This window comes from Sphingomonas lutea (assembly GCF_014396785.1).
GTDB lineage: Bacteria > Pseudomonadota > Alphaproteobacteria > Sphingomonadales > Sphingomonadaceae > Sphingomicrobium > Sphingomicrobium luteum.
Map to the genome: position 1 here is coordinate 2228497 of NZ_CP060718.1, position 55530 is coordinate 2284026.

Here is a 55530-nt window from a genome sequence, read left to right on the forward strand (position 1 = left end):
CGCTCATCCCTTTGGGGCTGAACTTGAGGATGTTGAGCGCCTGTTCGACCTTCTTGCCGCGGATGAGACCGGCGACGAGGTTGAGCTTGCGCGCCGACCCGCGGATCGTGTTGCCGACCGCGAGCGCTTCCTTGTCGCCGACACGGCGGGGTGCGACTGGCTTGGACATTAGCGCTTGCCCTTCTTGTCGGAGGCGTGGCCGTGGAACGTCCGCGTCGGCGCAAATTCACCGAGCTTCATTCCGACCATGTCTTCGTTGACCGACACCGGCACGAACTTGCGGCCGTTGTAGACGTTGAAGGTCAGGCCGACGAACTGCGGCAGGATGGTCGAACGGCGCGACCAGGTCTTGATCGGCGCGCGCTTCGAATTGTCCTGCGCAGCTTCCGCCTTCTTCAGCAACGAAAGCTCGACGAACGGACCTTTCCAGATGGAACGGGCCATGGCTTAACCCTTCTTCTTCGCGTGACGGCTGCGGATGATGAACTTGTCCGTTGCCTTGTTGTGACGGGTGCGGGCACCCTTGGTCGGCTTGCCCCACGGGGTGACCGGGTGACGGCCGCCCGAGGTCCGGCCTTCACCACCGCCGTGCGGGTGGTCGACCGGGTTCTTGGCGACGCCGCGGGTCAGCGGGCGCTTGCCCAGCCACCGCGTGCGGCCCGCCTTGGCCAGCGTCTGATTGGCGTTGTCGGGGTTCGAAACTGCACCAACGGTCGCCATGCAATCCGAGCGCACGTAGCGCTGCTCGCCTGAATTCAGCCTGACGATGACCATTCCGCGGTCACGGCCGACAACCTGCACATACGTGCCGGCGGCGCGGGCGATCTGGCCACCCTTGCCGGGCTTCATCTCGACATTGTGGACGATCGTGCCGACCGGCATCTGGCCGATTTCCATGGCATTGCCCGGCTTCACGTCGACCTTCTTGCCGGCGATGACCTTGTCGCCCGGGGCAAGACGCTGCGGCGCGATGATATAGGCCTGCTCACCGCCTTCGTAGGTGACGAGCGCAATGAACGCCGACCGGTTGGGGTCGTACTCGAGCCGCTCAACCGTCGCAGCGACGTCCCACGTGCGGCGCTTGAAGTCGATGATGCGATACTTCTGCTTGTGACCGCCGGCGATTCCGCGCGACGTCACATGGCCCTTGTTGTTGCGGCCGCCGGTCTTGCGCTTGCCTTCGGTCAGCGCCTTGACGGGCTTGCCCTTCCACAGCGCCGACTTGTCGACCAGGATCAGGCCGCGACGGGCCGGAGAGGTCGGCTTATATTGCTTGAGAGCCATTACGCCTTAGCCCCTTCGGTGATGTCGATCGACTGACCAGCGGCCAGCGTGACGATCGCCTTCTTTTCATCCGAACGCTGATAGGGACGCCCCTTCCAGCGCTTCGATTTGCCCTTGGTCACGAGCGTGTTCACACCAGTGACCGTCACGCCGAACAGCGCCTCGACCGCGGCCTTGATCTCCGGCTTGGTGGCCTTCGACGCGACTTTGAACACGACCGCATTATGCTCCGACAGCATCGTGGATTTCTCGGTGATGTGCGGGCTCAGCACGACGTCGAAATGACGCGCGTCCGGCGCCTGCTGCTGCTTCTTAGCCATTGAACCGGGCCTCCAGCTTTTCGACCGCGGCGCGGGTCAGGACCAGCGTCTCGTGGCGCATGATGTCGTACACATTGGCGCCCGCCGCCGGCATCAGGTTGATGCTCGACAGGTTCGACGACGCGCGGGCGAAGCCGACGTTCAGGGCTTCACCGTCGATGACCAGAGCAGTCTGACCGAAACCCAGCTTGCCGAGGCGGCTCTGCAGTTCCTTGGTCTTGCCTTCCGGAAGATCGAGGTTGTCGATCACGACCAGATTGCCGTCCTTGGCCTTGGCCGACAGCGCCATCTTGAGGCCGAGCGCACGGACCTTCTTGTTCAGGCTCGACGCGAAGATACGGGCACGCGGACCGTGCGCCTTGCCGCCACCGATGAAGATCGGGGCGCGGCGATCACCGTGGCGAGCCGTACCGCCGCCCTTCTGGCGACCAAACTTCTTGCCGGTGCGATTGACCTCGCTGCGCTCCCGCGCTGCACGTGCGGGGGCACGGCGGTTGACCAGCTGCCACGTGACGACGCGGTGCAGGATGTCGGCGCGCGGCTCGACGGCGAAAATCTCGTCGTTGAGCTCGATGTCGCCGCCACTCTTGGCGTCGAGGGTTTGGACCTTGACCTTCATGGCTTAGCCTTCCTTGCCTTCGTCGGCGTCGGAGGCGGGCTTGGCAGCCTCCTCGACCGAAGCGGCTTTCTCATTGTCCTCGGCCTGGGCCGCGTCGGCGGCGTCAGCCTCGGCCGCCTCGGCGGCTTCCGCAGCAGCGGCCGCGCCGGCTTCCTGCTCAGCAGCGATCGCCGCGACTTCCTCGTCGCTCGGGAGCGCCGGAATTTCGTGCACGGCGGCGTCATCGACCAGGCCCGCTTCGGGGATGTCGGCTTCGCTCAGCTTCTTCTTGTCGAGGATGCCGGCGGGATAGGGCACGTCGTCGTGGCGCGGCAGCTTGATCGCGTCGGTGACCGTCAGCCACGAACCCTTGTGACCGGGAACCGAGCCTTTGATGAACAGCAGGCCGCGGATCGGGTCCGTACGGACGACCTCGAGGTTCTGCTGGGTGCGATTGCGGGCGCCCATATGGCCCGCCATCTTTTTGTTCTTGAACACGCGGCCCGGATCCTGGCGGTTGCCGGTCGAACCGTGCGAGCGGTGCGAGACCGAGACGCCGTGAGTGGCGCGCAGACCGCCGAAGTTCCAGCGCTTCATGGCGCCGGCGAAGCCCTTGCCCTGCGTCACGCCGGCGACGTCGACGAACTGGCCGGCGACGAAATGCTCGGCACTGATTTCCGCCCCGACATCAAGCAGCGCATCGTCGGCGACGCGGAATTCGGCGACTCGCGCCTTGGGCTCGACCTCGGCCTTGCCGAACGCGGCGCGCTGCGGCTTGGCGACATTCTTCGCCTTGGCCTTGCCAGCGCCGAGCTGAACGGCGGTGTACCCATCACGATCGGCCTCGCGGCGGCCGACGACTTGCAGCTCGTCGAGCTGAAGCACGGTGACGGGCACGTGCCGGCCGTCCGCCTGGAACAGGCGGGTCATGCCGACCTTCTTCGCGATCACGCCGGTGCGCATGATCATACTCCTCCACAGAGGCACACGAGGCCAATCCCCGCGTGCGTGCAGCCCAAAAATTCTTGCGTGCCCCGCCTGGGCCAATGCCTCGCAAATGCGAGACGGCGGGGACGCAGCCCGGAGAGAACCTCCGGCGGTATCCTCGTTTTTCGTCGCCGGAACGACGCGCCAGCGCCTACGCCAGCTTGATCTCCACATCGACGCCGGCGGCGAGGTCGAGCTTCATCAAAGCATCGACCGTCTGCGGCGTGGGCTGCACGATATCGAGCAGCCGCTTGTACGTCCGGACCTCAAACTGCTCGCGCGACTTTTTGTCGACGTGGGGCGAGCGGTTGACGGTGAACTTCTCGATGCGCGTCGGCATGGGAATGGGTCCGCGAATAAGAGCACCCGTGCGGCGCGCCGTATCGGCGATGTCGCCCGTCGCCTGGTCGAGCACTCGATGATCGAAAGCCTTCAGGCGAATCCGGATGTTCTGCGTTTCCATGTCCCTACCGATGCGAAAGAGCCGACGAGCTGTTTCCAGCCCGAAAACAAGAGGCCATACCCGTTTGACCCCGGCGAACCGGAACGGACGACCCCATCTCTGATTTAATGCGACGCGAACGAATCCCCGTCTGTGGAGGCGCCTCTACAGAGGAGCGGGGATGAGGTCAACCGCTGTGCGTGTGGGAAAACAGACATTAGCCGCAGCCATTGCATGGAACGAAACCGCCAAAAGAAAAGGCCCGGTGCTTCGGGTGAAGCACCGGGCCCATTTCCTCGGTCTAACGCTCGAGAGCGCGAGGCTTACTTCGAGATCGTGCCGACGACGCCGGCGCCGACGGTGCGGCCGCCTTCGCGGATGGCGAAGCGGAGGCCCTGGTCCATCGCGATCGGGGCGATGAGCTTCACGCCCAGCGACACATTGTCGCCCGGCATGACCATCTCGGTGCCTTCCGGCAGAACCACTTCGCCCGTCACGTCGGTCGTGCGGAAGTAGAATTGCGGACGATAGTTGGCGAAGAACGGCGTGTGACGGCCGCCCTCGTCCTTCGACAGGACGTAGACTTCGGCCGAGAAGTCGGTGTGCGGGGTGATCGAGCCCGGCTTGCAGAGAACCTGCCCGCGCTCGACGTCCTCACGGCCGACACCGCGGAGAAGCGCGCCGATGTTGTCGCCGGCCTGGCCCTGGTCGAGCAGCTTGCGGAACATTTCGACGCCGGTGACGACGGTCTTCTGAGTGTCGCGGATGCCGACGATTTCGACTTCCTCGCCGACCTTGACGATGCCCTGTTCAACACGGCCGGTGACGACGGTGCCGCGGCCCGAGATCGAGAACACGTCTTCGATCGGCATCAGGAACGGCTTGTCGAGCGGACGCTCCGGAGTCGGGATCCAGTCATCGACCGCCTTCATCAGCTCGAGGATCTTCTCGTCGCCGATATTGGCGTCGCGGTCTTCGAGGACCGCGAGGGCCGAACCGGCCACGATCGGAATGTTGTCGCCGTCGAAGCCGCGCTTGGAAAGCTCCTCGCGGATTTCGAGCTCGACGAGCTCGAGCAGCTCGGGATCGTCGACCTGGTCGACCTTGTTGAGGAAGACGACCATCGTCGGGACGCCGACCTGCGCCGCGAGCAGGATGTGCTCCTTGGTCTGCGGCATCGGGCCGTCGGCGGCCGAAACGACGAGAATCGCGCCGTCCATCTGCGCGGCACCGGTGATCATGTTCTTCACATAGTCGGCGTGGCCCGGGCAATCGACGTGCGCATAGTGGCGCGCTTCGGTTTCATATTCGACGTGCGCGGTCGAGATGGTGATGCCGCGCTCGCGCTCTTCCGGCGCCTTGTCGATGTTGGCGAAATCGACGGCTTCGCCGCCACCATGCTTCGACAGCACCTTGGTGATCGCCGCGGTGAGCGAGGTCTTGCCATGGTCGACGTGACCGATGGTCCCGATGTTCACGTGCGGCTTGTTCCGCTCGAATTTCGCCTTAGCCATTTTACGCCTCTTCTTCTCTCAGGAAATCGGGCGGTCCGCCCGCATCGCGAGCGCGCCCATAGCAAAAAAATCAGGTTACGCCAGCTTCGCCTTCACCTCGTCGGCGACGTTCTGCGGCACTTCTTCGTAATGCGAGAACTGCATCGTATACTGCGCCCGCCCCTGCGTGAACGACCGCAGCTGGTTGACGTAGCCGAACATGTTGGCGAGCGGGACCATCGCTTCGACCGACTGCGCGTTGCCGCGGCTGTCGGTGCCCTGGATCTGGCCGCGCCGGCTGTTGATGTCGCCGATGACGTCGCCGAGATAATCCTCCGGCGTCACCACCTCGACCTTCATGATCGGCTCGAGAAGCTTGATGCCGGCTTTCTGGGCCGCCTCGCGCATCGCGCCGCGGGCACAGATTTCGAACGCCAGCGCCGAGCTGTCGACGTCGTGGTACTTGCCGTCGATCAGGTGCACTTCGAAATCGATGATCGGAAAGCCGATCAGCGATCCCGTCTCGGCCGTCTCGCGCAGGCCCTTTTCGACCGAAGGGATATATTCCTTCGGCACGTTGCCGCCCTTGATCTCGTCGAAGAACTGGAAGCCCGAACCGCGCTCGCCCGGGATGACGTTGATCTTGATCTCGCCGAACTGCCCCGAACCACCCGACTGCTTCTTGTGGGTGTAGGTCAGCTCGACCGGCTTGCCGAGATATTCGCGGTAGGCGACCTGCGGCGCGCCGACATTGGCCTCGACCTTGAACTCGCGCTTCATGCGATCGACGAGGATCTCGAGGTGGAGCTCGCCCATGCCCTTGATGATCGTCTGGCCCGATTCATGGTCGGTCGAGACGCGGAACGACGGATCTTCGCGGGCGAGGCGGTTCAATGCTACGCCCATCTTCTCTTGGTCGGCCTTGGTCTTGGGTTCGACTGACAATTCAATCACCGGATCGGGGAATTCCATCCGCTCGAGGATGATCGGCGCGTTGATGGCGCAGAGCGTGTCCCCGGTCGTGGTGTCCTTGAGGCCCGCGAGCGCGACGATGTCGCCGGCATAAGCCACCTGGATGTCCTCACGATCGTTGGCATGCATCAGCAGCATGCGGCCGACCTTTTCCTTCTTGTCCTTGACGCTGTTCATCACCTGCGACGCGGTTTCGAGCTTGCCCGAATAGATGCGCGCGAAGGTCAGCGTGCCGACGAAGGGATCGTTCATGATCTTGAACGCCAGCGCCGAGAAAGGCGCGTCGTCGTCCGACGGCCGCGAATCCTCGTCACCGTTGGGAAGGAGGCCCTTGATCGCCGGAACGTCGAGCGGGCTCGGCAGATAGTCGACGACCGCGTCGAGCAGCGGCTGGACGCCCTTGTTCTTGAAGGCCGAGCCGCAAACGACCGGCACGAAGGCCATCGCCAGCGTGCCCTTACGGATCAGCTTCTTAAGCGTCGCCGTGTCGGGCTCATTGCCTTCGAGATAGGCTTCCATCGCCTCGTCGTCCTGCTCGACGGCAAGCTCGATGAGGTTCATGCGCGCCTCGGCGGCCTTGTCCTTAAGGTCGTCCGGAATGTCCTGATATTCGAACTTCGCGCCGAGGCTTTCTTCAAGCCAGATGATGGCGCGGTTTTCGACCAGGTCGACGAGCCCCTTGAAGCCGCCCTCGATGCCAATCGGAAGATAGAGCACGGCCGGACGCGCGCCGAGGCGGTCGATGATCGACTGCACGCAATATTCGAAATTGGCGCCGGTGCGGTCCAGCTTGTTGACGAAGCACATGCGCGGAACGCCGTACTTGTCGGCCTGGCGCCACACCGTTTCCGACTGCGGCTCGACGCCGGCAACGCCGTCGAAGCAGGCGACCGCGCCGTCGAGCACGCGCAGCGAACGCTCGACCTCAATGGTGAAGTCGACGTGGCCCGGCGTGTCGATGATGTTGATGCGGTGCTCTTCGCCCTTGCCCTCGTTGGCCGACCAGAAACAGGTCGTCGCCGCGGACGTGATCGTGATCCCGCGCTCCTGCTCCTGCTCCATCCAATCCATCGTAGCGGTGCCTTCGTGCACTTCGCCGATCTTGTAGGACTTGCCGGTGTAATAAAGGATACGCTCGGTCGTCGTCGTCTTGCCGGCGTCGATGTGCGCCATGATGCCGATGTTGCGATAGCGTTCGAGCGGATGGCTGCGGGCCATTTTCTTTGATTCCTTAGCGATGCGGGGGGCCGGCGGATCCGGCTCACCCCAATATAGGAACTACCAGCGGTAGTGCGAGAAGGCGCGGTTGGCTTCGGCCATGCGGTGCGTGTCTTCGCGCTTCTTGACTGCGTTGCCGCGGTTCTGCGAGGCGTCCATCAACTCCCCCGACAGGCGGGCGGCCATGGTCTTCTCGCTGCGCGCACGGGCGGCGGAGATCAGCCAGCGGATGGCCAGCGCCTGCGCACGCTCGGGACGGACTTCGACCGGCACCTGATAGGTTGCACCGCCGACGCGGCGGCTGCGCACTTCGATGCCCGGCTTCACATTGTTGAGCGCGTCGTGGAAGACGCCGATCGGCTCCTTCTTGAGGCGCGTTTCAACATTGTCGAGGGCGCCGTAGACGATGCCTTCGGCGACCGACTTCTTGCCGTCGAGCATGACCGAATTCATGAACTTCGACAGGACGATATCCCCGAACTTCGGATCGGGAAGGATTTCGCGCTTCTCTGGGCGACGACGACGGGACATTGGACATTCCTTTCTCTTCAGCCGTGTCCGGAACACTGGGCCCCTTCAAAGTCCTACTTTGATGGGAACCCCGTCCGGGGCTTACTCGCCTGATTACTTGGGACGCTTGGCGCCGTACTTGGAGCGGGACTGCTTGCGGTCCTTGACGCCCTGCGTGTCGAGCACGCCGCGAAGCACGTGGTAGCGCACGCCGGGAAGGTCGCGCACACGGCCGCCACGGATCAGCACGACGCTGTGTTCCTGCAGATTGTGGCCTTCGCCGGGGATGTAGCTGATCACTTCGCGCTGGTTGGTCAGGCGGACCTTGGCCACCTTGCGCAGCGCCGAGTTCGGCTTCTTCGGGGTCGTCGTATAAACGCGGGTGCAGACGCCGCGCTTTTGCGGGTTCTGCTCCATCGCAGGGACCTTCGACTTGGCCTTCTGCGGTTCGCGACCCTTGCGGATCAGCTGGTTAATCGTTGGCATGAAGCCCTTCACCTTTCACGGGAACGCGATGCCGCGTTCCCTTTCATTGCCGGAAAAACCCCGGCGGTTACTTTGCTCAACACGAAAAGCGCGACGCCCAAGCAGCTTAAGGCCGCCTGGCCACGCGCAGATGTGAGCAATGTTCAGCTCTTGCCCGGCGGAGCGAGGCTCGGCTCGCCGTCGTCTGGACGGGCGGGCACATAGCGGGGGGGCACCGAGGGGTCAACCGCACTCGGTCGAAACCGATGCGCGTCGGGTCGAAACAAAGGTGATACGCATTTCGTTTAGGACTATGCCCGTCGCGGACGGCTAGGAGGAATGACATGCGGCATCACGCATTCGCAATTGCAATTGGCTTCACCATGATCGCATCGGTTGTGTCAGCGCAGCCGGACAGCGGCCCCTTAGAGGTCACTAGCGCGCGCTCGGCCGCGCAGCCGGCACCGCCAGGCGGGCCCGACACCCGATACTGCATGCGCGTCGAAGTCACCGGCAATGCGGCCGATCCCGTACGCTGCTGGACCCGCGCCGACTGGGCCGACCAGGGCGTCGACGTCGACCGCGACTGGGCCAAGGAGGGCGTGCGCGTCATCGGCTGACGTCGCCTGATCGCATTCCCCGCTGGACGGGCGCGCGGCAAGGCGCTCAACTGCGCGGATGGTTGCGATCACCACCGGCAGCATCCCGCCCGTCAAGCGACGGCCGTGGTATGCCCAGCTTTACGTCCAGGTGCTCGTCGCCATCACGGCCGGCGTGCTCATCGGGCATTTCTGGCCCGCGACGGGTGAGGCGCTGAAGCCGCTCGGCGACGGCTTCATCAAACTGGTGAAGATGATCATCGCGCCGGTGATCTTCCTCACCATCGTCACCGGCATCGCCGGGATGCGCGACCTCGGCTCTGTCGGCCGCGTGGCATTGAAGGCGTTCGTGTATTTCCTGTTCTTCTCGACCCTCGCGCTGATCGTCGGCCTGCTCGTCGGCAACATCGTACAGCCCGGCGCGGGCCTGAACATCGATCCGGCAAGCCTCGACACCTCAAAGGTTTCCGACTTCGCCGCCAAGGCGCACGAAACCACGATCACCGGCTTCATCCTCAATATCGTGCCCGACAGCTTCCTCGCGGGCTTGGTCAGCGGCAATCTGCTCCAGACCCTGTTCGCCGCGATCCTGTTCGGGATTGGGCTGGCATTGATCGGCGAGCGCGGCCGGCCGGTCTTTGACCTGCTCGAACATGCTTCGCTCGTCTTCTTCAAGATCGTCGGCATCCTGATGCGCGCGGCGCCGATCGGAGCGTTCGGCGCGATGGCCTTCACCATCGGCGCCTATGGAATTGAGACGCTTGGCAACCTCGCGACTTTGGTAGCGACCTTCTACCTGACCTCGCTGCTGTTCGTGATCGTCGTGCTGGGCGCGGTGGCGCGGATCGCCGGCTTTTCGATCTTCAAGCTGATCGCCTATCTGAAAGAGGAGTTGCTGCTCGTTCTCGGCACCTCGTCGTCCGAAAGCGCGCTCCCCAGCCTGGTCGAGAAGATGGAACGCGCCGGCTGCCCCAAGTCGATCGTCGGGCTGGTCGTGCCGACCGGCTACAGCTTCAACCTCGATGGCACCAACATCTATATGACGCTCGCGGCGTTGTTCATCGCCCAGGCGCTGAACGTGCAGATCGGCCTGGGCGAACAGCTTCTGCTGCTGGCGGTTGCAATGCTGTCATCGAAAGGCGCGGCGGGAGTCACCGGCGCGGGTTTCATCACGCTTGCCGCGACGTTGTCGATCGTGCCGTCGATCCCGGTCGCGGGCATGGCGCTGATCCTGGGCATCGACCGCTTCATGAGCGAATGCCGCAGCCTGACCAACTTCATCGGCAATGCCGTCGCGACGGTGGTCGTTTCGTGGTGGGAAGGCCGATTGGACCGCGAGCAGTTCGATCTCGCGCTCGCGGGCAAGCTCCCGCCGGTCGAGAAGCTGCCGCCGGGGGTGGTCGAGGCCTAGGCCGTGATGCGGTGCTCGGCCAGCCGCTCGTAGAATGGGCGGCACTGGTTGGCGACGCGCTGCGCCTCCTCGGGTAAATCCGGCGCCTCCTCTTCGGGCGGGCCGAAGCCGGTGCTGGCCTCGACCGTCGCATACCAGTGCGGCGCCCACGGCCCGTCGGTCGCGCGCGGACCCGGCTCCCAGTACAGCATCCGCGGCGTCCATTCGAGGCCGAGCGCGCTGCACAGCTTGGCAAGCACGTGCTGCGGATCCCTGAGCACGTCGGCGGCGTCGATCACCGGCGGCGCATGGCCGAGCCGGTCGGCTTCGCGCTCGAAGAATTCGGCCTGCCGCTCCATGCCGAAATCCTCGAACCGCGCCGTCTCGCGCTTGTTGAGGTAGGAGGCGATCATCCGCTCGGGCTGGCGGATCAGAAAGGCGTGGGTGAAGCCCTCAAAATCGTCGTAACCCACCGGCCCCACCATGTGGTGCCACATGTGCTTCTGGTACCATATCGGCGCGCCATCGTTCGCGGCGCCGCGCAGCGACGTCATGACCCTGTGCCAATCGCAATCCATCGCAGCGATCACCTCTTCCGCCATCGGATGATCGGCACCTGAGTCCTTGAGGAAGCAACCGTAAAAGGGCTCGTCCGACACGAAGGTGTCGGGTCGGCTGCCGAAGCTGCGCATCATCGCCGTCGACAAGTTGCGCGGTCCCGACCACATGGCGATACGTTTGGTCACGCGCTCAAACCCTCCCGCTCATCCTGAGGAGGGACTGAGTAAGCGAAGCGCATCGAAGGCCCGTCTCGAAGGACGGTCCTTCGAGACGCCGCTTCGACTTCGCTCAGCGGCTCCTCAGGACGAGCGGAGGTTTTTGGCATCAAGGCCGGTGCTGCTCCAAAATATCCTCCGCCACGCGCGCATTGTAGAGTTTCTGCAGCCGCTCGACCATCGGACCGCGGCACTCGAGCTGACGCCCGTCGACCTCGCGCACGGGCACGATCCCGGCAAAGGTGCCGGTCACGAACGCCTCGTCGGCGCCATAGACGTCGGTCAGTGAAAAGGTCTTTTCAACCGCCGGGATGCCCGCGGTGCGCGCGACCTCGAGCGTCACCGCGCGCGTGATCCCGCCGAGGCAATATTGCCCGCTCGACGTCCACACCTCGCCATTGCGGACGATGAAGAAGTGCGTCGAATTGCACGTCGCGACGAAACCGTGCGGATCGAGCATCAGCGCTTCGTCCGCGCCCGCCTGAATCGCCTGGATCGAGGCGAGGATGCAGTTGAGCTTCGAGTGTGAATTGATCTTCTGGTCCTGCACCGCGGGGTCGCCGCGGCGGACGTGGACGGTGAACAGCTTGAGGCCGCGCTCGTGGATGCCTTCGGGCGGCTGCTTGAATTCGGCGACGATGACGACGGTTGCCGGCGTGACCACGACGCGCGGGTCCTGATAGGGGGTCGAACGCACGCCGCGCGTGACCATCAGGCGGATGTGGCCGCCGTCGCGCATGCCGTTGGCGTCGATGGTTTCGTAGAGCCGCTGCGTCAGCTGCGCACGGGTCAAGCCGACATCCATCGCGATCGCCTTGGCGCCTTCGAACAAGCGATCGAGGTGACGGTCGAGGAACGACAGCTTCCCGTCGTGTACGCGCAGCCCCTCCCAAACACCGTCGCCGAGCATGAAACCGCTGTCGAACACTGACACGACCGCTTCGGCCCGCGGCTTCAATTCGCCGTTGACATTGATGAGAACGCTGGCGTTGCGCGGGTCGGACACGTCGTGGAGCGACTTGCCCATCAGTCCTTCACCACCTCGCCGCGCACCATTACGAAGTCGACGCTCTTGAGCGCCCGTACGTCGGCCAGCGGATCGCCGGTAACCGCAATGATGTCGGCAGACTTGCCCGGCTCGATCGTGCCAATCTCGCTCGACAGGCCGAGCAGATCGGCGGCATTGACCGTCGCCGCCTTGATCGCTTCGGCGGGCGGCATGCCATATTTGACCATCAGTTCGAACTCGTCAGCGTTGCGGCCGTGCTTGCTGACCCCGGCGTCGGTGCCGAAGGCGATCTTTACCCCCGCCGGATAGGCCTTGAGCAGTGACTGGCCGGCGATGCCGATGCGCCAATCAATCTGCTTGCGGACTTCGGGGCGATAGGCGTTAGGATTGGCGGCGATCCGCTCAAGATAGCCGTTCACCGTGGACAGGGTGGGCACATAGTAAGTGCCCTGCCGAACCATGGCCCGGATGATCTCCGCATCCATCATCGTTCCATGCTCGATCGAATCCGCACCGGCGCGCAAGGCGAGCTTGATGCCATCGGCGCCATGGGCGTGAACCGCGACTTTCTTGCCATAAGCATGAGCGGTTTCGACCAGAGCGCGGGCCTCTTCATCGATCATGCGCGTCGCAAGCCCGGTGCCGCTATTGACCCCGCCGGTCGTTGCAAATTTGATGACCTCGGCCCCTCGGCCGATCTGGTTGCGAACGACCTTCCGGCACTCATCAGCGCCATCGCACAAATTCGTCGGAGCCGGCAGCAGCTCTGCCATGTCGTCGCTGATGCCGTTGCGGATATCCATATGTCCGCCGGTCGTGGAAATGGATTGGCCGGCATCGACGATCCGGGGCCCCTGCACCCATCCGCGCGTCACGGCGTCGCGCAACGCCATTACCGAGCCGGCATCTCCGAGATTGCGAACGGTCGTGAACCCGGCACGCAAGGTCTTCATGCCGTTCCACTGCGCCTCGAGGGCGTGATGTTGCTGGCTGTCGCTTACCGATGAGGCTGCGCTTTCAATTCCGCCGCGGTCGGACGCCAGGTGGACGTGGCTGTCGATCAGGCCGGGCAGGACGGTCTTGGCCGACAGATCGATCACCTGGCCACCCGCCGCGGGCGCGACATGACCCGGCGTGACCGAGACGATCCGCCCCTGGTCGACGACGATGGTCGATGGCCCCAGCACCGCCTTCCCTGGCACGGCCATCAGCCGCCCCGCATGGATGGTGACGGGCGCGGCGAGCGCGGCGGAGCTGACCGCGGCGAGCGCGGCGGCGATGATGATGGTCCCCTTCATGGCTGCGCACCTTAAGCGAGCGGCGCGCCAGCGCAACGGGCGCTATTCGGTGGTCTTGCCGTCCCACTCCTCGGCGTGGTGGCGCTCGTCGGCCTCCGCCTTGGTGGCCTGGACGATGCCGTCCTTGTGCTCGGGCGGACCGTAGATGGTGTAGAGCTGCAAGGGCTCATCGCCGGTGTTGCGCACGTTATGGCGCGCGCCGGCGGGCACGATCACCGCGATATCGTCCTCGACTGCATTTTCGACGCCGTCGATGTCGATGACGCCCGACCCTTCCTCGATACGGAAGAACTGGTCGCGGTCCTCATGCACTTCCTCGCCGATCTCCTCGCCCGGCTGCAGCGTCATCAGCACCAGCTGGAGGTTCTTGCCGGTATAGAGGACGCGCCGGAAATCCGTGTTTTCCTCGGTCAGCTTTTCGATGTCGTCGCGGAAACCCTTCATCGGTGTCCCTCAATCCTTCAGGGGTCATGTCCCCAGTTCATCAATGAATAACGCCAGCGCGAAGTTGCAACGTTGGCCGGCTCCTGCGCAAGGTGGCGGCGGACATAGCCCACGACCTTGCGCATATGCCCGTAATCGTCGTCGCTGAGATCGTCCTTCGTCTTGCCGAGGATGGCGACGATCCGGCGGCCGCTGGCATGGCCGACGCTCTCGCCGCGGCCCTTGCCGTCGGCGCCCTTGAAGCCGACCGCCTTGCTCTCCTTGGTCGCCAGCCATTCCTTGATTTCGGACGCGCTCATGTTGACCGCTTCGCCGAAGTCCTTGCGGACCTTATCCTTGTCGATTTCCGCCATGCGCCAAGAATGATCGTGGCGACGCGCGGTTCACACCCGGCCTAAAGCCTCAGTCGCGGGCGATCAGCTTGCCGCCCTTGATCACGGCCGCCGGCCGCACGAGCAAGGTCACGTCGCGCGTCGGGTCACCGTCTACCGCGACGATGTCGCCGAAGCGCCCGACCTGGATCACGCCGACATCGTTGCGCCCCAGCGCCTCGGCGCCGTTGCGGGTCGCGGCCTGGATCGCTTCGAGCGGGGTCATGCCGTACTGGACCATCGTCCGGAACTGCTTGCCGATCTGCCCGTGCGGCATGACGCCGGCGTCGCTGCCAAAGACCATGCGCACACCGGCGCGGTGCGCCTTGCGGAAATTGTCGCGCTGGATCTGCGCAATCTCGCGGTCCTTGCGCAGATTGTCTTCGAGGACGCCGTTCTTGCGTCCTTCGGCCTGGGTATATTCGGTGTTGTAGATGTCCATCGAGAACCACACCGGCTGCTTGCGCTGGACAGCAAGGCGGATGCCCTCGTCATCGACCAGGCTGGCATGTTCGATCGTGTCGATGCCGGCGCGGATCGCGCGCTTGATCCCTTCGGCGCCATGGGCGTGGGAGGCGACGCGCAACCCCCATTGATGCGCTTCGTCGGCGATCGCGCGCAGCTCGGTTTCGCTCAGTTGCGGCTGGCCCGGCTCGGTATTGCGCGAGAACACGCCGCCGGTGGCGCAGACCTTGATCACTTCGGCGCCGAACTTGCGCTGTCGCCGGACCTGGTGGCGAAGCTCCTCCGGCCCATCCCCGATCCCTTCCTCCTTGTCGGCTTTCTCAAGGCTGGGCGGGAGGAAGGTGCTGTCGCAATGGCCGCCGGTGGCGCCGAGCGCATGGCCCGCTGGGACGATGCGCGGCCCGATCGCATAGCCATCGCGGATCGCCTGCGCGAGGCCGACGTCATTGCGGTTCTGCGAGCCGACATTGCGTACCGTGGTAAAGCCCGCGTCGAGCATGGCGCGCGCGTTGCCGACCGCGGTCATCGCCCAGAAGCTGTCGGTATATTCGAGCCCGCGATAGCCGCCGATGTCCGCCGGGCTGTCGAGGTGAACGTGCATGTCGATGAAGCCGGGGACCAGCGTCTTTCCCGCCATGTCGATGTGCGTAAGCGTTGGTCCAGCGGCGAAGCGCACCGTGCGCGCATCGGCAACGCTGGTGATCTTGCCATTGTCGTCAATGAAGATCGCGGGATGCTCGACATAGCGGCCCGACTGGACGTCGAGATAGCGGTCGGCGGTGATCACGCTGGCGGCGATTGCCGGAGCGGCGATGGAAACCGCGGTCGCGGCGGCCAGTAATGTTCGTATTTTCACCCGACTTCCCCCTCTGACGATCACATGTGGATCACGCGCCCGTACGCAGCAAGGACGCTTTCGTGCATCATCTCGCTCAGCGTCGGGTGCGGGTAAACGGTCTGGATGAAGTCGGTTTCGACCAGCTCGGCCTGCTTGCCGACCGCGTAGCCCTGGATCAGCTCGGTGACTTCGGCGCCGACCATGTGCGCGCCGAGCAATTCGCCGGTCTTGGCGTCGAACACGGTCTTGATGAAGCCTTCCGCTTCGCCAAGCGCAATTGCCTTGCCGTTGCCGATGAAGGGGAATTTGCCAACTTTTACCTCATGTCCCGCCTCCTTGGCCTTGGCTTCGGTCAGGCCGACGCTGGCGACTTGCGGATGGCAATAGGTACAGCCGGGGATGTTGCGCGCGTCCATCGCGTGCGGGTGGACGTCCTTGTTGCCTAGTGACCCCGCAATCGCTTCGATCGCGATGATCCCTTCATGGCTTGCCTTGTGCGCGAGCCACGGCGGCGCGGTGACATCGCCGATGGCGGAAATGCCGGGCACGTTGGTGCGGCACATCGCGTCTGTGTCGATATGGCCCTTGGTGGTTTTGATACCGAGCTTTTCGACCCCGATATTTTCGGTGTTGGGGACGATGCCGACGGCGACGATGCAGTGGGAGAAGCGCTTCTCCTCAACCTTGCCATCCCTCGTCTTGATCTTCGCCACGACGCCCGTGGCGTCGGCCTTGAGGCTTTCGACGCCCGCACCGGTGAGCAATGTCATGCCCTGCTTGGCGAGGCTCTTGGCGAGAAAGTCGCTGACCTCGGCATCCTCCACCGGCACGATCCGGTCGAGCATTTCGACCACGGTCACCTTCGCGCCCATATCATTGTAGAAACTGGCGAACTCGATCCCGATCGCGCCCGATCCGATGACCAGCAATTCGCTCGGCATTTCGGGCGGGGTCATGGCGCTGCGGTAGGTCCAGATGCGCTTGCCGTCGCTTTGCGCAAACGGCAGCTCGCGGGCGCGCGCGCCGGTGGCGATGACGATATGCTTGGCGGCTAGGTCGGTGGTTTTCCCGTCGGTGCCTTTCACCGTCACCTTCCCCGGTGCGGGAATCGCGCCCTCGCCCATATGCACCGCGACCTTGTTCTTCTTCATCAAGTGCGTGACGCCCTGGTTCAACTGCTTGGCGACGCCTCGGCTGCGCGCGACGACCGCGGGCAAATCGGCCTTCACATTGTCGGCGGAAAGGCCGTAGGCCTTGGCGTGATTCATGTTGTGGAGCACCTCGGCCGAGCGCAGAAGCGCCTTGGTCGGGATGCAACCCCAATTGAGGCAGATGCCGCCGAGGTTCTCGCGCTCGACGATCGCGGTCTTGAGGCCCAGCTGCGCCGCGCGGATCGCGGCGACGTAGCCGCCGGGGCCGGAGCCGAGGATGATAACGTCATATTGGTCAGCCATTCGCTCTTTCCTCTGCCGCGATTTCCCGCGGTCGGTTGTTTTCGTCGAGCGCGACGAAGGTGAACTCGCCCTCCGCTACCAGCGTCTCCGCATCGCCGTCGCGTTCGCGGCCGAAGGCTTCAGCCTTGAGCCGCAGTGAGGTCCGCCCCTGTTTCAGTAATTCGACGTAGACGCTGAGTTCATCGCCCACCGCCATCGCGCCCGGAAATCGCACCGCGTCTGCCGCGACCAGGATCGCTTTGCCGACTGACTTACGCGACGCGAACGACCCGCAGGCGAGGCCCATCTGGCCCATGAGCCAGCCGCCGAACACGCCGCCATAGGGGTTGGTGTCGGACGGCATGGCGGTGACGCGGATGAGCGGCGTTCGGTCAGGCACGTCTCAGCGGCTGTGCCAATTGAAGAACATGCGAAAGATGATTGCCGCGCCGACCGCGATCGGGATTGAAAATAGCAGGCCGGGCGATCCCGCGTGCGGGCGGATGGTGCCCCAACTGGCGAAACTGCCCATCCACACGCCATTGGGACCGCCGAACAGCAGCGGCACGATGAAGCCGAGCACCGCGCCGAGGGCCAAGGCGGTGATCCATTTCATGTCAGGCGAGCATGCCGAGCGGGTTTTCGACCAGGCGCTTGAACGCCTGCATCAGCTTGGCGCCGTCGGCGCCGTCGATGGCGCGGTGGTCGAAGCTTCCGGTTGCGCTCATGATCGTCGCGATCTGCAGGCTGTCATTGATCACGTAGGGGCGTTTTTCGCCCGCGCCGATGGCCATGATCATGCCTTGCGGCGGATTGATCACCGCTTCGAAATGCTTGATCCCGAACATGCCCATGTTGCTGAGGCTCGCGGTGCCGCCCTGATACTCATGGGGCTGCAATTTGCCGTCCTTGGCGCGGGCGGCGAGGTCTTTCATCTCGGTCGAGATGGCGGACACCGCCTTGGCTTCGGCACCGGTAATGATCGGGGTGATGAGGCCATTGGGGATGCTGACCGCAACCGAAATGTCGGCGCGGCTGTACTTGATCAGCTGGTCGCCGGCGAAGCTGACGTTGCATTCGGGCACCTCGATCAGCGCCTGGGCCAGCGCCTTGATGAGCAAATCGTTCACGCTGAGCTTCACGCCGCGCGCCTCTAGCCCCTTGTTCAATTCGCCGCGCAGCTTGAGCAGGGCATCGAGCTGGATGTCGAGCGTCAGATAGATGTGCGGCACCTGCTGCTTCGATTCGGTCAGGCGGCGCGCAATGGTCTTGCGCATGTTGCTGAGCTTGACGGCTTCGTGCGGGATATCGCCCGGGTCGACCGGCGCGGGCTGCGGCGCTGAAGCGGGTGCAGCAACTGCAGGCTGCGCACGGGCGGCGGGCGCCTTGCCCGCAGCAGCGTCGATGTCGGCGCGGACGATGCGGCCGCCGGGGCCGCTGCCGGTGATGGCCGACAGGTCGATGTTCTGCGCCTGTGCCAGGCGGCGGGCGAGCGGCGAGGCCTTTACGCGGTTGCCGGAGTCGGACTTGGCCGCAGCAGCGGGTGCGGGCGGCGTTTCAACCGAAGCCTGCGGCGGCGGCGCGGCTTTGGGCGTCGCGTCGGCCTTAGGCTCCGGCGCGGCCTTGGGCGGCGCGGGTGCGGAGGTGTCCGCCTTTGGCGCGGCGGCGTTGCTTGCATCTTCGCCCTCGCCCGCAAGAATCGCGATCGGGGCGCCGACCTTCACGCCGTCAGTGCCTTCCGCAACGAGAATCTTGGCGATGGTGCCTTCATCGACCGCTTCGAACTCCATCGTCGCCTTATCGGTCTCGATCTCGGCGAGGATATCGCCCGAAGCGACGCTGTCGCCTTCCTTGACCAGCCATTTGGCGAGCGTGCCCTCCTCCATCGTTGGGGACAAAGCGGGCATCTTGAGTTCGATTGGCATGCGGGGGCATCCTAACGCGTCGGCGTATTCCGGCTCAAAGCCAATGCGGCGGTCAGGGTCAAGTGGGCGACCAATCCCTAGCGCCATGCTTGCACAATCGCCGCGATTGACGCAGCACTGTGCGCGGCATGGGGGCCGACGAACCGAAACGCACCTATCTCGTCGTTGTCGACGACAGCGCGGAGGCGCGCGTGGCGCTGCGCTTCGCGGCCCGGCGCGCGGCCAAGACCAACGGCCGGGTCGAAGTGCTGGGCATCGTCGAGGCACAGGACTTTGTGCAATGGGGCGGCGTCCAGAGCGCGATCGAGGAAGAGCAACGGCTGCGGATCGAAGGCGTGGTCAGCGCCGCGGTCGGCGAGATTCTGGATGAATCGGGGATCGAGGCGAAGATCATCGTTCAGGCGGGCGAACCGGTGAAGGCCGTGCGCGAATATATTGGCGAGCGCGAGGAAATCGCCGCGCTGGTCCTGGGCGCGGCGCCGAGTGGAAATCCCGGCCCGTTGGTCGCAAACTTTTGCGGCAATGATTCGGGGCAACTGCCGTGCCCGGTGATGCTGATCCCGGGGAGTCTGAGCGACGAGCGGCTGGAGCAGCTTTCCTAAGCAAACATCCGGTCGTCCTGAGCGGAGCGCGAAGCGCGTAGTCGAAGGGCGTTTGGAACAGAGGTCGTGCGAACGCCCTTCGACAAGCTCAGGACGAACGAAGGTTCAGAACGCCCCGACCAAAATCTCCGCCAGGCGCACGCAGCCAGCTTCATCCTCTTCGCTGAACCGCGCCGGGGTCGGACTGTCGATGTCCAGCACACCAAGCAACTCGCCATCACGGATAAGCGGCACGACCAGTTCGCTCGCCGAGGCGCTGTCGCAGGCGATGTGGCCGGGAAAGGCGTCGACGTCATCGATACGCTGGACCTGTCGCGTCGCGGCGGCGGTGCCGCAGACGCCGCTGCCGAAGGGAATGCGGATGCACGCCGGGCGGCCCTGGAACGGCCCGAGCACCAGCTCGCCATCGACATTGCGGTAGAAGCCGACCCAGTTGATGTCGGGCAACGTTTCCCACAGCAGCGCGGCGGCGTTGGCCATGTTGGCGATCGCGTCGCTTTCGCCGCCGACCAGGCCGCGCAGCGCGGAGTCGAGGTCGCGATACATGGTCGCGGTGTCGTCGGCGGCAATCTTGACGTCGTACATCAGAAATCCGTGACCCTTCCGCGGCCTTGCTTGACCGCGCTGCGCTGCTTTTTCTGATCGACCCGCTGCGCTTTGGCCGACCGGCTCGGGCGCGTTGGCTTGCGCTTTGCTTGCGTCACATGGGCAGCGGCGATCATTTCGGCAAGGCGTCGGCGCGCGTCCTGGCGGTTGGCGTCCTGCGTGCGGAAGCGGCGGGCGGTGATCAAAAGCTCGCCCGCGCCCGTCACCTTGCCGCCGGCGATCGTACGCAGCCGTGCATAAACGTCGGGGTGAAGGCCGAGCTTGTATAGGTCGACACGCAGCTGCACCGCGGTCGCGACCTTGTTGACATTCTGTCCCCCCGGCCCGGTTGCGGCGAGGAAGCTTTCGCTCAGCGCGTCGTCGGGAATCTGAAACTCATCCGGCCGCATCGCGCCACTCACCGAAATAGTCGGGCAAAGGCGCGCTGACGTCGATCAGGTCACGCCCTTCGCGCGGGACGACGAGGCGCGAGGCGTGAAGCAGCATCGGTCCGCCCGGAATGCCGTAGACGCGGTCGCCGACGATCCCGCTGCCGAATGCCTCGCGAGCGTGAGCGCGGATCTGGTGCGTGCGGCCGGTGACCGGGGTGAATTCGACCAGGGTACGGCCGTCGCGCACCGCGATCCGGCACCAGTTCGTCAGTGCCGACTGGCCATTGGGATCGGCGACCATGCGCCAGCCGGCTTCGGCGCTCGATACCTTGCCGAGCGGCAGGTCGATCGTGCCGGTCTCCTCTTGGATCGCGCTGCCGACCACGGCAAGATAGGATTTGCGCACCTCGCGGGCTTCGAATGCTTTCTGCAGCGCGGCCCGTGCGCGGGCGTTGCGGGCAAGCAGCAGGCAGCCCGACGTATCCTGGTCGAGGCGATGCATCGGCACCGGCGAGGAGCGGAAGCCGAGACGCAGCTCCGCCATCCGCGCCGCGAGCGACTCCCCGCCCCGGCGCGGCGCATCGACCGGCAAGCCCGCGGGCTTGTCGATGACCATCGCGTCGCCATCGACGAAGAGAATGCGGTCGGAGAGGTCCATGCGCCCCCTTATCCTCCCCATGGGTTCGTGGGGAGGGGGACCGCACGAGGTTCGGCGGGGGGTTGGATTGCCGCACAGGAACCCCTCCACCAGCTTAGATGGCCCCCTCCCCGCGACCGTAGGGGAAGGAAATCGCAGCCCTGTGGATGGATTTGTGACTCCTGTGCAACGAATCCAAGGAATCCAGCGCGTTACACAATATTAACCTTTTCCCGGCAGACCCCGAATGGTTAATGGGGGCTTCAAGGCCATTAAGAGCGCTTAACCGCGCGGGCCGGCAAATTGGGGGGACAGCGATGCGGGTGCTGCTGATCGAGGACGAGCCGACGACGGCCAAGAGCATTGAGCTGATGCTGGGAACCGAAGGCTTCAACGTCTACACGACGGATCTGGGCGAAGAGGGCTTGGACCTCGCCAAGCTCTACGATTACGACATCATCCTCCTCGACCTGAATCTGCCTGACATGCACGGCTATGACGTGCTGAAAAAGGTGCGCACCGCCAAGGTGTCGACGCCGGTCCTGATCCTGTCGGGCATCGGAGAGATGGACTCCAAGGTCCGCGCGCTCGGCTTCGGCGCCGACGATTATGTGACCAAGCCATTCCACCGCGACGAGCTGGTCGCGCGCATTCACGCCATCGTCCGCCGCTCGAAGGGCCACAGCCAATCGGTCATCCGCACCGGGAAGCTCGCCGTGAACCTCGACGCCAAGACGGTCGAAGTCGACGGCAGCCGCGTCCACCTGACCGGCAAGGAATATGCGATGCTGGAGCTGCTCTCGCTCCGCAAGGGCACGACGCTGACCAAGGAAATGTTCCTCAACCACCTCTATGGCGGGATGGACGAGCCCGAGCTCAAGATCATCGACGTATTCATTTGCAAGCTGCGCAAGAAATTGAGCCTGGCTTGCGGTGGCGCCAATTATATCGAGACCGTCTGGGGCCGCGGCTACGTGCTGCGCGATCCGGAAGAGGAAGCGGCGCCCGAGCCGCAGACCGTGGCGGCCTAAACCTTATTGCTGAGCGCGAGGGGAGAAGGCGGGGCGCTCACGGGCGCCCCGCCTTTTGCTTTAAGGCTTGGGGAAACTCAGCCGGGCGATGAGTGATGCGAAGCGCGGATCCCCGCGCAACGGTTTCAGATGTTCATCGGTGGGAAGAAAACCAAGCCCCGGATCGCGCGCCCTGTAGGACGCCTCAAGCTCGGCCATGGCGCCGTCGCGGTCGCCCATTTGCGACAGCATTTGCGCATATTGATAATGCGCGCTGTCGCCGGCCTTCTGCCGCATCGCCGCAAGGATCGCGGCAGCTTGCGCGCGGTCGCCGGTCCGCGCCGCCGCGACCGAGCGGATCACAAACCAATTGGGATGCTCGTGAGGCAGCTGGTCGGCCGCACGGGCCGCATCGGCATACCGGCCTGAAAGAAGCAGTGCGGCCGCCAGCCCATTGCGGACGTTGGTCGACGTCGGTTCGTCGGCCATCAGCTTTTCGATCACTGCAAGCGCTTCCTGATAAGCACCTCTCCTGACCAACAGATAGCCCCGCGACCGCGCCACGCTGGGATCGAGGGGGTCGCGGGCGTTGGCCTGGTTCCAGAGCGCATCCGCCCGACGGCTGTGGCCGATCTGCGCAAGAAAGTTTGCGACGCTGACCATGTTGCGGGTCGAACAGCCCGGGATGGCGATGGCCCGCTGATATTCGACCCAGCCGCCGGTAAAATCGAGCGCGCTGATGAGATTGAACCCGAGCGCGTAATGGCCATCCGAAAGTTCGGGCGCCAGCGCGATCGCCTTGCGCGCCACGGCCGATGCCTTCTCGAACCCGGTCTCGAACTCCGCCGCGCTATCCGCGTAATAAGCGACGAGATTGCTTTCGGCGACCGCCTTGCCGGAATAGGCCAGCGCATAATCGGGATCGAGGGCGATTGCCGCGTCATAAAGCGCGATCCTGGTCCTGTAGCCGTCGATGCTGCCGTCGACATTGGCGTCGGCCTTGAGCAGGAGGTCCTGAGCCGCGGCGTTCTTCGTGCCCCAGCGGTGAGCGCGGCGCGATCGGCGGCGCCGAGCCGGCTGCGCAATTGCTGGGCCACGGCCTCAGCGATGCTGGTCTGGATGGCGAGCACGTCGCCGGTCGGCCGGTCGAAGGTTTCCGACCATTTTTCCGTGCCATCCCCGCCGTCGACGAGCTGGGCGCTGACCCGGATCGTCGATGGCGAACGCCGGACGCTTCCAGTCACGATGCTTCCAACGTCGAGCCGCTGGGCCGCCGTCGTCGCATCATCGTTGCGCAGCACTTCGGACGACGTGCGTCCGATGACCTTGAGGCCATTGATCCGCGACAGCGCGCTACGCACCTCTTCCGCAAGACCGTCCGAAAAATAAGCCTGCGCCGGATCGCCGCTGAGATTGGCAAAGGGCAGGACGGCGACACTGCTGGTATTTGCCGCGGTGCCGCGCGTGAAGAACCAGCCGAGCCCGCCCGCAGCCACGAGTGTCGCCCCTGCCCCGCCGGCGATCGCCGCCCGGCGGCTGATCCGCGGACCAGCATTGATCCCCGGAGTGTTGACATGGTCCCGGCCGCCAAGCCGCTGACGAATGGCCCTTCCATGAACTGAGCGAAATCGCCTGATGCTCACGAAAGCCGAGCGGTGGGCGGACATTGTCGATTGTGATCGGGAGGTAGTGACCGGCCTCCTGCGCCGCGCTTGCTTCGTCACGGACGAAGCGGCCTTCCGGGCCGACGGTGCGCTTGCTCCAGACGACAATCACCACCTTGGCCGCGTCGAGATGGCTTTCGATCTCCTCCCGCCAGTTGGTGCCGCCGCCGATATGCTGGTCCCACCAGACGTTGAAGCCTTCCGCCTCGAGCGCTTCGACCAAGGGGACCAGCCGCTTGCGGTCCTCCGCCTTGTAGGAGATGAAGACGTCATTCGACGCGTCGGTCATGGCGCGCGCCCCCCTTGGCGATGCGTAGGCGCACCTTACCCGCCCTGAAACGTGTGACAAGTTTGGCACCGCGCTCGTGTAGCCGTGCCAACGCGGGACGAGGCTTTGGCACCGCTCTCGACATTCGCTTACACTTAACCGAAATTAACCCTTGAAGACGCCCGAGTCGCGGAAACGACATTTCCGGGACCGGTTGATCGTTGCGCGAAGGCCGTGGCCGAGGCGTTTTTCGGGGGAAATGCGTGTCTGGACCTGATATCTTCCTGTCCTATGCACGGTCCGATCGGGCCGTCGCGCGCACGTTCGCGGAAGCGCTGACCGAAGAAGGATTCAGCGTCTGGTGGGACGCATCGCTGCATTCGGGTGAGACGTTCGACGAGGTCATCGAGAAGAACCTGCGCGAGGCCAAGGCGGTCGTCGTGCTATGGTCGCCACGCTCGGTCGCGTCACGCTGGGTGCGCGCCGAAGCCACGCAGGCGGACCGCAAGAACAAGCTGGTCCCGGCGATGATCGAACCGTGCGACCGCCCCGTAATCTTCGAATTGACGCACACCGCCGATTTGATCGACTGGACCGGCGACGTCACCGATATCCATTGGCGCACCTTCATGGACGACCTGCGCCGGCTGGTGCACGGGTCAAGCGATTTCGACGTTCCGGCGGCCGCGCGCCCCGCGGCCAAGGGACCGCGTCCGCAGACACCAGTCGCCGAGCCGATCGCACCTGCACGCCGCCCGCTCCGCCCAGGCAGCGACGACGTCATTTCCGCGGGACGGTCCACGCCGGAGCCGGCTGCGCCCGCGACGGCGGCGCCGCCGCGCGCCGTGGAGGACGATCAGCCGACCGAGATTCACTGTCTGGAAGTCGAGGAGGGCGAGTTCGCCGGTGAATTGTATACCGTTGCGGGCACCGGCGCGCAGATCGGCCGGTCTGCGCCCGCCGACATCGTCGTCCCAGACGGAAGCGTTTCGCGGCAGCATTGCGTCTTGGGCATCGCCAACGACGAACTGCTCGTCAGCGACCTCAATTCGACCAACGGCACGTATGTCGACGGCGAGCGCGTGACGCGCGCGACAGTCGTGCCGGTGGGATCTTTGCTCCAGGTCGGTCAGGTCTCGATGCGCCACGCTTTGCTGTCGCGCGCGGAGATCCAGTGGCGCAGCAATCCCGAATTCGACGCAAAGGTCGTCAACGCCCGCTAGGGGCGCCACCCCATCACTTTATTGCTGCTTGGCCAGGAAAGCGATGTAGGCGCGCGTCTGCGTTGCCTGTTTGATCAGCCGGTCGGCCTCGGCGTTGGTCTTGATGCCTGCCATCGAGGCGCGGAGCGTGGCGAGATTGCTGTCGTAATTTCGGGCGAGCGCCGCATTCTGGCTGTTGCCGGAGCGGATGACCCGCCGGGCCTGCGACCGGGCATCGTCGACGATTCCATAGAATTGCGACAGCTTGGCTGGTGAAACACCCGTTTCTGCGGCGGCGGTCTTTGCTGGGGCCGCGGTTGTCGGTGTTTTCTTGATTTCCGTCGCGCTGCTGGCGGCGGCTTGCCGCGCCGCGCGAGCTTGCGCGCGTTCGATGGCTTTCAGCCGATCCTCGGCCGCCTTGGCCTTGGCCGCTTCACGGCGAAGGGCGTCGGCGGCGGCAGTGTCCTCGACAGGCGTAGCTTCAGTCGACGTTTCCGCTGTTTCGACGGGCGCGGTGTCATTCACGGTGGTGTTGGCGGTCGCATCGGTGACCGTCATCGTCGTTTCGGGCGCATCCAGAGCGGCCGTCTCCGCCGCCGGTTGCGGATCGGAACCGCCGCGAAGCATCAATGCGCCGCCTCCAACGACCGCAAGGACAACGGCGGCAATCCCCGCCATCAGTACCGGGCTGCGCGATTTCTCCCCATGCTTGGCGGGCGGCGCCGCACCAGCGTCGGCCTTCTTCGCAGGCGCAGTGCTTCGGCTGGTGCCGCGTTCGTCGGCAAGCGCCGCGGCAGTTGCGGCGCCGCCCGCGGCTGCGGCGATCGCGTCGCCTTCCTCGGCAATCTTTCTTGCGGTGCCGGTATCCTGCCCTGCCCGCTTGAACCGCGCCTGTTTGGGATCTGCCGGAACGCCGGTTTCGACCGGCACGCTGGGATCGACATTCGGCGTCGGCGCGACGGGCTTGATCTCTTCCGCCGTGACCTGCTTGGCGTAAAAGCGGGTCGCGTCCTCGTCGACCACGGCATCAACAGCGCTCGCGCCCTTCCCGAACGATGCCAGCCAGTCGCCGATCGTCTGCGGGCGCTCATCCGGCTTGACGACCATCGCGGCATCGATGCCTGCAAGGAACTTCTTGGTGTAGCCCGGCCATTTGCCCTCCGCGAGCGGCTTGCCGAGGCCTGCGTGCAACCGCTCGAGCACTTCGGGCGGCTTCTCGCCGGTCACGCACTCGTAGAGCACTACCCCGAGCGCGTAGATGTCGGTCCACGGCCCTTGCGGGTAGGTTTTCACATATTGTTCAATCGCCGCGTAGGGCGGGGTGTGGAAGGTGACCTTGGTACTGGTTGCTTCCGCGGTGTCGAAGCGCGCCGAGCCGAAGTCGATCAGGACCGGCCGGTTGTCCTCGTTGATGAGAATGTTGGGCGGTTTGATGTCGCGGTGAAGCACGCCGACGCGATGCGCGCGGTCGAGCCCTTCGGCGATCGGCTGGAGGATGTTCCACAGGCTGCGCTCATTGAAGCGACGGCCCTGCTTGATCATCTTCGACAGCGACGTGCCATCCTCGAAATCCATGACCATGTAAGCGGTGCCGTGGATTTCGAAGAGGCTGCGGACGCTGACGATGTTCGGGTGGCGCGAAGGCGTGGACAGGTTCCACAGCAGCTTCGCCTCCTCGACAAACTTCTTGAGGCCGAGAGCGTGCACTTCTTCCGCGTCGGAATCGATCGGCACGACGGTGTCGTCCGAATCGCGCTCGCTGATCGAGCTCGGAAAATATTCTTTGATGGCGACCAGCTCATCAAAATAGATGCCGCGGCCCTTGTAGACGATGCCGAAGCCGCCCACGCCAAGGACTTCTTCCAGCCGCCACTCACGCAATACGGTGCCCGCAGGCAACGCCTTGTTGCTATATGCCTTGCTCATCCGCCTGGCGCCCCTTGCCCGCGATTAACAAAAAGGAAATCGCACAAGCGTTTCATGATTGCTAGTGGGGTGCGGGATCAGGGGGACCCTGCATGAACGTCGAATGCGTCAGCCGAACGCATGTCGGGTGCAAGCGGAAGATCAACGAGGACGCAATCCTCGTTGCGAGCGAGCGCGGCCTGTGGGCTGTGGCGGACGGCATGGGCGGCCACGAATCCGGCGAAGTGGCGAGCGGGATGGTGGTGGAAGCACTGCGCGCGCTGCCGGACAATCCGGTCCCCGACGAGGCGGCTGCCGACGCCATTGACGTATTGCGTAGGGTCAACCGCGAGTTGGTCGACATGGCCCGCGTGCAGTCGCGGGAAAAGTCCATCGGGACGACCGTGGTCGGGATCATCGTTGCCGACGATGTCTTTCGATGCTTCTGGGCAGGCGACAGCCGCGCCTACCTGATGCGCGATGGACAGATGCACCGCCTCAGCCGCGACCATAGCTTGGTTCAAGACCTGGTCGATGCGGGCATGCTGAAACCCGAAGAAGCGGAAGGCCATGCCAACAGCAATGTCATCACTCGCGCGGTCGGCGTTTCGGAAACGTTGGAAGTGGACGTCGTTGGCGGCGTGGCGCAATCCGGCGACCTTTTCCTGCTTGCAAGCGACGGCCTGACTCGGGTCATGACCGACCAGGAGATCGCCGCGGAGTTGCGGCACGGCGCCAACAATCAGGCGATAGACGCCCTGCTCGACTGCGTGATCGAACGCGGAGCGCCCGACAATGTGTCGATGATCATCGTGAAATTAGGATAGGAACTTAGGCGTCGATCAGCAGACGCTTGCGCTCGGGACGTATCGGCAGGACCAATTCGCCGATTCCCCCGTCGTCCTCATGATCGTCCGCGCGGCGCCACCCGTCGCGGCCAAGGCGCTCGAGCGGCCGGAAGCTGCGCTTGTACGCCATGCGGGGCGAGCCTTCGACCCAATAGCCGAGGTAGACGTAAGGCAGGCCGGCGCGCGCTGCGCGAATGATATGGTCGAGGATGATGAAGGTCCCGAGGCCCTTGCGCGCGTCCGGGGCGACATCGAAGAAGCTGTAGATCATCGATAGGCCATCGGCCTGCTGGTCGCTGAGGCAGGCGCCGACCAGCCGGCCCGGTCGCCCGTTGACCGACGGCTCGCGATATTCGACGACATAGGTGCGCACCGGCGTCTGCTCGACCATGTCGGCGAAATCGCTTTCGTCCATTTCCGCCATTCCGCCGCCGGGATGGCGCGCGGCGAGATAGCGGCGGAGCAGCGCATATTGCTCCTCGGTCGTCCACGGCTTGCACGCGGTGACTTCAAGGTCGGCGTGGCGCCGCATCAGCTTGCGCTGCGTGCCGTTGGCGACGAATTCCGACGCGAGCACGCGCACCGAAACGCAGGCCGAGCAGTCGATGCAGCTGGGACGGTAAGCGACCGACTGGCTGCGGCGAAAGCCGATCCGGCCGAGTGCTTCATTAAGCTCCGACGCGTGGCGGCCGCTCAGTTCGGTAAAGACCTTCCGTTCGACCTTGCCCGGGAGATACGGGCACGGGCTCGGGTTCGTTACGAAGAACTTGGGAAAGCGGAACGGTGCGCTCACCCGGCGACCCCTTGCATGGTTACGACTCTCTTTATGCGGCTGGTAAACGCCAATGAAAAGACTTGGCCGCACACAAACAGGGTTAACGCGGGCTTTGTCCCTAACGAGGACAGCGCCGGATCAGTCTAGCGAGGCGCGCTCGACCTTGAAACCGACCGCCTCAAGCCGCGAGACGACGTCGTCGATCGCCTTGGCGTCGCGAGCTTCGCATTCGACTTCAATGACCGTGTCCTTGGCCGGCAAGCTTGTGAAGATGCGGCTGTGGTTGGTCTCGATAATGTTGACGCCGGCTTCGTGGAATTGCTGCGTGATGAGCGCCAGCGCGCCCGGCCGGTCTTCAGCGGCGACTCGCAGGCGCGCGATGCGCCCCTGGCGGACAAGGTCACGGACGAGGACGTTGGCGAGGAGATGCGTGTCGATGTTGCCGCCGCACAGGATTGTCGCGACCTTCTTGCCCGCGAACCGCTTGGGGTCGGACAAGATCGCGGCCAGGCCTGCAGCCCCCGCCCTTCGACCACCGTCTTTTCGATCCCCACAAGCATCGCCACTGCGCGCTCAAGGTCGCGTTCGGGAACAAGCATGATGTCGTCGAGCAGTTCTCGCAGGATTCGCGAGGTGAGCTGGCCAGGCGCCTTGACGGCAATGCCCTCGGCCAGCGTGTCGCCGCCGAGCGGCAACTGGCAGCCGTCGACCGCGCATTTCATTGAAGGATAGAGCTCGGCTTCGACCCCGATCAGCTCAATCCCCGGCTTGAGCGCTCGCGCCGCGATCGACACGCCGGACATGAGCCCGCCGCCGCCGATCGGCACGACGATCGTATCGAGATCTGGCGCGTCCTCGAGCATTTCGAGGCCCAATGTCCCCGCCCCGGCGACGATCTGCGCGTCGTCGAAAGGGTGGACGAAATGAAAGCCCTGCTCGAGCGAAAGTTCGCGCGCGCGCGCATAGGCATCGTCGAACATCGGGCCGTGCAGGATGACCTTAGCGCCGTGGCTTTCGGTCTGCGTGACTTTGATCGTCGGTGTCGGCTCGGGCATGACAATGGTCACCGGAATGCCGAGGCGCTTACCGTGATACGCGACCGCTTGCGCATGGTTGCCGGCCGACGCCGCGATGACGCCCTTCGAACGCTCCTCCTCGGTCAGCTGGAGCAATTTGTTGAGCGCGCCGCGTTCCTTGTAGGCAGCAGTAAATTGCAAATTCTCGAACTTCAGCCAGATCTCCGCGCCGACGATCTCGGACAATGTCCGGCTGACCAGCATCGGCGTGCGAACGACATTGCCTTCGATCCGCGCCGCCGCGCCGCGAATATCGTCGATGGTCGGCGGCTGCTGCTGCATCGCGGCACGGCCTAGCGGTTCAAGGACGCGCAAACAATGCTATGCGCCGGTCATGAACAGGGCCCTCATCGCACTCGCCGCCGCGTTTTTTTCCACGACCGCTTATGCCGACACGCTCGTGACCAATGTCCAGGGCGTCCAGGTCGGCGCGGACGGGCAGCTGGAACGGTTCAGCGGCCTGGTCATCGGCCGCGACGGCAAGGTGCGCACGGTGCTCACGGGACCTCCGCCGCCGATGGCGTTCGAAAGCACGATCGACGGCAAGGGACACACGCTGCTGCCCGGGCTGATCGATGCGCACGGCCATGTCATGGGGCTTGGCACAGCGGCGATCCAGCTCGACCTCGTCGGCACGACGTCGCTGCAGGATTTGCAAGCGCGGCTGCGCGGACATGCGGCGGCAAATCCCAAGGATCCGTGGATCATCGGGCGCGGCTGGAACCAGGAGTTGTGGCCCGACAAGCGTTTCCCGATCGCCGCCGATCTCGACGCCATGGTCGCTGACCGACCGGTGGTGCTCGAGCGCGTCGACGGCCATGCAGTCATCGTCAACAGCGCGGCACTGCGGGCCGCGGGGATCACGTCCGCAACCGCCGATCCCACTGGCGGCAAGATCGAGCGCGGCGCGGATGGCGCGCCTACGGGACTGCTGGTCGATGCCGCGGCATCGCTGGTGAAAACGCCCCCGCTCACCGCCGAGCAGCGCAGGCAGGCACTTGCCAAGGCACAGGAAGCGCTCCTGTCGGTCGGTGTCACCGCTGCCGCCGACATGGGTACAAGCCGAGACGATTGGGCGCTGTTCTTCGCCGCGGGCGGCGCAAAGACGCTGAACCTGCGGATCATGGCCTATGCATTCGGGCTGGAGAATTCGCCGAGCGCGCCGACACCCTGGCTGTTCAGCGACCGGCTGCAGATGGGTGGCGTTAAATTGTACGACGACGGGGCGCTGGGATCGCGCGGCGCGTGGCTGAAGCAGCCTTACGCCGACAAACCCGACACGCGCGGCCTGCAGTTCCTCACCGACAAGCAGATTAGCGACCAGGCGAATGAAGCGGCGCGGCGCGGTTTCCAGTTGGCGATCCACGCGATCGGCGACGCCGCCAATGCGCAGGTCATCACGACCTATGAAAGATTGGCGAAAACCTATGGCCGCGACGGCCGCTGGCGGATCGAGCATTTCCAGATCGCCGACCCCAGGGACATCGGCCGCCTGGCGCCTGCGGGGATCATCGCGTCGATGCAGCCGACGCACCAGACGAGCGACCGGACGATGGCCGAAGCGCGGCTAGGGCCAAACCGTCTGGCTGGCGCTTACGCCTGGCAAACGGTGCTAAAGAGCGGCGCGAAACTCGCCTTTGGGTCCGACTTCCCGGTCGAATCACCCAACCCCTTTCCCGGCCTCGCCGCGGCAATCAGCCGCGAGGACATGAATGGGCAGCCGCCGGGCGGGTGGATCCCCGCCGAGAAGCTGACCTTTGCGCAGGCGCTTCACGCGTTCACGCGCGGTGCGGCTTATGCCGGCTTTGCGGAGAGCAAGATCGGCGCGCTCGAGCCGGGGCGGTGGGCCGACTTCATCATCGTCAACCGCGACGTCAGCACGGTCGATGCGCAGGCGCTGGCGCGGACCCAGGTGCTGCAGACGTGGGTCGCGGGCAAGAAGGTGTGGGAGCGACCGGCGAGCGGCGAGCGCGGCGACTAGTCGAGGTTCGGACGCAGCCAGCGCCGCGCCTCGTCGACCTCGACATCGCGGCGCGCGGCATAGTCGGCCAGCTGGTCTTCTCCGATGCGGGCGACGCCGAAATATTGGCTGTCGCGGTGGCCGAAGTAAAAGCCCGACACCGCCGAGGTCGGCAACATCGCGAAATTCTCGGTCAGGCTGACCTCGCCCGGCGCGCCGCCAAGCATGTCGAACAGGATCGGCTTCAAGCTGTGGTCGGGGCACGCCGGATAGCCCGGCGCGGGACGAATGCCCTGGTAGCTTTCGCGGATCAGGTCGGCGTTGGAGAAATGCTCGTCGGCATAGCCCCACAGCCGCTTGCGCACCTTGGCGTGGAGCACTTCGGCAAAACTTTCGGCGAGGCGGTCGGCAAGCGCCTTCAGTAGGATGTCCGAATAATCGTCATTCTCCGCCTTGAACCGCGCGAGGTGCGGCTCGAGCCCGTGGATGCCGACCGCGAAGCCGCCGATCCAATCCTCGCCCTCGGGATTGATGAAGTCGGCCAGGCACATGTTCGCCCGCCCCTCGCGCTTGCGCACCTGCTGGCGGAGGAAGGGAATGCGCGTCCAGTCATTGCCCGCAAGCACGAGCACGTCGTCACCCTCGCGCTTGCAGCGCCATAGCCCGACCGTGCCCTTTGGCGTCAGCCAGCGCTCGGCGATGATGCGATCGAGCATGGCTTGTGCGTCGTCGAACAGGCTTCGCGCACTGTCGCCGACGATCGGGTCGTCGAGAATTCCCGGGTACGTTCCAGCCAGCTCCCACGCGCGGAAGAATGGCGTCCAGTCGATCGACGCGCGCAGATCCTTGAGCGGCCATTCGCCATATTGGTGCAGGCCGGGATGCTGCGGCACGGGCGCCTGGCCTGTGGGATCGAAAGCGAAGCTGTTGGCGCGCGCCTCGTCGATCGGCGCCAGTTCACTGTGCCCGCTGCGCGCGCGCGACTTGCGCAATTTGTCATAATCATCGGCGGTACTGGCGATCAGCGGTTCGCGCTGCGTGTCCGATACCAAGCTCGACGCAACGCCGACTGCGCGACTGGCGTCGAGGACGTGAATCACGGGCCCGTCGTAGGCCTCGTCGATGCGCAACGCTGTGTGTGCCTTGCTGGTGGTCGCGCCGCCGATCAGCAGCGGCATCGCCATGCCCGCGCGCTGCATCTCGCCTGCGACCGTCACCATCTCGTCGAGCGAGGGGGTGATGAGGCCGCTAAGGCCGATCATGTCCGCCTTATGCTCAACCGCGGCGGCGAGGATGTCGGTCCACGGCACCATCACGCCAAGGTCGATGATCTCGAACCCGTTGCACTGCAGGACGACGCCGACGATGTTCTTGCCGATGTCGTGGACGTCGCCCTTGACGGTGGCCATCACGATCCGGCCCTTGCCCTGGGTCGCGCCGGTGCGCTCTTTCTCCTCCTCGATGAAGGGGATGAGGTGGGCGACCGCCTTCTTCATCACGCGCGCCGATTTGACGACTTGCGGCAGGAACATCTTGCCCGATCCGAACAGGTCGCCGACGACGTTCATGCCGTCCATCAGCGGGCCTTCGATGACCTCGATCGGCCGCGCGAATTGCTGGCGCGCTTCCTCGGTGTCGGCGACGATGTCGAGGTCGATGCCCTTGACCAAAGCGTAGGACAGCCGCTCGGCAACGGGCAGCGAGCGCCATTCCGCCGCGGCCTTTTCGGCCACTTCGTCGGTGCCGCGGAAGCGTTCCGCGAGCGTGACCAATCGCTCGGTCGCATCGTCACGCCGGTCGAGGATGACGTCTTCGCACGCGTCGCGCAGCTCGGGATCGATGGCGTCGTAGACGTCGAGCTGGCCGGCGTTGACGATCGCCATGTCGAGGCCCGCGGGGATCGCGTGGTAGAGAAAGACGCTGTGCATCGCGCGGCGCACGGGCTCGTTGCCGCGGAACGAGAAGCTGAGGTTGCTGAGGCCGCCGCTGATGTGGACCCCGGGGCAGCGCCGGCGGATTTCGCTCGCAGCCTCGATGAAATCGAGCGCGTAGCGGCGGTGCTCGTCGATGCCGGTGGCGACCGCGAAAATGTTGGGATCGAAGATGATGTCGTGCGCTTCGAAGCCGTCGGCGACGAGGAGTTTGTAGGCGCGCTCGCAAATGTCGACCTTGCGCTGCGCGGTGTCGGCTTGGCCGGTTTCGTCGAACGCCATGACGACCGCGGCGGCGCCGTAACGGCGGCATTTGCGCGCGACGTCGAGGAACAGGGCCTCGCCTTCCTTAAGCGAGATCGAATTGACGATCGGCTTGCCCGACACGCATTTCAGGCCCGCCTCGATCACGCTCCATTTTGAGCTGTCGATCATCACCGGGACGCGCGCGATGTCGGGCTCGGCGGCGATGCGCTTCAAAAAGGTCGTCATCGCCAGCTCGCTGTCGAGCAGCGCCTCGTCCATGTTGACGTCGACGATCTGCGCGCCGTTCTCGACCTGCTCGCGCGCGACCGCGACCGCCGCGTCATAGTCGCCGGCGAGGATCAGCTTCTTGAATTTGGCCGATCCGGTGACGTTGGTACGCTCGCCGATATTGACGAAACGCGCGCCGGCGCTTGCTACCCCCTCCCCGTTCGTGTCGAGCGAAGTCGAGACACGTCCCTCGACTTCGCTCGGGACGAACGGTGCGGTGGGTGCAGCCGCCTGTTCGCTCACGCGGCAATGACCATCGGCTCGAGCCCGGCGAGCACGGTGTGCGCTGGCGCCTGCGGGATCGCCCGCGGCAACTGATTCTGCGCCGCCTTGGCGATCGCCGCGATATGCGCCGGCGTCGTGCCGCAGCAGCCGCCGACGAGGTTGACCAGCCCGTCGTCGATCCAGTCGCGCACTTGGGCGGCGGTTTCCTGGGCGGCTTCGTCATACTCGCCAAGCTCGTTGGGCAGGCCGGCATTGGGATAGGCCATGACCAAAGTGTCGGCGGTGGCAGCAAGCGCCGCGAGGTGCGGGCGGAGCTGCGCCGCGCCGAACGAGCAATTGAGTCCGATCGTCAGCGGCCGCGCATGGCGAACGCTCGCCCAGAAGGCTTCGACAGTGTGACCGGACAAGTTGCGGCCAGACAGATCGGTCAACGTCATCGAGATCATCAACGGCAGTTCGCAGCCCAGCGCTTGTTCGGCCTCCAGCCCGGCCATGATCGCGGCTTTGGCGTTGAGCGTGTCGAACACGGTTTCGATCAGGATGAAATCGACCCCGCCCTCGACCAGCGCGTCGATCTGCTCGCGGTAGACCGATTTCACCGTGTCGAAATCGACCTCGCGAAACGCGGGATCGTTGACGTCGGGTGAGAGCGACAGGGTCTTGTTGGTCGGCCCGAGCGCGCCCGCCACCCACATCGGCCGCTTCTGTTGGTCGGCAACGTCGCGCGTGATCCGCGCGGCTTCGCGATTGATGCGCGCAACCAATGCCTCGGCACCGTAATCGGCCTGGCTGATGCGGTTGGCATTGAAGGTGTTGGTCGCGAGCACGTCAGCGCCGGCCGCGGCGAAGCTTTCGCAGATGCGCTTCACCACCCCCGGCTGGGTAATGTTGAGCAAATCGTTGTTGCCGCGCTGATCCTTCGAAAGGTCGAGGCCCGCGCAATAATCCTCGCTCCGCAGCTTTTCGGCCTGGACCAAGGTACCGTAGGCGCCGTCCTTAATCAGGATCCGTTGCCGGGCATGGGCGCGAAGGGAGTCAGACGCGCTCATGCCCGTGCCCGTACGCCGAGCAGATGACAGATTGCGTAGCTTAGCTCTGCCCGGTTCAAGGTGTAGAAGTGGAAGTGACGGACGCCGCCCGCGTAAAGCTGCCCGCACAATTCGGCGGCGACGGTCGCCGCGATCAGCTGGCGCGCCGAGGGCAGATCGTCGAGCCCTTCGAACATTGCATCGAGCCATTCGGGGATGGCGGCGCCGCACGCCTGCGCGAAGCGGCGCGTGGTGGCGACGTTGGACACGGGCAGGATGCCGGGCACGATCTCCACATCGAGGCCGGCGGCGGCCGCTTCGTCGCGGAAGCGGAAGAAGCAGTCGGCGGAAAAGAAGAATTGCGTGATCGCGCGGTCTGCGCCGGCGTCGACCTTGCGCTTGAGGTTTTCGAGATCGAAGGCGCGCGACGACGAGTCCGGATGCATTTCCGGATAGGCCGCGACCGAAATGTCGAACGGTGCGACCTGCTTGAGGCCCGCGACCAGCTCGGTCGCATCGCGATAGCCCTGCGGATGCGGCTGATATTTGATGCCCGCCTCGGGCGCGTCGCCGCGCAATGCGACGATGTGGCGTACGCCGAGATCCCAATATTCCTGTGCGACTGCATCGACCTCGGCGCGGCTGGCGCCGACGCAGGTCAAGTGCGCGGCCGGAGTCAGCGGCGTTTCCTTGAGGATCCGCTCGACCGTCGCATGGGTACGCTCGCGGGTCGATCCGCCCGCGCCGTAAGTGACCGAGACGAAGCGCGGCTGCAGCGGCGCCAGCGTCTGAATCGATTCCCACAAGGTGTCCGCCATCTTGTCGGTCTTGGGCGGGAAGAATTCGAAGCTGACGGCGATGTCGCCGCGGGTCTGCGCGAACAGCGGCTCGTGGTGGCGCAGCGCCTCGATCGGCTGGCGGTTCATGCCGCCTGCCGTTGCGGGACGTCCGCCTTAGATCCGCGCCACAGGGTGACGGTCAGCTCGCCGCCGCGGAGGTGTTCGACCTGGTCCATGACGAGGCTCGACGCGGCAAACCAGCCAGCCATTGCCTCATCCTCAAAGCCGAGGCGGATGTGGGCGTCGGTGGTGCGCAATTCTTCGCGGTCGTGCGCTGCGAAATCGACAACCAGCAAGGTGCCGCCGGGCGCAAGGACGCGCGCCGCTTCGGCGATCGCGGCGGCGGGGGAATGGGCGTAGTGTAGCACCTGGTGGATGACGACGCTGTCGGCCGACGCGTCGGCCAGCGGCAGCGCATACATGTCGCCCTGCCGCAGGCTTGAGGAGATGCCCGCAGCTTCCAGCTTGACCCGTGCCAGCCGAAGCATTTCGGACGACCGATCGATGCCGATCGCCTGCGTAGCCCGCGGCCCGAGCAATTCGATCATCCGCCCGGTGCCGGTGCCGATGTCGATCAGGGTGCCCAGCGGTCTTGCCCCAAGCGCCCGGTCAATGGCGCGTTCGACATCGCTTTCGGCGACATGGAGCGAGCGGATCTGGTCCCACACCTCGGCATGGCCGGCGAAATAGCGGTTGGCAGCCTCGGCACGATCGGCGCGGATGGCGTCGATGCGCGCCGCGTCGGCCGCGAAGGAGGCGTCGGTCGCACTATCCGACCAAGCGTCGATCAACGCGAACATCGGATCGACCCGCGCTGCTTCGGCCAAGGTCAGGAACACCCAGCTGCCTTCCTTGCGGCGTTCAAGCACACCCGCATCGGCGAGAATCTTCAGGTGCCGCGACACCCGCGGCTGGCTTTGGCCGAGCACCTGCGCCAGTTCGCCCACCGACAATTCCATCACCCGCAGCAAGGCGAGGATCCGCAGACGCGTGGCGTCGGCGAGGGCCTGGAGACGGTCGGAGAGCGGAAGCATCGTCATCACGTAAGTTAAAGATATAAAGATATCTTTATATCGTCAAACCGAATGCCAAAATAATGTCTTGTGCGAGGCTAGAGATCACCGCTATTGCCGGCGGTCTGGCCCGAAGCGACTCGCGGATGGCCGAACTGACGCCTCCCCTTGGGCGTCGTTATTGGGAGTGGAAAGACTATGAAGAAGGTTGCTCTGACCGTTGCGGTCCTGTCGCTCGGCCTCGCCGCTTGCCAGGACAATGCCGCTGACAACAATGCCAGCGTCGTGAACACGATCGAGACCGAGGCCGAGGCCGACGTCAACGCCGCCAGCAACAGCGCCGATGCTGCCCTGAACGCCGCCGGCAACGAGCTGGATGCGGCCGGCAACGCGGTTGAGAACGCTGGTGAAGCGGTCGACAACGCGGCTGACAACGCAGCCAACTAAGCTTTTCGCTTCGACGAAAAGGAAGGGCCGTCCGGGCAACCGGGCGGCCCTTTTTCTATTGCCGATTGAAGTGGTACTTCGAGCGGAATGAAGATTGCCCTTCCACTCATCTGCTTGCTGGTCGCGGGTTGCCGCGATGCGCAGCCGCCGCTGCCGACACGCGACGAGGCGGCGCAATTGAATGAGGCGGAGGATTTGCTCGACCAGACGGCGAATGACGAAGGGCCGGACGCTGCGGCGGCCGACCCTTCTTTGAACAACTAGCTTCGGGCGTGCCCGGCGCGGCGTAGATCCGCGCCGTCGGTCCTGTCGCCTGATGGCGCAGGCCGTCCGGCCTTCGGCGAGTCCGGGGACTGCTAACGGCCGCTTAGCGACCGCTTCGCTGTCCCCGGCCGCCTCAGGCTAGAAGTCCATTCCGCCCATGCCGCCCATGCCGCCACCGGCCATCGCGGGGGCCGGCTTGTCGTCCGGCGCGTCGGCGATGGTGGCTTCGGTGGTGATCAGCAGGCCGGCAACCGAGGCCGCGTCCTGGAGCGCGGCGCGAACGACCTTGGTCGGGTCGATGACGCCGGCCTGGACGAGGTTCTCGTACACCTCGGTCTGGGCATTGAAGCCAAGCGTTGGATCATTGCCGTCGATCAGCTTGCCCGCGACCACCGCACCGTCATGGCCGGCGTTCTCGGCGATCTGACGCACCGGAGCCTGCAGCGAGCGACGGATGATGTCGATACCGCGGGTCTGGTCGTCATTTTCGCCCTTGAGGCCTTCGAGCGCCTTGCCGGCATAAAGCAGCGCCGTGCCGCCGCCGGGGACGATTCCTTCCTCGACCGCAGCGCGGGTGGCGTGGAGCGCGTCGTCGACACGATCCTTGCGTTCCTTGACCTCGACCTCGGACGCGCCTCCAACCTTGATCACCGCAACGCCGCCGGCCAGCTTGGCCAGCCGCTCCTGCAGCTTTTCACGGTCATAGTCGGACGTGGTGTTCTCGATCTGCTGACGGATCGCACCAACACGCGCCTCGATCGCTTCGCGGGTGCCCGCGCCGTCGACGATGGTCGTGTTGTCCTTGTCGATGGTGACGCGCTTGGCCTGGCCGAGCATGTTGACCGTGACGTTCTCCAGCTTGATGCCGAGATCTTCGCTGATCATTTCGCCGCCCGAGAGGATCGCAATGTCCTCGAGCATCGCCTTGCGGCGATCGCCGAAGCCCGGCGCCTTGACCGCCGCGACCTTGAGGCCGCCGCGCAGCTTGTTGACGACCAGAGTCGCCAGCGCTTCGCCTTCGATGTCCTCGGCGATGATGAGCAGCGGACGACCGCTCTGCACCACGGCTTCGAGGATCGGAAGCATCGCCTGCAGGTTCGACAGCTTCTTTTCGTGGATGAGGATGTAGGGGTCGCTAAGTTCGACCGACATCTTTTCCGGGTTGGTGATGAAGTAAGGCGACAAATAACCGCGGTCGAACTGCATGCCTTCGACGACGTCGAGTTCGAACTCGAGGCCCTTGGCTTCCTCGACCGTGATGACGCCTTCCTTGCCGACCTTTTCCATCGCCTCGGCGATCTTTTCGCCGACTTCGCGGTCGCCGTTGGCGGAAATGATGCCGACCTGCGCGATCTCGTTCGATCCGGCAACGGCCTTCGACCGCTCCTTGAGGTCCGCGACAACCTTGGTCACGGCGAGATCGATGCCGCGCTTGAGGTCCATCGGGTTCATGCCCGCGGCGACCGACTTCATGCCTTCGCGCACGATCGACTGCGCCAGCACGGTCGCGGTCGTGGTGCCATCGCCGGCGATGTCGTTGGTCTTCGAGGCCACTTCGCGCACCATCTGCGCGCCCATGTTCTCGAACTTGTCCTTGAGCTCGATCTCCTTGGCGACGGTGACGCCGTCCTTGGTGATGCGCGGCGCGCCGAAGCTCTTGTCGATGACGACGTTGCGGCCCTTGGGACCCAGCGTCACCTTCACGGCATTGGCGAGGATGTCGACGCCGGCGAGAATGCGCTCACGCGCATCGCGGCTGAATTTCACGTCTTTGGCTGCCATTGGGCTACCCTTTCTGAATGTGGAAAGTCACAAAAAGTCGCACTTGCCACGCGCATGCGCGAGCGAGCGCGGAAAAGGTCAGGCGACGATCCCGAGGATGTCGCTTTCCTTCATGATGATCAGGTCTTCACCGTCGATCTTGACCTCGGTGCCCGACCACTTACCGAACAGGATCTTGTCGCCAGCCTTGACGTCCAGCGGCGTGACCTTTCCTTCTTCGGTCTTGGCACCGCCGCCGACGGCGACGACTTCGCCTTCCTGCGGCTTTTCCTTGGCGGTATCCGGGATGATGATCCCGCCCGACGTCTTCTCGTCAGCTTCGACGCGGCGAACGAGGACGCGGTCATGAAGCGGCCTGAATCCCATGGGTGTAAACCCCCTCTTTCTAGTTGAACATTGCCGTTGGCACTCCCCAGGGGAGAGTGCCAGCGTGAGGGGCATATGGGTCGGCCTTTCCTATTCGTCAACGAGTCCGAGCGATGGCTTTTTCAACCGTGCGAAAGGCGGGTCAGGCTGATGCTTTCACGCTTGGCACCTAGGAGGTCGCGAAGAGCCATCCGATGTTCCCGCCAAGAACGGCGAACAGCAAATAAGCGGCATCGCCCAGCATATGCAGCGCCATTCCGGGAAGGATTGATCCCGTGCGCCGGACCAGCGCGCAATAGATAAGCGAGATGAGGAAAAAGCCGGGCAGCAGCACCAGAACGCCTAGCCCGTGCACCAAATGCGCTGCCGCGAACACGGCACTTGTCACCACCATCGCGGTCTCCGGGCCGAACCGTTCCAGCCGACTGAACATGAAGCCGCGATAGGCCATTTCCTCCGCGACGCCGGCGACGAGCGGCGTCATCACGAATGCCGAAATCCGGAAGGCCGTCGTCGGATATTGCGAGCCGTCGGGGAGGGGCCGGCCGCCGCTCAATCCGATCCACGCGGCAGTAAGGGCGACGAAAACAAGGATCAGCATCCAGGTCTCGGCGGACCAGCGATGCGCCCTCTCCGGCCCGCCCGCGGACCAGAGGCGAAGCGTCCGCCATCGGGCATCTCGCGACGCGCGCGGCGGACCACCGCCCGCAAGCCACCAAGCGAGCAAGGCCAGGAGGATCAACGTGGCGGCTGCCGCCCACGGCAGGTCAGGGCGGATCCGCGCGTTGAGCGGCGCGAGGAGCGCCCAAGGCCCGATCCCCAGAATGGCAACGCCCAGTCCTAACGCCACTTCCCTGGCGATCCCCCAATTCCTCGAATGCGTCATCCTGCCCCTCGCGTACGAACCAGCTCGAAGCGTTCCCGAAGAGCCCATCGGCCCAGCATCAGCGCGGAAACGATGCCGAGGCCGATCGCAAGCCCAGTCCAGATGCCGACGCCGTCCCAGCCCCGCTCAAACGCCAGCCAGGCGCCGGCGCCGATGCCGATGACCCAATAGCCGAGCAAGGCGAACAGCATCGGCATCCGCGTATCGTGGAGGCCGCGCAGCATGCCCGCGCCGACGACCTGTGCTCCGTCGAAAATCTGGAAGGCAGCGGCGACGACGAGGAAGGTGACGGCAAGGTCGATCACGCGGGCGTTGGCGGGCGTGTCGTCCAGGAAGAAGCCGACGAGGTCGCGCGGGACGGCCCACATTACCGCCGCCATCGCCGCCATGAACAGCACGCCAAGCGACCAGGCGATCCACCCTGCGCGGCCAAGCCCATCGACATCGCCCGCGCCGAGCGCGCGGCCGACGCGCACGGTGGCCGCCTGGCTGAGGCCCCACGGAACCATGAAGGTCAGCGCGGCAATCTGCAGCGCGACGGCGTGCGCGGCGACGCTGGCGGCGTCGATCAGCCCCATCAGATAAGCGGCGGCGCCGAACACCGCGCCTTCGAAGGCAAAGGCAAAGCCGATCGGAATGCCGAGCCGAAGCATCCGCCCGAGGCGCGGCCAGTCGGGCCGCCAGAAATGCCCGAACAGGTGGAAGCGGCGGAACTGCCGGTCGGTCAGGATAACCGCCGCCAAAGCCAGCGCGATCCCGGTCCACACGATCGAACTGGCGAGGCCGCCGCCGAAGATCCCCATCGCGGGCAGCCCGAAACGGCCGAAGATCAGAGCCCAGCCGAGCAAGGCGTTGGCGAAGATTCCGACCGCGCTGATCGCCAGCACCCAGCCGGGGCGCTCGACTGCGGCGAGGAAGTTGCGCATCGCCTGGAACAGCAGCCAGGGCAGCATGGTCCACATGTAGCCGCGCAGGAAGATGGCCGCGTCGCGCGCCAGATCGGGCTGCTGGCCGAGCGCAAGAATGATCGTTTCGGCATGCCACAGCATCAGCCACAGGGGCAGCGCGGCCATCACCGCCAGCCACATTGACTGGCGGAAGCTGCGCCGGACGTCGCGGACCGAGTGCGCCTTGGCGCCGAGCGCGGTGGCCATCATCGGCGAGGCGGCGGTGAGGATGCCGAACGCGGCAAAGCCGAGCGGCCAGGTAAGGTTGATCCCGAGCGCCGAGGCGGCGAGCTGCTGCGGGCCGAGCCAGCCCATCAGCACCACGTCGGTCGCCTGGATCAACGCGAAGGTCAGGTTGCTGAGGATCAGCGGCCAGGCCAGCGTCAGCGTCGCGCGAAGCTCCTCGCTCCACACCGGCGGTCGCACACGGGGCTTGATGACCGGCTGTTCCATCCCATGTCATTGCGAGCAACGGAGTGACGAAGCAATCTGGCTGTGGCGCGGACGGATTGCTTCGCGTCGCTCGCAAAGACCCGCTATCCCGGCTAGCGGCAGCTCGAAAAAGGCGACCGAAGAATGAAATTCGTATCCGCAATCTGGAAGCTGCTGGTCGGGATCAAGGACGCGCTCGTCCTGATCGCGATGCTGATGTTCTTCGGTCTCCTCTACATGGCCTTGTCGATGCGGCCCGAGCCGGTCGTGGCCGGCGTGCTCGATCTGTCGCTTGACGGCACCGTGGTCGAGCAGCCCGCACCGTCCACATGGGCCGATGTCGCCGGAGGCCGCATGATTCGCCAGCATCGGCTGCGCGACGTCGTCGGCGCGCTCGATGAGGCGCGCACGGATTCGCGGGTGAAGGCGGTCGCGCTCGACCTCGATGGATTCCTTGGCGGTGGGCAGGTCGCGGTGTCCGATATCGCCGATGCGGTCCGCCGCGTCCGTGCCGCGGGCAAGCCGGTCGTGGCCTATGCCGTCGGCTACAGCGACGACAGCTATCTCCTCGCTGCATCCGCCTCTGAAGTGTGGCTCAACCCGCTCGGCGCGGTGGTGATCGCCGGGCCCGGCGGCGCCAACCTCTATTTCAAGGGCCTGCTCGACAAGCTGGGCGTGACCGCCAACGTCTATCGCGTCGGCACGCACAAGGCCGCAGTCGAGCCCTACACGCGCAGCGACATGTCGCCCGAAGCCAGGCAGAATGCCGAGGCCCTGGGGCAGGCCGTGCTGGAACATTGGCGCGATCTTGTCCGCGTGGCGCGCCCCAAGGCGAACGTCGACCTGTTCCTGCGCGACATGCCGGGCGCGGTGCAGCGCGCGGGCGGCGACATGGCGCAGGCGGCGCTCCGCGCGGGGCTGGTGGACAAGGTGGCCGAACGATCCGCCTTCGAGGCGCGGCTGGCGCAACTGGGCGGCGACAATGCCGACGATCCCGCGGGCTTCCAGCGCATCAAGCTGCGCGCCTACGTCAACGATACGGTGACGGCGTCGGGCAGCGGGCCGATCGGCGTGGTCACGGTCGCGGGCATGATCGTCGATGGCGACCAGCCGGCAGGATCGGCGGGCGGCGATACGATTGCGCGCGCCATTTCCAAGGGCGTCGAAAGCGGCGTGAAGGCACTGGTGGTGCGGGTCGATAGCCCGGGCGGGTCGGTGCTGGCGTCGGAACGCATCCGCCAGGCCCTGCTCGACGCCAAGGCGAAGAAGATCCCGATCGTCGTGTCGATGGGGAATACCGCGGCATCTGGCGGCTATTGGGTCGCGACCCCCGCCGACTTCATCTACGCCGAGCCGTCGACCATCACCGGATCGATTGGCGTGTTCGGCGTGCTGCCGAGCTTTCAGGGTGCTCTCGACAAGCTTGGCGTCGGCGCCGACGGCATCAAGACGACGCCGCTGTCAGGCGAGCCCGACCTGCTCCGCGGCCCCTCGCCCGAGGTCAATGCGCTCATCCAGACGGGCATCGAATCGACTTACCGGCGCTTCCTGACGATCGTCGCCCAGTCGCGGGGCAAGTCGCCCGCGCAGATCGATGCGATCGCACAGGGCCGCGTGTGGGACGGCGGCACGGCGCGCCAGCTGGGCCTGGTCGACGGTTTCGGCGGGATCGACGAAGCCGTGGCCAAGGCGGGCGAGCTGGCCAAGATCGAGGCGGGAAGCCGGACCGCGCGCTACCTCGATCCGCCGCGCAGCTTCGAGGACGAATTGCTCAACGCCTTCAACTGGGGCGAGGACGACGGCCAGACACCCGCCGACGCGTTCGGCGCCCTTGCCCGGCGGCCGGAGCAGCAGATCGCCGCTGCGCTGGCCGAAGTGCGGATGATCGCCGCCGGACCCACGATCCAGGCGCGCTGCCTGGAATGCGCGTCCTCGTCGCCGGTGCGGCTGACGGCCAAGGACTGGAGCGTGCTGGGCCTGCTCGGACGGCTGTTCGGGCTCGGCTAGGCCGCATTGCGCGCGGCCTTGCGGCGGCGCCTGATCGTCATCGGCAGCATGATGAGGGCGAGCAGGGTCGTGACCAGCGAGACGATGCCGAAGCCGATCACCCACGGATTGTGCGTGTCCTCGCGCGTCTGCGGGTCCATGATGTGCAGGCCCCACATGAAATCATAGAATCGCCACCAGGCGGTGCGGCGCGCGACCACCTCGCCTGATCCGGGATCGACGTAGAAATGCGTGCCGTCGTCCATCCGCACCTGCCACGCGGCCATGTCGCGGCGGAAATCGACCGGGGGCCGGGCAGGATCGATGCGCGTGACGGCGGCGACCTTCGCCTCCCCCGTGTAGCGCGCGCCGACCTCCCGCACCGCGTCGGCGGCGGACAGGGGCGGAAGCAGCGCGCCGCTTTGTGGATCGGCGAGGCGGGTGGTGCCGTCGGGCAGGCCGAGCACCCAGCGCGGCCCGGCGGCGCGCGGCTCGAGCTTCAAGGCCGCGATCGGCAGCCCGGCGACCACCGGCGGGACCGCGAGGCCGGTCATGCGCATCGGCTTGGGATCGGCGAGCAGGTGCGTGCCGCGCACCTCCTCGATCGGCTTCCACACCATGATCAAGCCCGACACGGTCCACACCAGGAACGGAATGCCCACAATCCAGCCGAGCCAGATGTGCCAGCGGCGCAAGCGCGAACGAACAGCTCCCATTGCGAAGCGCCTTAAATGTGAATGGGCTTGCCGGTCACGGCCATCGCCGCTTCCTTGAGCGCTTCGCTGTGGGTCGGGTGGGCGTGGCAGGTGTAGGCGATGTCCTCGCTGGTCGCGCCGAATTCCATCGCCTGCGCGGCCTGGGCGATCATCGTCCCGCCGACGCTGGCGATGACCCACACGCCAAGCACGCGGTCGGTGCGGGCGTCGGCGATGACCTTCACGAAGCCGTCGGGTTCATGATTGGTCTTGGCGCGGCTGTTGGCGAGCATCGGGAACTTGCCGACCTTGATGTCGCCATGTTCCTTGGCCTGCGCCTCGGTCAGGCCGACGCCGGCGATCTCGGGCATGGTATAGACCACGCTTGGGATGACATCGTGGTTCACGATTCCGGTCAGGCCCGCGATATTCTCTGCCACCGCAATGCCCTCATCCTCGGCCTTGTGCGCGAGCATCGGGCCGGGGATGACGTCGCCGATCGCCCACACGCCGGGGACCGCGGTCTTGAAGCTGTGATCGGTCTCGATCTGGCCGCGCTGGTTAAGCTTGAGCCCAATCTTGTCGAGGCCGAGGCCGTCGGTGTTGGGACGTCGCCCGATGGAGACGAGGACGTGGCTTGCCTCGATCGTTTCGGCCGCGCCGCCCTTGGCGGGTTCGACCGTGATCGTCGCCTTGGCGCCGCTTACCGCCACGCCGGTGACCTTGGTGCCGAGCCTGAATTCGATCCCCTGCTTCTTGAAGATCTTGTTCGATTCCTTGCGGATGTCGTCGTCGAAGCCGGGCAGGATCTGGTCGAGGAACTCGACGCAGGTGACCTTGGCGCCAAGCCGCCGCCAGACGCTGCCGAGCTCGAGCCCGATCACGCCGCCGCCGATCACCACGAGATGCTCGGGCACCTGCTCAAGCTCCAGCGCGCCGGTCGAGGAGACGACGATCTTCTCGTCGATCTCGACCCCCGGCAGCGGGGTGACCGAGGAGCCGGTGGCGATGACGATGTTCTTGGCGGTGACGGTGCGGTCCCCGACTTTGACGCTATTCGCGCTTTCGAACGTCGCGAGGCCCTTGAGCCATTCGACCTTGTTCTTCTTGAACAGGAATTCGATGCCCCCGGTCAGGCCCTTGACCGCGTCCTTGCGCTGGCCGTGCATCGCCGGAAGGTCGAGTTCGGGCGTGACCTTGATGCCCATCGCGGCCATCGCGCCATTGGCCGCGGCGTCATAATATTCGGACGCGTGGAGCAACGCCTTGGACGGGATGCAGCCGACGTTGAGGCAGGTGCCGCCGAGCGTCTCGCGGCTTTCCGCGCAAGCGGTCTTGAGGCCGAGTTGGGCAGCGCGGATCGCGGCGACGTAGCCGCCTGGCCCGGCACCAATCACCAGCACGTCGAAATCAGTTTGGTCAGCCATGCATCTCTTCCGTCATCCCTGCGAAAGCGGGGATCCCGCTTCTTTCTTCGGGGGTTTTGATCAGCTGGATTCCCGCTTTCGCGGGAATGACGATCCGGGGCCATTTAGGGTGATGACCCGCGCCTGACCACCCCGCTACTTCTGACGCACCTGGTCGAGCCCTTCGCCGGCGTCGATCAGCTTGCCGGCGCGCTGCTCCTGGACCGCGCGGAGCAAGGTCCGTGCGGCGTTGCGCACTTCTTCCTGCACATCGTGGTCGGCGTCGAGCTCGTCATGGCTGGTCGCGTAGGGCTTCCAATAGCCGATGTAGCGGTCGAGCTCGGCGGTCGGGCCGGCGGGCTTCAGCTTCATGAAACGCAGCCAGTCGGCGAGGCTTCGGCGGACATTCTCCGCCCCTTCGACGTCGCCGTGGACGATGACCGAGAAGACCCGTCCTTCGAGATGGCGCGGATAGGGCCAGCCGTCGAGCTCGAGCTGCTTGGCCTTCTTGGCGTCCTTGCCATGCGTGCTTGTGGGGTCGGGATTCCCGCCGTCGGCGCACACCAGCCGGTCCATCATCAGCTTCATCGGCGATGTTGGCGAATACCAGTTGACCGGGTTGATCAGCATGATCCCGTGCGCCCGCACCCACATCGGGTAGATGTCGTTCATCCAGTCCTGGGTCTGCCCCAAGGCGTAATTGGGATAGCAGCTGCACGGCCAGTGGCAGAGTGCGGCAGCGGTCGAGAAGCAGGCTTTGCACGGGTGGATGTTGCGGCCGTATTCGCTTGCCAGCCGTGACAGGTCGAGCAAGCGCACGAGCGTGCCGTCGACGCCGCAAATCTCCTGCGCGATCTCGAGCAGGCGCCAGCTCTTCGACATTTCACCGGGGCACGTGTGCTCGCTGCGTGACGAGCCGTTGACGATAAGGATGCACGGCGGTTGCGCCGGGTCGTCATGCTCCCGCTGCGCCTGGTGGATGGCGTCGCGCGCGGCGCGCCAGTCGTCCGACAAGTCATAGCCAGGATCGGCGAAGCCTTTGCCCGCCTTATGCGTGCGCGGCGCCTTGCGGCCCTGGTCGTAGCCGTCCCAGGCCACTGCGGCGACGCGGTCGAGATCGGCCTTCAACGGGTCGAACGCCGGATCGGTGAACTGCGACAGGAAGCGCTTGCGGAATTCAGCCTCATCAAGCTGGGGCGACGGCATGCCCTTGCGGGGCTCGGGAGCCTTGGTCATGCCCGCTCAACGCACGAGTGGGGATTGGTTGCGCGCGCGTGTGCGGCCGCGGGTCAGCCTTCGCCGACGGGCAGATCGCTGTTGAAGATGTCCGCAGCCGCTTTCCATTTGCCGTCGATCTTCCGCCAGACGACGACATATTTGCCCGTATCGCTGACCGCGGTGCCGTTGGGCGTCATCGCCAGCCGGTACGTCCCCCGGTCTAGCGCCATGTCGCCCGACGATGAAATGAGGATCTGTTCGGGCGCGAAGTTCAGGTCGAAGCCTGGGATACCCATCATGCCGGCCCAGGTCTGTTGAATCGCGGCGGGGCCTTTTCCGATCGGGCCGTTGGGCGGCATAACCGCGCCGTCTTCGGCGTAAAGGCCCGCGATCCCCGCGGCATCCTTTGCCTTAATAAGCTGGAGCCAGCGATCGACTTCCGCTCGAATCGCCTTTTCCTCCGCAGCCGGATCGCTGGCGCCACGCGCTTCTACCACAGCACTCTCAGCGGGTTTGTCGGCGGGCCGACATGCCGGCAGCAACAACGCCGTTGCCGAAAGTAACAAGAGTGATTTCGTCATCTGTTCCCTCCCCAAGCCTGGTCCAAAATACCAGCAGCGGGGGCGGCCCGCCACTTCACCAACGATAATGCCGGCTCGGCACGCCCGATTTGCCACTGCATCCCCGATCTGCGAGGGCAAGGGATGACCTACAACGACACCTTCCAGGACCGCATCCGCGCGGCCAACGAGGCGCGTGAAAACGCGCTCGCCAAGCTAAAGGTCAAGGCGCCGCTTGATCCCGCGGTCGTCGCCGAAAGCGTCGAACGGCAGAATCAGCGCGAAGCCAAGCAGGCAGAAAAAGCCGCCGCCAAGCGCGCCGAGCGCGAGGCGCAGGCCGCGGAGAAAGCCGCCAAGGCCGTGGCTGCCGCGCCGCCTACCGAGGCCGAGCGCAAGGCGGCGCGCGACGCCAAATATGCCGCGCGCAAGGCCCGCAAGTAAGCACCAGCCGATGAAAGTCCGCGAGCTACTGGCGACGGCGCAGGTGCCCGGCGGCGAGGAGCTGCGCCTGTTCCGCCGCGACCGCGATTATATGATCGTGCTCGACCGCAACGAGCTGATGAACAGCCGCATGAGCGGGTCGGAAGAGCAGCTTGCGACGCTGACCATCGCGCGGCTGGCGAACCGGAGCGACCCGCGGCTGCTGATCGGCGGTTATGGCATGGGCTTCACGCTGCGCGCGGCCCTGGCGGCGTTGCCGGCGGGCGCGTCGGTCGTCGTCGCCGAGCTTGTGCCGGAGATCATCGAATGGGCGCGCGGGCCGATGGCCGAACTGACCGCCGGCGGCCTCGACGACCCGCGCGTGACCGTGGTCGAAGGCGATGTCGCGGCGGCAATCGCAGGGGCGCGCGGCAGTTACGATGCGATCCTGCTCGACGTCGACAACGGCCCCGACGGCCTGACGCGGGCGGGGAACGACGGGCTCTATTCGGCCGCCGGATTGGCAGCAGCGGGGGCGGCGCTGGCGCGCGGCGGAATTCTGGCCGTCTGGTCGGCAAGCGACGACGCGGCGTTCACCAAGCGCCTCAGCTCTGGTGGCTTCAATGTTTCAATCCAAAAGGTTCGCGCCCGCTCCAACGGCAAGGGCGCGCAACACACGATCTGGCTGGCTGAGACGCGGTAAGCGAACCTTCGCTTCCGACTGATCGCGGTCGCTGGCGTTCGCCGGTGACGCAATTCTGCGCCGCCACGCACCTCGCCGCTATCGCGTTCCCACCGTTTGCGCGCGCAAGTCTGCAATCAGCGTTTTTCCGACCGTCTCCCCTGTCGACGCCCAGGGCGCGTACGCATTGAGAAGCGGCGCGATGCGGTCGAGCGGCATTTCGTCCGCTGTCATCAAACGGACGGGTTGCTGAGGCGTGCGAGGCGCGAAGACACGCGAAAATTCGATCAGCGCGGTCGCTCCGACATCCGCTCGCCAGCCCCTGCCGCGAAGGATCTGGATGTCGCAGATCAACCTGTCGCCATCCCTGATAACGGCGACTTCGCTTTTTTCACCGCCCGCGCCTCTTTCCTCGACCGAGAGCTTCCAGCCTGTTCGAGCATCGGTCACGGTCTTCGATAGCGGATCGAAGCGGAATCGCGCGTTCGGCTCGCCGATCACCACGTCGACGTCATCAAGTCCCAGCAGTCGCCCAGAATCGTTTTTCCCATCCACGACGGACGGGAAGCGCCGGGCTCGTTGGGCCTGTTCGGCCTGCGCCAGTCGCTGGTTATTGACCCGCTCAGGCTCGCGTCGATCCAGCACGAGCAGTTTGCCCGAGGTCTTCCGGACGCTCCGCGCGATTGCCCGCAAGGCGGTCGCGAGCATCTGAGCCTGACGGTCGAGCGGCAATTCTCGCGGGTAGATCGCCTCGGCGTAGGGGAAGAACGTCGACGGATAAACATGGTCGATCGTGACGAAAATCAGTCCGTTTTTCCGAAACTGAGAGGCGTCAATTTCCGCCCGCGCGCCAGTCGGCTCGTATTCTGACGTCCACCAAGCGAGCCTCACTGGGATCGAAGCACTGGCTTTCGGCGATGCAATAGCGGTGTAATCCCGGTTGTTCAGGGAGAGCACCAGCGTCGTTGCGGATGCGGGGTCGTGCACGATCGCCATTCCCGCATGGGCTTTCTGAACCACAAGATTGTCGTCGGGTTCAGGCTGAATGGCGATAACGCCATGTTCCAAGGTCCGACGGTTAGCTTCCTCTGCCCGGGCGCGCCCGGCCGGCCTGTCGTCAATAATCATCGAGGCTTCTCGAACGGCGTCCGCGAATGCCTCGGCCATCTTGCTGAACATCGTTGAGAAGCTGTCGTCGCTGTTTTTCAAGGGCCGTCCCTCACACGAACAAAGCGTCGATACGACAGCGACAGAAAGCGCCAAAAGCGCAAGGCGTTTCGCTTTGAGCACCGGGTCGGCGCGTTCGCTTAGGAACTCATTCCATCCTTGTCCTTGCGGATTGTATCGGCCGCATGCTTGAATGCGTCCATCGCTGTGCTTGCCGCGAACAGATCGGTCATAATCCAATTCAGCAGACCGAAAGCTGACATCAAGCGGCCGATGGCGAGCGCGCCAATCGTTACCACGGAGAGCGCTATTACAGCCGTTATACCCACGGGGTTTGAACTCCTTGCCCAGTCAACCCGTGTCTTAAGCCCTGCAAGCCCTTAAGATCCTCTTTCGATCACAGGCACATCGACAGAAAGAATCTTTGTCGTCGACCGGCGGGAATGAGGTCGCTGAAATGCGCTGGCGCGGATGACGATTTACGGGAAGAGCGACTCCAGCCACGCAAAGTGCACACCGACGCTCGCGCCTAAAGGTCGATCAGCAGCCGCGTCGGGTCTTCGATCGCTTCCTTGACGCGCACCAGGAACGTCACTGCTTCGCGGCCGTCGACGAGGCGGTGGTCGTAGCTCAAGGCGAGGTACATCATCGGGCGGATGACGACCTGGCCGTCCTTGGCGACCGGGCGTTCTTCGATACGGTGCATGCCGAGCACGCCCGACTGGCCCTTGTTGAGAATTGGCGTCGACAGCAGCGACCCGAACACGCCGCCGTTGGAGATGGTGAAGGTGCCACCGGCCATGTCGTCCATGGTCAGCGTGCCGTCCTTGGCGCGCTTGCCGAAGTCAGCGATGGTCTTTTCGATTTCGGCGAAGCTCATGCGGTCGGCATTGCGGACGACGGGGACGACGAGGCCCTTGGGCGCGGACACGGCGACCGAGACGTCGAGATAATCGCGGTAGACGATATCCTCGCCATCGATATGCGCGTTGACCGCGGGCACGTCCCGCGCGGCGAGCGCGACGGCTTTCACGAAGAAGCCCATGAAGCCCAGGCGGATGCCATGCTTCTTTTCAAACAGATCCTTGTAGCGGGTGCGCGCGTCGATGACAGCGGTCATGTCGACATCATTGAACGTCGTCAGCGTCGCCGCGGTATTCTGCGATTCCTTGAGGCGCGTGGCGATGGTCTGGCGCATCCGCGAGAGGCGCACCCGCTCTTCCTTGCGTTCGCCTGCGACGGCAGGCTTGGCCGGCGCGGGCGCCGCGTGCGGCTGCGCGGGTGCGCGGACTTCAGGCTCGGGCTGCGGACCGCGCGCGGTTTCGCCGCCCTTACTGGCCTGCGCGGCAGCGATCACGTCGTCCTTGGTCAGGCGCCCGTCCTTGCCGGTACCCTTGATCTTGGTCGGGTCGACATGATGTTCGAGCACCGCGCGGCGCACCGCGGGGGACATGGTGGAGACGTGGCTGTCGTCGGCAAGCGCCGCACTTGTCGGAGCTGGCGCCGCCTCAGCGGGCTCGGGCGCATGTTCGGTGCCGCGCAGCTGCGGGTTTTCACCCGCGCCGGCCGGGTTGGTGCTGTCGGCGGCGGCTTCCTGAGCAGGGGCCGCGGGAGCTGATGCGGGAGCATCGGCGGCAGCGGGCGCCGGCGTCGCACCTGCGTCGCCGATCCGCGCGATCGCTGCGCCGACCGCGACCGTGTCGCCTTCCTTGACCAATTGTTCGGTCAGCACGCCGGCGGCGGGGGACGGGACTTCGACGCTAACCTTGTCCGTTTCGAGGCTGGCGATCGCTTCATCCTGCGCGACCGCGTCGCCGGGCTTCTTGAGCCATTGCGCAAGGGTGCCTTCGGTGATCGATTCCCCGAGCGTGGGGACCATGACGTCGGTCATATTACCTCATTCCGCGGCAACGGCCGCGCCTTTGTCCTGGTGGCTATGGCCGAGCGCGGCGGCAATCAAGGCCGCCTGCTCCGCCGCGTGGCGCTTGGCGAGGCCGGTCGCGGGCGACGCACCCGCGTCGCGGCCGGCATATTGCGGCCGCAGCTTGTGCCCGGCCTCGGCGAGCGCGGCTTCGAGCAGCGATTCGACGAAGAACCAGGCGCCGTTGTTGCGCGGCTCTTCCTGCGCCCAGATGACGTCCTGCAGGCGCGGCATGGCCTTGAGTCGCTTGACCAAGGGCTCGGTCGGGAAGGGATAGAGCTGCTCGATACGCAGCACCTCGACACCAAGGTCGCCCGCGCCGTCGCGCGCTTCCATCAATTCGTAGCCGAGCTTGCCCGAGCACAGCACCAGCCGCCGCGTCTCACCCTCGGCCGGCGGGTTGAGGTCGCTGAGGATGCGGCGGAAGTGGCTTTCGCCGGTGAAGTCGGCGGCGGTCGAGACCGCGAGCTTGTGGCGAAGCAGCGACTTGGGCGTCATCATCACCAGCGGCTTGCGGAAATCGCGCCGCATTTGCCGCCGAAGGATGTGAAAGTAGTTCGCCGGCGTGGTGCAATTGGCGACCTGGATATTGTCGTCGGCGCACAGCTGCAGATAGCGTTCGAGTCGCGCCGAGCTATGTTCCGGCCCCTGCCCTTCGAAACCGTGCGGAAGCAGCATGACCAGCCCGCTGGCGCGCAGCCACTTGGCTTCGCCCGCGGCGATGAACTGGTCGATGATCGTCTGCGCGCCATTGGCGAAATCGCCGAACTGCGCTTCCCACAGCACCAGCGTCTTCGGATCGGCGAGCGAATAGCCATATTCGAAGCCGAGCACGCCGAATTCGGACAGCGGACTGTCGCGGACTTCGAAGCGGCCCCCTTCGACATGGGCGAGCGGGATATGTTTCTTGCCGGTCTGCTGGTCGACCCAAACCGCGTGCCGCTGGCTGAACGTTCCGCGACCGCTGTCTTGCCCAGACAAGCGCACGCTTTGCCCTTCGGCAAGCAGGCTGCCGAACGCCAGCGCCTCGGCCGTCGCCCAGTCGAACCCGGCGCCATTGGCGAACATCGCCGCCTTGGAGTCGAGGATGCGCTGCAGCGTTTTATGAATGCTGACGCCCTCCGGGACGCGGGTCAGCTGCTCGCCGAGGCGCTTGAGCAGGTCGTCGCCGATCGCGGTCGCGATGTTGCGGCGGCCGAGCACCGGCTCGCCCGGGCGGCCGAGCCCCGCCCAGCGCCCCTCGAACCAATCGGCCTTGTTGGGGAGGTAAGAGGTGGCGGCGGAGAAATCGCCTTCGAGGCGGTCGATGTAGCTCTTGGTCTCGCCGTCGATCCACGCCTGGTCGATCACGCCTTCGGCGATCAGCTGCTTGGCATAAATCTCGCTGATCGGCGGCTGCTTCTTGATCGCGGCGTACATGAGCGGCTGGGTGAAGCTCGGCTCGTCGCCCTCATTGTGGCCGAAGCGGCGGTAGCACCACATGTCGATGACGATGTCGCGGTTGAATTCCTGGCGGAACTCGATCGCCAGCTTGCAGCACCAGGTGACCGCGGCCGGATCGTCGCCGTTGACGTGGAGGATCGGCGCCTGGATGCCCTTGGCGACGTCCGACGGATAGGGCGAGGAACGCGCGAACTGCGGGCTGGTCGTGAAGCCGACCTGGTTGTTGATGATGAAGTGGATCGTGCCCCGGTGGCATAACCGGGGAGGCCCGAGAAGCTGAGGCATTCCCACACCACGCCCTGCCCGGCGAAGGCGGCATCGCCGTGGAGCAGGATCGGGAGCACGGTGTCCCCTTCGGCATCGCCCTTGATGGTCTGCACCGCGCGCGCCTTGCCGAGCACGACGGGGTCGACCGCTTCGAGGTGCGATGGGTTGGGCAGCAGCGTCAGATGGACCTTGTTCCCGTCGAATTCGCGGTCGCTGCTGGTGCCGAGGTGATATTTGACGTCACCCGACCCGCCGACATCGGCTGGGTTGGTCGCGCCGCCGGCGAATTCGTGGAAGATGGCCTGCGCGGGCTTGCCCATGACGTTGGTGAGGACGTTGAGGCGGCCGCGGTGGGCCATGCCGACGTCGATTTCCTCGACACCCATCTGGCCGCCGTACTTGATCACCGCTTCCAGGGCCGGGATCGCGCTTTCGCCGCCGTCGAGGCCGAAGCGTTTTGTGCCGACATATTTCTTGGCGAGGAATTTTTCCCACTGCTCGGCGTGGATGACCTTGGCGAGGATCGACTTCTTGCCCTCGGGCGTGAACTGGACGGTCTCGTCCGCACTCTCGATCCGCTCCTGGATGAAGCGCCGCTCCTCCAGGTCGTTGATGTGCATATATTCGAAGCCGATGTGGCCGCAGTAGGTTTCGCGCAGGATCCGCTCGATCTCGCGGATGCTCGCCTGCTCGAGCCCGAGCGTGCCGAAGATGAAGATCGGCCGGTCGAGATCGGCTTCGGTGAAGCCGTGATAGGCGGGCGTGAGGTCGGCCGGCAGGTCGCGCTGGTAGAGGCCGAGCGGGTCGAGGCTGGCGGCGAGGTGCCCGCGCACGCGATAGGTGCGGATCAGCATCATCGCGCGGATGCTGTCCTCCGCCGCGCGGCGAATGTCGTCGGGGGATGCGCCCGACGCGGCTGCGCGCTCGGTCGCGGCCTTCTTGACCTGCGCGATGGTCGCCTGCGTGGGGTCGAGGCCGAGATTGACCTCGTCGAGCTCGGCAAGCGGCCAATTGGGCCGCGCCCAGCTCGGGCCCGGTTCGGCTTCGTTGTTGATCTGCTGTTCGTTCATGTCAGGCCGTGGCCAACAAACCCTTCAAGGTGCGGCCGAGTTCAGATGGGCTGGGCGAGACGGTAATTCCAGCCGCCTCCATCGCCGCGATCTTGCTGTCGGCGTCGCCCTTGCCGCCCGAGATGATCGCGCCGGCGTGGCCCATGCGCTTGCCTGGCGGCGCGGTGCGGCCGGCGATGAAGCCGACGACGGGCTTCTTGCGGCCGCGCTTCGCCTCGTCGGCGAGGAATTGCGCGGCGT

General features: G+C 65.2%; 56 protein-coding genes and 3 pseudogenes (2 of these 59 cut by a window edge). 13 read left to right on the forward strand and 46 right to left on the reverse strand.

All coding sequences use genetic code 11. The annotated features are described in order from the left end of the window. The 11 genes and pseudogenes from rplV to rpsL all read right to left on the reverse strand — a co-directional run. Positions 1–169, reverse strand: partial view of a 50S ribosomal protein L22 gene (gene rplV, locus H9L13_RS11575; protein ID WP_187537826.1) — the beginning only. Its footprint begins 209 nt before the window's first position; the window shows 169 of its 378 coding nt (coding positions 1–169); its start codon is at positions 167–169; its stop codon lies beyond the left edge, outside the window. Continuing rightward, positions 169–444 carry a 30S ribosomal protein S19 gene (gene rpsS, locus H9L13_RS11580; RefSeq protein ID WP_187537827.1) on the reverse strand — a complete coding sequence of 92 codons (276 nt, stop codon included), beginning with the start codon at positions 442–444 and terminating at the stop codon, positions 169–171. Before rpsS ends, rplV begins: the two co-directional genes overlap by 1 nt. A gap of 3 nt (positions 445–447) precedes the next feature. Beyond that, positions 448–1284, reverse strand: a complete 837-nt coding sequence (gene rplB / locus H9L13_RS11585; RefSeq protein ID WP_187537828.1) for a 50S ribosomal protein L2 — start codon at positions 1282–1284, stop codon at positions 448–450. Further along, positions 1284–1604, reverse strand: a complete 321-nt coding sequence (locus H9L13_RS11590) for a 50S ribosomal protein L23 (protein ID WP_187537829.1) — start codon at positions 1602–1604, stop codon at positions 1284–1286. The genes rplB and H9L13_RS11590 overlap by 1 nt, the downstream gene beginning before the upstream one ends. Continuing rightward, positions 1597–2223, reverse strand: a complete 627-nt coding sequence (gene rplD, locus H9L13_RS11595) for a 50S ribosomal protein L4 (protein ID WP_187537830.1) — start codon at positions 2221–2223, stop codon at positions 1597–1599. Before rplD ends, H9L13_RS11590 begins: the two co-directional genes overlap by 8 nt. 276 nt (positions 2224–2499) lie before the next feature. After that, positions 2500–3165 (reverse strand): annotated as a pseudogene (rplC, locus tag H9L13_RS11600) (50S ribosomal protein L3); the annotation flags it as partial. Positions 3166–3340: 175 nt separating this feature from the next. Beyond that, positions 3341–3652 carry a 30S ribosomal protein S10 gene (rpsJ, locus tag H9L13_RS11605; RefSeq protein ID WP_187480673.1) on the reverse strand — a complete coding sequence of 104 codons (312 nt, stop codon included), beginning with the start codon at positions 3650–3652 and terminating at the stop codon, positions 3341–3343. Positions 3653–3954: 302 nt separating this feature from the next. Next, positions 3955–5145, reverse strand: a complete 1191-nt coding sequence (gene tuf / locus H9L13_RS11610; protein WP_187537832.1) for an elongation factor Tu — start codon at positions 5143–5145, stop codon at positions 3955–3957. 75 nt (positions 5146–5220) lie between these two features. Beyond that, positions 5221–7314: an elongation factor G gene (fusA, locus tag H9L13_RS11615; protein ID WP_187537833.1), complete on the reverse strand. Its 2094-nt coding sequence runs from the start codon at positions 7312–7314 to the stop codon at positions 5221–5223. 60 nt (positions 7315–7374) lie between these two features. Next, complete coding sequence (rpsG, locus tag H9L13_RS11620; protein ID WP_187537834.1) at positions 7375–7845, reverse strand: 30S ribosomal protein S7; 471 nt, start codon at positions 7843–7845, stop codon at positions 7375–7377. 93 nt (positions 7846–7938) lie between these two features. Then, complete coding sequence (gene rpsL / locus H9L13_RS11625) at positions 7939–8310, reverse strand: 30S ribosomal protein S12 (RefSeq protein WP_147044308.1); 372 nt, start codon at positions 8308–8310, stop codon at positions 7939–7941. A 323-nt stretch (positions 8311–8633) separates the two neighbouring features. Here rpsL and H9L13_RS11630 point away from each other — a divergent pair, with 323 nt between their 5' ends. Continuing rightward, positions 8634–8909, forward strand: coding sequence for a hypothetical protein (locus H9L13_RS11630; protein WP_187537835.1), 276 nt, complete (start codon positions 8634–8636; stop codon positions 8907–8909). Between the two features lie 58 nt (positions 8910–8967). Beyond that, positions 8968–10299 carry a dicarboxylate/amino acid:cation symporter gene (locus H9L13_RS11635; protein WP_187537836.1) on the forward strand — a complete coding sequence of 444 codons (1332 nt, stop codon included), beginning with the start codon at positions 8968–8970 and terminating at the stop codon, positions 10297–10299. Here H9L13_RS11635 and H9L13_RS11640 read toward each other — a convergent pair. The 10 genes from H9L13_RS11640 to H9L13_RS11685 all read right to left on the reverse strand — a co-directional run bounded on the left by H9L13_RS11640 (position 10296) and on the right by H9L13_RS11685 (position 18837). Next, positions 10296–11024, reverse strand: a complete 729-nt coding sequence (locus H9L13_RS11640; RefSeq protein ID WP_235090973.1) for a sulfotransferase-like domain-containing protein — start codon at positions 11022–11024, stop codon at positions 10296–10298. The two genes, H9L13_RS11635 and H9L13_RS11640, sit on opposite strands and share 4 nt — an antisense overlap. Before the next feature lie 139 nt (positions 11025–11163). After that, entirely contained in the window at positions 11164–12081 is a 918-nt protein-coding gene (locus H9L13_RS11645; protein ID WP_187537837.1) for an aminotransferase class IV, read from the reverse strand. Continuing rightward, the gene (locus H9L13_RS11650; RefSeq protein ID WP_187537838.1) at positions 12081–13361 is read right to left on the reverse strand and encodes a metal-dependent hydrolase family protein; all 1281 of its coding nucleotides are present in this window, start codon (positions 13359–13361) and stop codon (positions 12081–12083) included. Before H9L13_RS11650 ends, H9L13_RS11645 begins: the two co-directional genes overlap by 1 nt. Positions 13362–13403: 42 nt before the next feature. Next, positions 13404–13805: a cupin domain-containing protein gene (locus tag H9L13_RS11655; RefSeq protein ID WP_187537839.1), complete on the reverse strand. Its 402-nt coding sequence runs from the start codon at positions 13803–13805 to the stop codon at positions 13404–13406. 17 nt (positions 13806–13822) lie between these two features. After that, entirely contained in the window at positions 13823–14158 is a 336-nt protein-coding gene (locus H9L13_RS11660) for a DUF3140 domain-containing protein (protein WP_187537840.1), read from the reverse strand. A gap of 49 nt (positions 14159–14207) precedes the next feature. Beyond that, on the reverse strand, positions 14208–15497 hold the full coding sequence (locus tag H9L13_RS11665) for a Xaa-Pro dipeptidase (protein ID WP_235090977.1): 1290 nt from the start codon (positions 15495–15497) through the stop codon (positions 14208–14210). A gap of 20 nt (positions 15498–15517) precedes the next feature. Continuing rightward, complete coding sequence (gene lpdA, locus H9L13_RS11670) at positions 15518–16933, reverse strand: dihydrolipoyl dehydrogenase (protein ID WP_187537841.1); 1416 nt, start codon at positions 16931–16933, stop codon at positions 15518–15520. After that, complete coding sequence (locus H9L13_RS11675) at positions 16926–17276, reverse strand: acyl-CoA thioesterase (protein ID WP_187537842.1); 351 nt, start codon at positions 17274–17276, stop codon at positions 16926–16928. The genes lpdA (H9L13_RS11670) and H9L13_RS11675 overlap by 8 nt, the downstream gene beginning before the upstream one ends. A gap of 39 nt (positions 17277–17315) precedes the next feature. Continuing rightward, the gene (locus tag H9L13_RS11680) at positions 17316–17528 is read right to left on the reverse strand and encodes a hypothetical protein (RefSeq protein ID WP_187537843.1); all 213 of its coding nucleotides are present in this window, start codon (positions 17526–17528) and stop codon (positions 17316–17318) included. Position 17529: 1 nt separating this feature from the next. Further along, entirely contained in the window at positions 17530–18837 is a 1308-nt protein-coding gene (locus tag H9L13_RS11685) for a pyruvate dehydrogenase complex dihydrolipoamide acetyltransferase (protein ID WP_187537844.1), read from the reverse strand. Positions 18838–18965: 128 nt separating this feature from the next. On the opposite strand from H9L13_RS11685, the gene H9L13_RS11690 reads away from it, so the two are divergent. Continuing rightward, positions 18966–19439 (forward strand): universal stress protein, encoded by a 474-nt coding sequence (locus H9L13_RS11690; RefSeq protein ID WP_187537845.1) that lies wholly within the window; start codon positions 18966–18968, stop codon positions 19437–19439. 105 nt (positions 19440–19544) lie between these two features. Here H9L13_RS11690 and H9L13_RS11695 read toward each other — a convergent pair whose 3' ends face one another. The 3 genes from H9L13_RS11695 to H9L13_RS11705 are packed head-to-tail and all read right to left on the reverse strand — an operon-like array spanning position 19545 to position 21074. After that, positions 19545–20024: a GAF domain-containing protein gene (locus tag H9L13_RS11695; protein ID WP_187537846.1), complete on the reverse strand. Its 480-nt coding sequence runs from the start codon at positions 20022–20024 to the stop codon at positions 19545–19547. Next, positions 20024–20434 carry an alternative ribosome rescue aminoacyl-tRNA hydrolase ArfB gene (gene arfB, locus H9L13_RS11700; RefSeq protein ID WP_187537847.1) on the reverse strand — a complete coding sequence of 137 codons (411 nt, stop codon included), beginning with the start codon at positions 20432–20434 and terminating at the stop codon, positions 20024–20026. Before arfB ends, H9L13_RS11695 begins: the two co-directional genes overlap by 1 nt. Next, positions 20421–21074: an RluA family pseudouridine synthase gene (locus H9L13_RS11705; RefSeq protein WP_187537848.1), complete on the reverse strand. Its 654-nt coding sequence runs from the start codon at positions 21072–21074 to the stop codon at positions 20421–20423. The genes arfB and H9L13_RS11705 overlap by 14 nt, the downstream gene beginning before the upstream one ends. Positions 21075–21370: 296 nt before the next feature. On the opposite strand from H9L13_RS11705, the gene ctrA reads away from it, so the two are divergent. After that, a complete protein-coding gene (ctrA, locus tag H9L13_RS11710) occupies positions 21371–22084 on the forward strand; it encodes a response regulator transcription factor CtrA (protein ID WP_187537849.1) in 714 nt (237 codons plus the stop codon). A gap of 60 nt (positions 22085–22144) precedes the next feature. Here the strand turns inward: ctrA and H9L13_RS11715 are convergent, their stop codons facing one another. Further along, entirely contained in the window at positions 22145–22873 is a 729-nt protein-coding gene (locus tag H9L13_RS11715; RefSeq protein WP_187537850.1) for a tetratricopeptide repeat protein, read from the reverse strand. Here H9L13_RS11715 and H9L13_RS11720 point away from each other — a divergent pair. Then, a complete protein-coding gene (locus tag H9L13_RS11720; protein WP_187537851.1) occupies positions 22826–23452 on the forward strand; it encodes a hypothetical protein in 627 nt (208 codons plus the stop codon). The genes H9L13_RS11715 and H9L13_RS11720 overlap by 48 nt on opposite strands. Here H9L13_RS11720 and H9L13_RS11725 read toward each other — a convergent pair. Then, positions 23417–24016: a toll/interleukin-1 receptor domain-containing protein gene (locus H9L13_RS11725; RefSeq protein WP_187537852.1), complete on the reverse strand. Its 600-nt coding sequence runs from the start codon at positions 24014–24016 to the stop codon at positions 23417–23419. The genes H9L13_RS11720 and H9L13_RS11725 overlap by 36 nt on opposite strands. Before the next feature lie 242 nt (positions 24017–24258). Here H9L13_RS11725 and H9L13_RS11730 point away from each other — a divergent pair, with 242 nt between their 5' ends. Beyond that, positions 24259–25218, forward strand: a complete 960-nt coding sequence (locus H9L13_RS11730; protein ID WP_187537853.1) for a TIR domain-containing protein — start codon at positions 24259–24261, stop codon at positions 25216–25218. An 18-nt stretch (positions 25219–25236) separates the two neighbouring features. Here H9L13_RS11730 and H9L13_RS11735 read toward each other — a convergent pair whose 3' ends face one another. Then, a complete protein-coding gene (locus H9L13_RS11735; RefSeq protein WP_187537854.1) occupies positions 25237–27123 on the reverse strand; it encodes a serine/threonine protein kinase in 1887 nt (628 codons plus the stop codon). Positions 27124–27215: 92 nt separating this feature from the next. On the opposite strand from H9L13_RS11735, the gene H9L13_RS11740 reads away from it, so the two are divergent. Next, positions 27216–27929: a PP2C family protein-serine/threonine phosphatase gene (locus H9L13_RS11740; protein ID WP_187537855.1), complete on the forward strand. Its 714-nt coding sequence runs from the start codon at positions 27216–27218 to the stop codon at positions 27927–27929. 4 nt (positions 27930–27933) lie between these two features. Here H9L13_RS11740 and H9L13_RS11745 read toward each other — a convergent pair whose 3' ends face one another. Together H9L13_RS11745 and H9L13_RS11750 are read right to left on the reverse strand one after the other, a co-directional pair. Next, positions 27934–28743 carry an arginyltransferase gene (locus tag H9L13_RS11745; RefSeq protein WP_187537856.1) on the reverse strand — a complete coding sequence of 270 codons (810 nt, stop codon included), beginning with the start codon at positions 28741–28743 and terminating at the stop codon, positions 27934–27936. A gap of 120 nt (positions 28744–28863) precedes the next feature. Next, positions 28864–30083 (reverse strand): annotated as a pseudogene (locus H9L13_RS11750) (threonine ammonia-lyase). Positions 30084–30135: 52 nt separating this feature from the next. Between H9L13_RS11750 and H9L13_RS11755 the strand changes: the two are divergent. Continuing rightward, positions 30136–31782: an amidohydrolase gene (locus tag H9L13_RS11755; RefSeq protein WP_187537857.1), complete on the forward strand. Its 1647-nt coding sequence runs from the start codon at positions 30136–30138 to the stop codon at positions 31780–31782. Here H9L13_RS11755 and metH read toward each other — a convergent pair. The 4 genes from metH to H9L13_RS11775 form a co-directional block, all read right to left on the reverse strand. Further along, complete coding sequence (metH, locus tag H9L13_RS11760) at positions 31779–34346, reverse strand: methionine synthase (RefSeq protein ID WP_235091349.1); 2568 nt, start codon at positions 34344–34346, stop codon at positions 31779–31781. The two genes, H9L13_RS11755 and metH, sit on opposite strands and share 4 nt — an antisense overlap. 119 nt (positions 34347–34465) lie before the next feature. Next, entirely contained in the window at positions 34466–35500 is a 1035-nt protein-coding gene (locus H9L13_RS11765; protein ID WP_187537859.1) for a homocysteine S-methyltransferase family protein, read from the reverse strand. Further along, on the reverse strand, positions 35497–36405 hold the full coding sequence (gene metF, locus H9L13_RS11770; RefSeq protein WP_187537860.1) for a methylenetetrahydrofolate reductase [NAD(P)H]: 909 nt from the start codon (positions 36403–36405) through the stop codon (positions 35497–35499). Before metF ends, H9L13_RS11765 begins: the two co-directional genes overlap by 4 nt. Further along, the gene (locus tag H9L13_RS11775; RefSeq protein WP_483409554.1) at positions 36402–37358 is read right to left on the reverse strand and encodes an ArsR/SmtB family transcription factor; all 957 of its coding nucleotides are present in this window, start codon (positions 37356–37358) and stop codon (positions 36402–36404) included. Before H9L13_RS11775 ends, metF begins: the two co-directional genes overlap by 4 nt. A 171-nt stretch (positions 37359–37529) precedes the next feature. Here H9L13_RS11775 and H9L13_RS11780 point away from each other — a divergent pair, with 171 nt between their 5' ends. Both H9L13_RS11780 and H9L13_RS11785 read left to right on the forward strand, forming a co-directional pair. Next, complete coding sequence (locus H9L13_RS11780; RefSeq protein WP_187537861.1) at positions 37530–37778, forward strand: circumsporozoite protein; 249 nt, start codon at positions 37530–37532, stop codon at positions 37776–37778. Between the two features lie 87 nt (positions 37779–37865). After that, positions 37866–38042, forward strand: coding sequence for a hypothetical protein (locus tag H9L13_RS11785; protein ID WP_187537862.1), 177 nt, complete (start codon positions 37866–37868; stop codon positions 38040–38042). Between the two features lie 138 nt (positions 38043–38180). On the opposite strand, the gene groL is transcribed toward H9L13_RS11785, so the two are convergent. From groL to H9L13_RS11805, 4 genes are all read right to left on the reverse strand, one after another. Continuing rightward, on the reverse strand, positions 38181–39824 hold the full coding sequence (gene groL, locus H9L13_RS11790; protein ID WP_187537863.1) for a chaperonin GroEL: 1644 nt from the start codon (positions 39822–39824) through the stop codon (positions 38181–38183). 78 nt (positions 39825–39902) lie between these two features. After that, a complete protein-coding gene (gene groES, locus H9L13_RS11795) occupies positions 39903–40190 on the reverse strand; it encodes a co-chaperone GroES (RefSeq protein ID WP_187537864.1) in 288 nt (95 codons plus the stop codon). Between the two features lie 169 nt (positions 40191–40359). Next, positions 40360–41076 (reverse strand): CPBP family intramembrane glutamic endopeptidase, encoded by a 717-nt coding sequence (locus H9L13_RS11800; RefSeq protein ID WP_187537865.1) that lies wholly within the window; start codon positions 41074–41076, stop codon positions 40360–40362. Beyond that, on the reverse strand, positions 41073–42476 hold the full coding sequence (locus tag H9L13_RS11805; protein WP_187537866.1) for an MATE family efflux transporter: 1404 nt from the start codon (positions 42474–42476) through the stop codon (positions 41073–41075). The genes H9L13_RS11800 and H9L13_RS11805 overlap by 4 nt, the downstream gene beginning before the upstream one ends. A 123-nt stretch (positions 42477–42599) precedes the next feature. On the opposite strand from H9L13_RS11805, the gene sppA reads away from it, so the two are divergent. Next, the gene (gene sppA / locus H9L13_RS11810) at positions 42600–44462 is read left to right on the forward strand and encodes a signal peptide peptidase SppA (protein WP_187537867.1); all 1863 of its coding nucleotides are present in this window, start codon (positions 42600–42602) and stop codon (positions 44460–44462) included. On the opposite strand, the gene H9L13_RS11815 is transcribed toward sppA, so the two are convergent. The 4 genes from H9L13_RS11815 to H9L13_RS11830 form a co-directional block, all read right to left on the reverse strand. After that, entirely contained in the window at positions 44459–45157 is a 699-nt protein-coding gene (locus H9L13_RS11815; protein ID WP_187537868.1) for a PepSY domain-containing protein, read from the reverse strand. The two genes, sppA and H9L13_RS11815, sit on opposite strands and share 4 nt — an antisense overlap. Positions 45158–45168: 11 nt before the next feature. Continuing rightward, positions 45169–46563, reverse strand: coding sequence for a dihydrolipoyl dehydrogenase (lpdA, locus tag H9L13_RS11820; protein WP_187537869.1), 1395 nt, complete (start codon positions 46561–46563; stop codon positions 45169–45171). Between the two features lie 135 nt (positions 46564–46698). Further along, complete coding sequence (locus H9L13_RS11825) at positions 46699–47778, reverse strand: flavodoxin family protein (RefSeq protein ID WP_187537870.1); 1080 nt, start codon at positions 47776–47778, stop codon at positions 46699–46701. A 53-nt stretch (positions 47779–47831) separates the two neighbouring features. Next, positions 47832–48257 (reverse strand): YybH family protein, encoded by a 426-nt coding sequence (locus H9L13_RS11830; protein WP_244954812.1) that lies wholly within the window; start codon positions 48255–48257, stop codon positions 47832–47834. Between the two features lie 207 nt (positions 48258–48464). Between H9L13_RS11830 and H9L13_RS11835 the strand changes: the two genes are divergently transcribed. Both H9L13_RS11835 and H9L13_RS11840 read left to right on the forward strand, forming a co-directional pair. Continuing rightward, entirely contained in the window at positions 48465–48761 is a 297-nt protein-coding gene (locus H9L13_RS11835; protein WP_187537871.1) for a DUF6481 family protein, read from the forward strand. 10 nt (positions 48762–48771) lie between these two features. Continuing rightward, the gene (locus H9L13_RS11840) at positions 48772–49443 is read left to right on the forward strand and encodes a polyamine aminopropyltransferase (protein ID WP_187537872.1); all 672 of its coding nucleotides are present in this window, start codon (positions 48772–48774) and stop codon (positions 49441–49443) included. 78 nt (positions 49444–49521) lie between these two features. Here the strand turns inward: H9L13_RS11840 and H9L13_RS11845 are convergent, their stop codons facing one another. From H9L13_RS11845 to sucD, 5 genes and pseudogenes are all read right to left on the reverse strand, one after another. Beyond that, positions 49522–50631 carry a hypothetical protein gene (locus tag H9L13_RS11845; protein ID WP_187537873.1) on the reverse strand — a complete coding sequence of 370 codons (1110 nt, stop codon included), beginning with the start codon at positions 50629–50631 and terminating at the stop codon, positions 49522–49524. A 98-nt stretch (positions 50632–50729) separates the two neighbouring features. Beyond that, positions 50730–50888 (reverse strand): hypothetical protein, encoded by a 159-nt coding sequence (locus H9L13_RS11850; protein ID WP_187537874.1) that lies wholly within the window; start codon positions 50886–50888, stop codon positions 50730–50732. Positions 50889–51118: 230 nt separating this feature from the next. Then, positions 51119–52480 carry a 2-oxoglutarate dehydrogenase complex dihydrolipoyllysine-residue succinyltransferase gene (odhB, locus tag H9L13_RS11855; RefSeq protein ID WP_187537875.1) on the reverse strand — a complete coding sequence of 454 codons (1362 nt, stop codon included), beginning with the start codon at positions 52478–52480 and terminating at the stop codon, positions 51119–51121. A 6-nt stretch (positions 52481–52486) separates the two neighbouring features. Next, positions 52487–55290 (reverse strand): annotated as a pseudogene (locus H9L13_RS11860) (2-oxoglutarate dehydrogenase E1 component). 1 nt (position 55291) lies between these two features. Further along, positions 55292–55530, reverse strand: partial view of a succinate--CoA ligase subunit alpha gene (sucD, locus tag H9L13_RS11865; RefSeq protein ID WP_187537876.1) — the 3' portion only. It continues 649 nt past the right edge of the window; 239 of the gene's 888 nt are visible here — the last part of the coding sequence; the start codon falls outside the window, past its right edge; the stop codon is at positions 55292–55294.

Excerpts from the sequence above, each read along its gene's own strand:
- H9L13_RS11690 (WP_187537845.1), top strand. The coding sequence starts at position 18,966 with ATGGGGGCCGACGAACCGAAACGCACCTATCTCGTCGTTGTCGACGAC.
- H9L13_RS11630 (WP_187537835.1), top strand. The coding sequence starts at position 8,634 with ATGCGGCATCACGCATTCGCAATTGCAATTGGCTTCACCATGATCGCA.
- H9L13_RS11800 (WP_187537865.1), bottom strand. The coding sequence starts at position 41,076 with ATGACGCATTCGAGGAATTGGGGGATCGCCAGGGAAGTGGCGTTAGGA.
- sppA (WP_187537867.1), top strand. The coding sequence starts at position 42,600 with ATGAAATTCGTATCCGCAATCTGGAAGCTGCTGGTCGGGATCAAGGAC.
- H9L13_RS11675 (WP_187537842.1), bottom strand. The coding sequence starts at position 17,276 with ATGCCGTCCGACACCAACCCCTATGGCGGCGTGTTCGGCGGCTGGCTC.
- H9L13_RS11735 (WP_187537854.1), bottom strand. The coding sequence starts at position 27,123 with ATGAGCAAGGCATATAGCAACAAGGCGTTGCCTGCGGGCACCGTATTG.
- groL (WP_187537863.1), bottom strand. The coding sequence starts at position 39,824 with ATGGCAGCCAAAGACGTGAAATTCAGCCGCGATGCGCGTGAGCGCATT.
- lpdA (WP_187537841.1), bottom strand. The coding sequence starts at position 16,933 with ATGGCTGACCAATATGACGTTATCATCCTCGGCTCCGGCCCCGGCGGC.
- rpsS (WP_187537827.1), bottom strand. The coding sequence starts at position 444 with ATGGCCCGTTCCATCTGGAAAGGTCCGTTCGTCGAGCTTTCGTTGCTG.
- H9L13_RS11590 (WP_187537829.1), bottom strand. The coding sequence starts at position 1,604 with ATGGCTAAGAAGCAGCAGCAGGCGCCGGACGCGCGTCATTTCGACGTC.
- rpsJ (WP_187480673.1), bottom strand. The coding sequence starts at position 3,652 with ATGGAAACGCAGAACATCCGGATTCGCCTGAAGGCTTTCGATCATCGA.
- fusA (WP_187537833.1), bottom strand. The coding sequence starts at position 7,314 with ATGGCCCGCAGCCATCCGCTCGAACGCTATCGCAACATCGGCATCATG.
- rpsG (WP_187537834.1), bottom strand. The coding sequence starts at position 7,845 with ATGTCCCGTCGTCGTCGCCCAGAGAAGCGCGAAATCCTTCCCGATCCG.
- H9L13_RS11695 (WP_187537846.1), bottom strand. The coding sequence starts at position 20,024 with ATGTACGACGTCAAGATTGCCGCCGACGACACCGCGACCATGTATCGC.
- rplD (WP_187537830.1), bottom strand. The coding sequence starts at position 2,223 with ATGAAGGTCAAGGTCCAAACCCTCGACGCCAAGAGTGGCGGCGACATC.
- H9L13_RS11835 (WP_187537871.1), top strand. The coding sequence starts at position 48,465 with ATGACCTACAACGACACCTTCCAGGACCGCATCCGCGCGGCCAACGAG.
- H9L13_RS11740 (WP_187537855.1), top strand. The coding sequence starts at position 27,216 with ATGAACGTCGAATGCGTCAGCCGAACGCATGTCGGGTGCAAGCGGAAG.
- metF (WP_187537860.1), bottom strand. The coding sequence starts at position 36,405 with ATGAACCGCCAGCCGATCGAGGCGCTGCGCCACCACGAGCCGCTGTTC.
- H9L13_RS11650 (WP_187537838.1), bottom strand. The coding sequence starts at position 13,361 with ATGAAGGGGACCATCATCATCGCCGCCGCGCTCGCCGCGGTCAGCTCC.
- H9L13_RS11655 (WP_187537839.1), bottom strand. The coding sequence starts at position 13,805 with ATGAAGGGTTTCCGCGACGACATCGAAAAGCTGACCGAGGAAAACACG.
- H9L13_RS11825 (WP_187537870.1), bottom strand. The coding sequence starts at position 47,778 with ATGACCAAGGCTCCCGAGCCCCGCAAGGGCATGCCGTCGCCCCAGCTT.
- H9L13_RS11775 (WP_483409554.1), bottom strand. The coding sequence starts at position 37,358 with ATGACGATGCTTCCGCTCTCCGACCGTCTCCAGGCCCTCGCCGACGCC.
- H9L13_RS11785 (WP_187537862.1), top strand. The coding sequence starts at position 37,866 with ATGAAGATTGCCCTTCCACTCATCTGCTTGCTGGTCGCGGGTTGCCGC.
- arfB (WP_187537847.1), bottom strand. The coding sequence starts at position 20,434 with ATGCGGCCGGATGAGTTTCAGATTCCCGACGACGCGCTGAGCGAAAGC.
- H9L13_RS11725 (WP_187537852.1), bottom strand. The coding sequence starts at position 24,016 with ATGACCGACGCGTCGAATGACGTCTTCATCTCCTACAAGGCGGAGGAC.
- rpsL (WP_147044308.1), bottom strand. The coding sequence starts at position 8,310 with ATGCCAACGATTAACCAGCTGATCCGCAAGGGTCGCGAACCGCAGAAG.
- H9L13_RS11635 (WP_187537836.1), top strand. The coding sequence starts at position 8,968 with ATGGTTGCGATCACCACCGGCAGCATCCCGCCCGTCAAGCGACGGCCG.
- tuf (WP_187537832.1), bottom strand. The coding sequence starts at position 5,145 with ATGGCTAAGGCGAAATTCGAGCGGAACAAGCCGCACGTGAACATCGGG.
- ctrA (WP_187537849.1), top strand. The coding sequence starts at position 21,371 with ATGCGGGTGCTGCTGATCGAGGACGAGCCGACGACGGCCAAGAGCATT.
- rplB (WP_187537828.1), bottom strand. The coding sequence starts at position 1,284 with ATGGCTCTCAAGCAATATAAGCCGACCTCTCCGGCCCGTCGCGGCCTG.
- odhB (WP_187537875.1), bottom strand. The coding sequence starts at position 52,480 with ATGACCGACGTCATGGTCCCCACGCTCGGGGAATCGATCACCGAAGGC.
- H9L13_RS11645 (WP_187537837.1), bottom strand. The coding sequence starts at position 12,081 with ATGGGCAAGTCGCTCCACGACGTGTCCGACCCGCGCAACGCCAGCGTT.
- H9L13_RS11765 (WP_187537859.1), bottom strand. The coding sequence starts at position 35,500 with ATGAGCGCGTCTGACTCCCTTCGCGCCCATGCCCGGCAACGGATCCTG.
- H9L13_RS11705 (WP_187537848.1), bottom strand. The coding sequence starts at position 21,074 with ATGGACCTCTCCGACCGCATTCTCTTCGTCGATGGCGACGCGATGGTC.
- H9L13_RS11780 (WP_187537861.1), top strand. The coding sequence starts at position 37,530 with ATGAAGAAGGTTGCTCTGACCGTTGCGGTCCTGTCGCTCGGCCTCGCC.
- H9L13_RS11805 (WP_187537866.1), bottom strand. The coding sequence starts at position 42,476 with ATGGAACAGCCGGTCATCAAGCCCCGTGTGCGACCGCCGGTGTGGAGC.
- lpdA (WP_187537869.1), bottom strand. The coding sequence starts at position 46,563 with ATGGCTGACCAAACTGATTTCGACGTGCTGGTGATTGGTGCCGGGCCA.
- H9L13_RS11660 (WP_187537840.1), bottom strand. The coding sequence starts at position 14,158 with ATGGCGGAAATCGACAAGGATAAGGTCCGCAAGGACTTCGGCGAAGCG.
- H9L13_RS11680 (WP_187537843.1), bottom strand. The coding sequence starts at position 17,528 with ATGAAATGGATCACCGCCTTGGCCCTCGGCGCGGTGCTCGGCTTCATC.
- H9L13_RS11840 (WP_187537872.1), top strand. The coding sequence starts at position 48,772 with ATGAAAGTCCGCGAGCTACTGGCGACGGCGCAGGTGCCCGGCGGCGAG.
- groES (WP_187537864.1), bottom strand. The coding sequence starts at position 40,190 with ATGGGATTCAGGCCGCTTCATGACCGCGTCCTCGTTCGCCGCGTCGAA.
- H9L13_RS11815 (WP_187537868.1), bottom strand. The coding sequence starts at position 45,157 with ATGGGAGCTGTTCGTTCGCGCTTGCGCCGCTGGCACATCTGGCTCGGC.
- H9L13_RS11720 (WP_187537851.1), top strand. The coding sequence starts at position 22,826 with ATGGCCATCCGAAAGTTCGGGCGCCAGCGCGATCGCCTTGCGCGCCAC.
- H9L13_RS11755 (WP_187537857.1), top strand. The coding sequence starts at position 30,136 with ATGAACAGGGCCCTCATCGCACTCGCCGCCGCGTTTTTTTCCACGACC.
- H9L13_RS11685 (WP_187537844.1), bottom strand. The coding sequence starts at position 18,837 with ATGCCAATCGAACTCAAGATGCCCGCTTTGTCCCCAACGATGGAGGAG.